Here is a 45387-nt window from a genome sequence, read left to right as displayed (position 1 = left end):
TAGCCTTTTGTTCCTTTATTTCTCTATTTTTGACGACTTAAAGTTATAAAGGAGCGGCTATGTCATTTCAACTCATCATAAAAGTCGAGCATCGCGTTAAATTAATTAAATAATAATCAATATTCCACTCTGACTGAATTAGCGGTTATAGTGATAGCTGTGATGTTAATAAAGGAGTTGCCATGACTTGGGAATACGCACTGATCGGATTAATTATTGGTTTTATCATCGGAGCACTGGCTGTCCGCTTTGGCAGCACAAAATTGCGGCAGCAAAATGCTGTACAAGCAGAACTGGAGAAAAATCGGGCAGAACTTGAAGAGTATCGCAAAGAGCTGGTCAGTCATTTTGCCCGCAGCGCTGAATTGCTAGATAATATGGCTCGCGATTATCGCCAGTTGTATCAGCATATGGCCAAAAGCTCCAATGAACTGATGCCAAACATGCCTGTACAGGATAATCCCTTTAATTACCGTCTTAACGAATCCAAGACCGATACTAATCAAATCGTCACCGATATGCCTCCGCGAGACTATTCTGAAGGTGCATCCGGCCTGTTTCGTCCAATTCAAGACCAAAAACAATAAATCCTCTTGCCGTGGTAACAATCGGTGCCACGGCAAGTTACTTTATCCTGTTGTATATGTTTGTTTTTTATTTTTTACTCAGGTAAATCCCTGTAAAGACATTCAACAAAACTACATTATTAGTGAACTTTGCTGAATACTTGGTAGTCATAACTGCAACGAAACAATTATGCTTGAGACCTGTCTCAATCAGTGTAATTTCTCAGAAAACAGAATTTCCTTATGAGATGGGAATTTTAAGTACGATTTTCCTTTTCTGGCTTAGGTATGTAAGAGAACGTATTCAATGAAAAGTAAAAACACATTGCTCAGCGCACTCGCGATCAGTATTGGATTATCTTTGGCTTCGGTTCCAATAGTAAGTAATGCAGCTTTACCTGCTGCCATGGCCTCTCAAGAATTGCCGAGCCTGGCTCCAATGCTGGAAAAAGTTCTTCCTTCCGTCGTTTCCGTACATGTTGCTGGTACTGAGGTGCAAACCCAACAGCTCCAGCTACCAGAAGACTTCCAATTCTTCTTTGGGCCAGGTTTTCCGCCAATGGAAAAAAGAAGCCGTCCATTCCAGGGATTAGGTTCTGGTGTCATTATCAATGTCGATAAAGGGTACGTACTTACTAACAATCACGTCATCAACAATGCAGATAAAATTAAAGTCCAGCTAAACGACGGGCGTGAATATTCGGCCAAACTCATCGGGCGTGACCCACAAACTGACATTGCTCTTTTACAGTTAAAAGATGCCAAAAATCTGACTGCCATCAAATTTGCTAACTCAGATCAGCTACGTGTCGGTGACTATGCTGTTGCCATCGGCAACCCATTTGGGCTAGGGCAAACCGTTACCTCAGGGATCATTTCCGCCCTTGGCCGTAGTGGCCTGAATCTGGAAGGTCTGGAAAACTTTATTCAGACCGATGCTTCCATTAACCGAGGTAACTCTGGTGGTGCTCTGATTAACCTGAAAGGGGAGCTTATCGGCATTAATACCGCTATCGTCGCACCAAGCGGTGGCAATGTTGGTATTGGTTTTGCAATCCCAAGTAATATGGCCAAGAACTTAGCAGATCAGCTGATTGCTCATGGTGAAGTAAAACGTGGCCTGCTCGGTATCAGAGGCACCGAAATGTCAGCAGATATCGCCAAAGCACTGAATATTGATGCACAACAAGGTGCATTTGTCAGTGAAGTCACGCCTAAATCTGCTGCGGCTAAAGCCGGTATTAAGCCAGGAGATGTGCTGGTCTCCATTGATGGCAAAAAAATTAATAGCTTTGCTGAGTTAAGGGCGAAGATTGGCACTACCCTTCCAGGTAAAGAGGTCAAAGTTGGTTTACTGCGTAAAGGGAAGCCAATGGAAGTAACTGTCATACTGGAAAACAGTGAAAATCAGGCAACTAAAGCGGAAAAACTGAGTATTGCTCTGCAAGGTGCAACTCTCAGCACTAGCATAGTCAATAACACTCCTGGCGTAAAAGTCGATGCAGTTGCCAAAAATTCATCAGCGGCAATGGTCGGTTTGCAGAAGAATGATTTGATTATCGGTGCTAATAATGTTCGTGTTAAAAACATCAACGAACTGCAAAAGATACTGGAAGAAAAACCATCCGTTATTGCCCTGAATATTCTGCGTGGTAGCGATAACATTTACCTGTTGCTGCATAATTAATCAATATATACCTCTATGAATTTCAGGTTGTAGTGTGACAACAAACAATGTGACAACAAACAATCTGAAAGATAAAAGGTATAGAAAAGGCAGACACAGCATAAGCTGTGTCTGCTCGCTTCTGTGCTATGCTTTTTTAACTTATTGATTATTGAATAATGCCATGCTGATCAAATTACTGCGCTCCATATTGGTAGGATTACTTATTGCAGCGATTTTACTGGTTGCCATACCATCACTGCGTCCCAATAAGTTAAATAATTTCCTATACAGCAACGACACAGAAAAACCTTCCAGTTACAGTCAGGGCGTTCGCCGGGCAGCTCCTGCTGTCGTTAACATCTACAGCACCAGCATAGGTAGCTTTTCCCATGAACCACGGGAGCTTATCCCACTGGGTTCCGGTGTCATCATGAGTGAACAGGGTTACATACTCACCAACAAACACGTCATCAATAAAGTGGGATCTATTATTGTGGCGTTGCAAGATGGGCGTTTTTATGAGGCGCTGTTGGTAGGCTCTGATGGCCCGACCGATCTAGCTGTCCTCAAGATAAACGCCGAAAATCTCCCAGTGATCCCGATCAATCTCAAACACACTCCCTATGTGGGCGATATCGTGCTGGCAATCGGCAACCCTTACAACTTAGGGCAGACGATTACTCAAGGCATTATCAGTGCGACCGGGCGTGTCGGACTCAGCCCGACACGGCGACAGAATTTTCTGCAAACAGACGCGTCAATTAATCAGGGTAGTTCCGGCGGCGCACTGGTCAATACATTGGGGGAGCTGGTGGGCATCAATACACTGTCATTTGATAAGTCTGAATTTGGTTCTACTCCTGAAGGATTAGGATTTGCTATTCCCACAGAGCTTGCAACAAAAATCATGCAGAAATTAATCCGTGATGGACGAGTTATCAGAGGATATATTGGTATTTCAACAAAAGAATTGCCTAATATTCGTTCTTCAGGAACCAATATTCATCAAATTCAGGGAGTTCGGGTTTTCCAACTTTTACCGGGCAGCCCCGCGAAAAAGGCAGGTATTCAAGTGGGGGATATCATCATTAGCTTCAACCACAAGCCTGCAATTTCACCTCCCGAAATAATGGATCAGGTTGCTGAAATCCGTCCCGGTAGCGTCGTTCCTGTTACCGTCTTGCGCGATGACCAAACTCTCACTTTCAACATTACGATTGAGGAATTTGATGAACACTGAGATCCATCATTAGATGGGAAACGCTCAGGCTTTCAGTTCAACTCTTTCCCAAATTCTCCCCCGCGAATTCTCTCCCCTCATAAATTGGGGGAGAGAGTATATTTATCTTACTTAATGCGTTCGATATTGGCACCCAGACCACGCAACTTATCTTCAATATGTTCGTAGCCCCGGTCAATATGATAAATCCGGTCAACGGTGGTCGTTCCTTCCGCAATACAGCCAGCTAATACCAAACTGGCAGAAGCGCGTAAATCCGTTGCCATCACCTGAGCACCAGATAATTTTTCTACGCCGCGGCAAAGTACCGTGTTACTCTCAATTTCTGCATGTGCGCCCATACGAATCAATTCAGGGATATGCATAAAACGATTTTCAAAAATAGTTTCGGTGATCATACCTGCACCTTCAGCGACGATATTCAGTAAACTAAATTGTGCCTGCATATCAGTCGGAAAGCCCGGATGCGGTGCGGTACGGAATGTTACCGCTTTTGGTCGTTTACCATGCATATCCAAACTAATCCAGTCATCACCTACCTGAATATCAGCTCCGGCTTCACGTAACTTAGCCAAAACGGCATCCAATGTATCCGGCTTAGCCTTGCGACAGATAACCTTTCCACGGGAAATAGCCGCTGCAACAAGAAAAGTTCCTGTTTCGATGCGATCAGGCAATACACGATAAACACCACCACCTAAACGCTCGACACCTTCAATCAGAATGCGATCAGTTCCTGCTCCCGTAATTTTTGCGCCCAATGTATTCAGGAAATTGGCCGTATCTTCGATTTCAGGTTCACGTGCTGCATTTTCAATGATGGTCTTACCTTCCGCCAGCGTTGCTGCTGTCATAATAGTTACCGTCGCACCGACACTCACTTTATCCATGACGATGCTGGCACCTTTTAAACGACCGTCCACAGATGCCTTAACATACCCTTCTTCCAGTACAATCTTCGCACCAAGCTGTTCCAGTCCGGAAATATGAAGATCGACAGGGCGGGCTCCGATCGCGCAACCACCGGGCAAAGAAACCTGTCCCTGCCCAAAACGGGCTACCAGTGGTCCCAATGCCCAAATGGAAGCACGCATGGTTTTAACCAGTTCATAAGGCGCACAATATTCATTGACTCTTCTGGCATCAACAAATACCGAACCTTTACGTTCCACTTTCGTTCCCAAACGGTTCAGCAGTTTGATTGTGGTATCAATGTCTTTTAATTCAGGAACATTCTGTAATTCAACTGGCTCTTCCGCCAGCAACGCTGCGAACAGGATTGGTAATGCGGCATTTTTTGCCCCGGAAATAGTCACCTTTCCTGACAAGCAGGTAGGCCCTTTCACTCGAAATTTATCCATCAGTCATGATTCTCTTATTTAATTCAAAGTGTGCTGTTTGCGGCGAAGCAAACAACCTCAAAATCCCTGGAGCTTGCGGTCACGTTGCCATTGTGCTGGTGTATAAGTTTTAATTGACAAGGCGTGAATACGGTTATCAGCGATATATTCCATCAGAGGTGCATAAACTGCCTGCTGTTGTTTGACACGGCTTAGCTCACCAAAAATTTCACCCACTGCAATTACCTGAAAATGGCTGCCATCACCGCTAACGATAACTTCATCAAGCACCAACTTTTCCATCAGTACTTTTTTAATTTCATTAATATCCATAGGTTGCTCACATTCGCTGTTAAAATAATAGTAGACGCCTATCGTAATGGAATCCAGACGACTCTTAAACCAAGAAAAACGCCCTTATAAGACAAGCACTCATAAGGGCGATAATTATACCCACCGTCTTTCTGGTGAATTATTCTCAGGTTATAAATGGTCTGCAAAGTATCTTTGCAGACCATAAAGCGTAATCAGCGTTTTCAGGCGCTCTCCTATACCAGAAAATGTCAGCGCTTTGCCTTGTTGCTGCCTGTCACCTTTTACGCGAACAAATAAGGCCAGCCCCGTGGAATCCACATGTTCAAGTTGGGAAACATCAATATTATCTATCTGAGCCAATACGCTGTCTCTTTCCTGCCAAAAGGATAACAGGCTATCGCGATCCAACGTACCTTTCAGAAACAGTGTGTTTCCTTCTTGTTCCCAACTTAACTGCATTCTATCAAGCACTTTATCCTTTTCCCGGTTTTTCATATCACTTTTTCTTTTCCAAAGTGATTGGAACTTGTGCACTGATTTTCAATTGCTCAGTTAATCCATTGATACCTTTTTGGCGCAGAATTTCCGACCACTCATTCTGTTTCGTCGTAATCATGCTCACCCCTTCTGCTATCATGTCGTAAGCCTGCCAGTACCCGGTTTTACTGTTTTTTCGCCACTGAAAATCGAGACGAACAGGTGGTTGACCATTAGGATCTGTGATGGTGACACGGATAGCTACGATGGTCTTATCATCCAGTGGTTGCTCAGGAGCAATTTGGTAATTTTGTCCATGATACATTGCCAGAGCCTGACCATAAGCTTGCTCCAGATAAGACTCAAATGCCTTGAAATAAACGTCACGCTGCTCTGGTGTCGCTTGCTTATAGTAAGGCCCCAATACCAATGCTCCTGCATATTTTGCCTGTACATAAGGCATTAATTCCTGATGCACAATCTGACGCAGTATTTCAGGATTCGCCTGAATCTGCGGCTGTTCATTCTTTAGACGAGAGAACGTTTTTTCTGCTGCATCTTTCATTAATGCATAAGGGTTGGTTTGATCAACAGCACTGGCGAATGGTGCAACCACCAGTAAGGCAGCCATAAGTAATCGCTTAAACATCATTGGCATTTCTCCTAAGCAGTGGATTATTGGTTAGTGTGCCTGTGCGGGAACAGCAGAAGATTGACGATGATCTCCACCCCCACTCTTGTACAGGAACTGACCAATTAAGTCTTCAAGAACCATTGCAGGTTTGGTGTCCTCAATCCGATCTCCATCTTTCAGCATGGTGACGCCCAAATCAGGATCATCAAACCCTACATTCAACGCGACATATTGTTCACCTAACAGACCTGAGGTCCGAATAGAAAGAGAACTGGAACTTGGAATATTGTCGTACTGCGTGAAAATATCCAGATCGACCTGTGGAGTATAGGTTTTCTTATCCAGCCAGATTTTCCCTACCCGACCAATAACAACGCCTCCGATTTTGACAGGGGAACGTTCTTTCAATCCACCAATATTGTCAAATGCAGCAGTGACACGATAAGTGGTCTGGCTACCGAAAGACCGAATATCAGCGACTTTCAGACATAAAAAAATGATTGCTGCCAGTGCAATTAAGACAAAACCTCCAACCCAAATTTCATTTTTCTTACTTTGCATCGAATTAGTTCCCAAACATCAGTGCCGTCAGCACAAAATCCAAGCCCAATACTGCCAACGACGCATGAACCACTGTGCGCGTCGTTGCCCTGCTGATCCCTTCCGATGTTGGGATAGCATCATAACCATTGAACAGCGCGATCCATGTAACCGTGATGGCAAAAACTACGCTCTTTAGAAAACAATTAAGTATATCTTTCTGCCATTCCACCGCTGACTGCATGGAAGACCAGAAAAAACCACCATCAATGCCTTTCCAATCCACACCAACCATCACGCCGCCCAGAATGCCAACTGCAACAAAAATAAGTGATAACAAAGGCATACTGATAAAGCCAGCCCAGAAACGTGGGGCAACTACCCGACGCAATGGGTCAACTGCCATCATTTCCAAACTGGAAATTTGTTCTGTAGCTTTCATCAGACCAATTTCTGCGGTCAATGCAGATCCTGCGCGACCAGTAAACAAGAGTGCCGTCACTACCGGGCCTAATTCCCGCAACAGCGATAAAGCTACCATCATGCCAAGGCTGCCTTCAGCACTGAAAGTTCTCAGCACCAAATAGCCCTGTAACGCCAAAACCATGCCAATAAATAAACCTGAAACGACAATAATCAGCAGTGACTGAACACCTACGCTATAAAGCTGCTGACGCAATAATAACCACTGTCTGGCAGGTTCCGGTTTACCAATAATTGCGCTGAACAGCATGAACCCCGCACGACCGAATGAAGCGACAACTTCAATCGCACGCCTGCCCAATGTTGCCAATGCCCGTGTTAACATCAACATTCCATTATCCTAATAACTATTTTGTTATTAACTAATTTTATTAGCTAATAACTCGGTTTTATAATCCCCCGCAGGGAAACGGAAAGGCACTGGCCCATCAGCAATGCCATCAAGGAACTGTCGTACCCGTTGATCCTGATTCATTTTCAACTGCTCCGGTGTACCTTCTGCAATAACCTTTTGTTCAGCCACAATGTAAGCATAATCAGCAATGCTCAATACTTCAGGAACATCATGAGAAACCACAACACAGGTGACACCAAGAGCATGATTGAGTTCATCGATCAACTTCACCAGAACACCCATTGTAATCGGATCCTGACCAACAAATGGCTCATCAAACATGATTAAATTAGGATCCAGTGCAATCGCCCTCGCCAAAGCTGCCCGCCTTGCCATACCTCCAGACAACTCCGATGGCATCAATTGAGCGGCACCACGCAATCCTACGGCTTCCAGTTTCATCATTACCGTAGTATAAATTAACTCCTCGGGCAGCTCAGTATGCTCACGTAAGGGAAAAGCAACGTTGTCAAAAACATTCAGATCCGTAAACAATGCACCTGACTGAAATAACATGCTCATTTTCTTACGGACAGCATAAAGGCGTGAGCGGGATAATGCTGGGATATTATCGCCATCAAACCAAATTTCACCACGTTCAGGACGGATTTGCCCACCAATCAAACGCAGTAGAGTCGTTTTTCCAATACCGGAAGGGCCCATGATAGCGGTTATTTTTCCTTTTGGGACGGTCAGATTAATATCAGCAAAAATTGGGCGTTGACCACGAGTGAAATACATACCGTTGATCTCAATAAGATTTTTTGTTTGTTGACTCATTATTGATAGCCCTTAATCGTTAATAAACTAATTGCTTACTGTTTCCAAATAATCAGTGATGCATACTACAAAAAAATTGCCAAATTTGCGTTAGCAAAGTGATAGCAAATTTTACTTTTTATCATTCGACCTTCAGAATATATAACTCTGACTAAATAAATATTTTTATTTACAAATCAATCAACACTGGCATTGTGCTCAAATAAATCTTTATCTAAGGAACACATCATGTTTCTGACTATTGTACTGCTCATTACTGGGTTGATTTTACTGGTGTATGGTTCTGATAGATTAGTATATGGTGCTGCGGTGTTTGCCCGCGCACTAAAAATACCGCCTTTTATTATCGGCCTGGTGGTCATGGGAATCGGCACCTGTTTGCCAGAATTGATGGTATCTGTCACCGCAAGTCTGAATGGGCTACCAAACATGGCTGTGGGTAATGCAATCGGTTCTAATATTACAAATTTACTGTTGATTATCGGCGCCGTCGCACTTATTCGTCCAATAACAGTGCAATCAGAAATTCTGCGGCGAGAATTGCCCCTGATGTTGCTGATTATGGGATTTGCAGGCTACTTGTTGTCTAATAACTACCTGAGTCGTTTGGATGGCATTGTTCTGTTGTTTACCGCCCTATTTTTTATATCAATAATGATAAAAATGACAGCCAACTCCCAATGTAATGATATCGACAACTACACACGGGAGCGGGACTCAGAACTGCCCGTCGAAGGCAACAAAGGGATCGCGCTGCTTTGGGTTGTTTTAGGGTTAATTATCCTGCCGATATCTACCCGCATGGTAATTGATAATGCCACCGTGATTGCGCATATTTATGGTATCAGTGATCTGGTTATTGGACTGACAATTTTAGCTGTGGGAACAAGCCTGCCTGAACTTGCTACTTCTATTGCTGCGGCCATTAAAGGCGAAAATGATATGGCAATAGGAAATATCATTGGTTCTAATGTTTTCAACATGACTTTTGTATTAGGTATTTCCAGCATATTTTCACCCAGCGTTATTTCATCCTATGCCTTTTCCCGGGATTTTTGGATCATGATGGCAGCAAGTGTACTATTCACGATATTCTGTGTAAGGAGAAAACATCGGTTGAACCGATTGAACGGCGGGTTATTACTCGGCTGTTTTATCGCTTATTTTGTCGTACTTTTTGTGATGTCTGGTGATTAATATCCGGTGATTAATGTACTGAATAATTACCGATTGAATGGGAAGAAGTGGGAGTAAAAATGCCTAAGATTGATTTTCAGCAAGCAGGTAAGAGAGTATTACATATCGAACTCGACGGATTAGCGAGGTTGGAACAATACATCAATGATGATTTCAGCAAAGCCTGTGAATTAATGTTTGGCTGCGAGGGCAAAGTCATTGTCATGGGGATGGGAAAATCCGGCCACATAGGAAGGAAAATGGCAGCAACATTTGCCAGCACCGGAACTCCGTCGTTCTTTGTCCACCCCGGAGAAGCCAGTCACGGTGATCTCGGCATGGTAACCCCAAAAGACATTGTAATAGCCATTTCCAATTCCGGTGAATCCAATGAGATCCTCGCCTTAATTCCAATACTTAAGCGGCAAAAAGTCCCACTCATCTGTATGACAAATAACTGTAACAGTAGTATGGGTAAAGCCTCTGATGTCCATTTGTGCATCAAAACACCACAAGAAGCCTGCCCATTGGGATTGGCTCCCACAACCAGCACAACCGCAACGTTGGTCATGGGCGATGCCCTGGCCCTTGCACTACTGGAAGCCCGTGGTTTTACCACAGAAGATTTCGCCCTTTCCCATCCCGGTGGTGCACTTGGACGCAAACTTTTGCTACTGACCAGTGACCTAATGACCACTGGTGATAATATTCCTCGAGTACCCCGCACTGCCACCCTGCGTGAAGCATTGATAGAAATCACACGAAAAAAACTGGGCATGACGGTCATCTGTGGTGGTGATATGCAGATCGATGGTATCTTTACTGACGGGGATCTACGCCGCGTTTTCGATATGGGTATCGATTTAAACAACGCCAAAATTTCTGACGTCATGACCACGGGAGGGGTCCGCATCAAACCGAATGCGTTAGCTGTTGATGCCCTGAATCTGATGCAATCACGCCATATTACCTCCCTACTGGTTACAGAAGGCAACACCTTGCTTGGTGTATTACATATGCACGATCTATTGCAAGCAGGAGTTGTATAAAAACCCGTCATATAAGTCTGGTAAAATAGTACTGAACAGGCCTGCAACCAAAGGCCTGTCACAATTTAATACTAGTTACAACACTAGTGAAATAATGTAGTAGAGAATTCCTGAATGAAGCAAAACGAATATCTGGATACCTGTTATGGCCCAGTTAATAAAGAAATTATCGAGAAAGCCAAAAAGATCCGCTTATTGATCTGCGATGTTGATGGTGTGATGTCAGATGGCCTGATATACATGGGCAATGAGGGTGAAGAGCTGAAAGCCTTCAATGTTCGTGATGGTTACGGTATCCGTTGTTTAATTACCTCCGGTATCGAAGTTGCAATCATAACTGGCCGCCAAGCCAAGTTGCTGGAAAATCGTGCAAAAACCCTTGGTATTACATATCTTTACCAAGGTCAGAACGATAAGATTTTGGCGTATCAGGAACTGTTGGATAAACTAGCGCTACAACCTGAACAGGTTGCCTATATCGGCGATGATCTGATTGATTGGCCAGTAATGGCTCAGGTCGGGTTATCAGCTGCGGTGGCCGATGCTCACCCACTATTGCTGCCGAAGGCGAATTATGTAACTCAGATTGCTGGTGGTCGTGGGGCAGTCAGAGAACTTTGTGATTTGGTGCTTTTCGCTCAGAATAAGCTTGAAGATGCCAAAGGGTTATCAATATAAAATATGAACTGAAAAAAGAATGAGCAGAACTCAATCCTGGCTGATCGCAATACTGACTTTGATTGTGCTTGCATTGATTGGCTGGAATTTATCCAATTCAAATCAAGACACTTCATCACCAATTTTAGATGATAGTTATCCTACTTACCAAACAGAGGAAGCTATCACATTTGTTTATGATCCAGGGGGTAAATTGGCTTATAAACTCGTGGCAGATGATGTTAAAAATTATACGGAAACAAAACTGACTTGGTTTACCAAGCCAGTTTTGACTACTTTTGATGCTAACAGCTCATCCACACCCCCGAAACCGACATGGACAATACGCGCCAATAAAGCAAAACTTACCCATGATGATATGCTCTACTTACATGGGGATGTCCAAGTGGACAGCTTGAATGACGCATCACAATTGCAAAAGATCACAACAGATAATGCAACAGTCAATCTCGTGACTCAGGACGTCGTATCTGACGATAAAGTCACTTTAGAGGGAGTCGGACTGCAATCTGTTGGTATGAGAATGCGCGGCAATCTACGAGACAAAACTGCTGAATTGATTGAAAAGGTGAGCACTCGCTATGAGATTCCACATGAAGAACCTAATCCGTAATACCCTGATTACCAGTACACTGGTTGCAGTTAGCCAGCCTGCGCTGGCATTGAAAGATGACACGCAAAAACCCATTACCATTGATTCAGCCAGACAATCTTTGGATGTAACGAGGAACGTTACCACATTTACGGATAATGTTATCGTAAAGCAAGGTTCTATCGATATTCGGGCTGATAAGGTTGTTGTTACCCGCCCTGACGGTGATTCGAAAAAAACCGTTATCGAAGCCTATGGCAATCCTGCAACGTTTTATCAATTACAGGATGATGGTAAACCCATCAAAGGCCATGCTTCGAAGATGCGCTATGAAATGGGTAGCGAGCTAGTCACACTGACAGGCAATGCTTATCTTGAACAGCTCGACAGTAACATCAAAGGCGATAAAATCACCTATTTAGTGCCAACACAGCAAATGGAAGCCTTTAGTGATAAAGGTAAACATGTCACCACCGTCCTGTTACCTTCTCAGTTGCAGGAAAAAGGCCCTAGTGTTAACAACGCTGATGTTAACAACACTGATGTTCATAAAAAGAGTAAATAACGACGTATGGCAATATTAAACGCGGACAATCTGGCAAAAGCTTATAAGGGACGTAAGGTTGTTGAAGATGTCAGCCTGAAAGTAAAATCAGGTGAAATTGTGGGCCTGCTTGGGCCAAACGGTGCAGGTAAAACCACAACTTTCTATATGGTCGTTGGCATTGTGCCACGTGATGCAGGTACTATCACAATAGACCATGAGGATATCAGCCTGCTACCTCTGCATGAACGTGCCCGCCGGGGCATCGGTTACTTACCACAGGAAGCCTCAATCTTCCGCCGGCTGAGCGTGTACGATAATTTAATGGCGGTTCTTAAAATCCGTAAGGATATCAATCAGGAACAGCGCAAAGCACGCGCCGAAGAATTAATGGAAGAGTTTCATATTTCTCATTTGCGTAACAATCTTGGTCAATCATTGTCCGGTGGTGAACGCCGCCGTGTGGAAATCGCCCGCGCACTGGCCGCTAATCCTAAATTTATTCTGTTGGATGAACCTTTTGCAGGTGTTGACCCTATTTCTGTTCTTGATATTAAAAAGATCATTCAACACCTACGTGACTGTGGTCTGGGTGTTCTAATTACTGATCATAACGTCCGTGAAACACTGGATGTTTGTGAACGTGCTTACATTGTCAGTCAGGGGCATTTGATAGCCCATGGTACACCAGAAGATATCCTTAGCAATGAGCAAGTTAAGCGAGTTTATCTGGGCGAGGGTTTCCGGCTTTAAGGCTCATCGTCAGGCAAAATTCGAGGGCATTCAGTTCAGGAGTATTAAGGATCAGTGCAGGAGGAAGTGAGAACGTTATGAAGCAAAGTTTGCAACTCAAGCTCAGTCAGCAATTGACGATGACGCCGCAACTTCAGCAAGCTATCCGTTTGTTGCAACTTTCTACGCTTGAACTTCAGCAGGAGATCCAACTGGCTTTGGAAGCCAACCCTATGCTTGAGCAAGAAGAACTGCATCAGGAAATTGATACCCAAGGTTATTCTGATACGGAAACAGCACCTGATTCAGAGACATATCCTGATACCGAAACAAAAGTCATGGATACTCTTGAAGCCCTTGAGCAACGAGATATGCCTGAAGAGCTTCCCCTTGATACCAGTTGGGATGAAATTTATACCGCAGGTACATCCCTGGGAACAAAAAGTGACTACAGCGCAGATGATTTCCCCGTCTATCAAGGTGAAACAACCCAGACATTACAAGATTATTTAATGTGGCAGGCTGCGCTGACGCCCTTTACTGAAACAGACTCAGCCATCGCCACATCGATCATTGATGCCATTGACGAAACAGGCTACCTGACAGCCCCTGTCGAGGAGATTCTTGCCAGCATTGGTGATGATGAACTGACATTAGAAGAAGTCGAAACCGTACTCAAGCGTGTACAACACTTTGATCCCATTGGTGTTGCGGCACGTAATTTACGTGAATGCCTGCTGATCCAGCTTGCAATGCTGCCAGCAGAAACACCTTACCTGAACGAAGCAAAACTGGTTACCAGCAAGTACCTTGAACTATTGGGCAACCGGGACTTTCGAAATTTGTTGCGACAGAGCAAATTAAAAGAAAGTGCATTAAAAGAAGCAATTGATATCATTCAGTCACTGGAGCCGAGGCCCGGATTAATGGTGAATACCGGAGAATCCGAATACGTTATTCCCGATGTATTAGTCCAGAAAGAGAATGAACGCTGGCAGGTCAGGCTGAATACCGACAACATCCCTCGTCTGCGCATTAATCAGCATTATGCCGCACTAGGGCAACAATCTCATAATGAGAGTGACAGCCTGTTTATCCGTAATAACCTGCAAGAAGCCAAATGGCTGATAAAAAGCCTCGCAAGTCGCAATGAAACGTTATTGAAAGTCAGTAACTGCATTGTGGAGCGACAGCAAGATTTCTTTGAATATGGTGCGGAATACATGAAACCACTGGTACTGGCTGATATTGCCTATCAAGTTGACATGCATGAATCCACCATTTCCCGTGTGACAACCCAGAAGTATCTGCATAGTCCACGCGGGATTTTTGAATTGAAATATTTTTTCTCCAGTCACGTTAATACCGATAGCGGAGGCGAAGCCTCTTCTACGGCGATACGGGCACTGGTGAAAAAATTGGTCGCGGCAGAAAACCCGGTCAAGCCACTGAGTGACAGTAAATTGACAAACTTACTTGCCGAGCAAGGCATTCAGGTAGCACGTCGAACTGTCGCAAAATATAGAGAGTCGTTATCCATCCCGCCTTCAAACCAACGTAAAAAATTGGTTTGAACAACCCAGAGAAGGAAAACACTATGCAACTCAATGTTACAGGCCACAATCTTGAAATCACTGATGCACTACGCAACGTTGTGAACACAAAATGCGGCAAATTGGATCAATATTTCGATAAGATTAACCTTATTCAGGTCATCCTCCGAGTGGAAAAGGTGCAGAAGATCGCTGAAGCCACGGTGTATGTCAACGGAGGAGAGTTGCATGCGAGTTCAGAGCATGAAGATATGTATGCGGCAATTGATGCGCTGGCAGACAAACTGGCTCGTCAATTGACCAAACATAAAAGTAAATTGAGACAACATTAATAGCTTTCAGACAACAGGACTGTCATAAGATTAGCACTATTCTATCTATACCAATAGACTTCCGGTTGCATCAAAGTAGGCAATAAATGAACACAGCCAACAAAAGAAACAACCTGAAGGCTCAATGGCATAAGCATAAATAGTGCTCTGATACCAGATGTCTACACTCAGGCATCTGGTATTACAGTCTCTAAGTGAATAAAGAAATGAACAACGAAACAGATTTACCACTAAGTTCAGTGCTTTCATCCGAATGTACGCGTAACAACGTACTTTGTTCGAGTAAAAAGCGTGCCTTAGAGATTATCAGCGAGCTGGCATCAAAACAGCTTAATTTACCAGAAAATGCCGTATTTGAAGCCATTCTTTCCCGTGAGAAAGTGGGGACAACAGGTATTGGCAACGGAATTGCCATTCCTCACGGCAAGCTGGAAACAGAATGCGCAAATAATGCCGTTGGTGTATTTTTGCATCTGGAACAACCGATTACCTTTGATGCTATTGATAATCAGCCTGTTGACTTGCTATTTGCTTTATTGGTTCCATCTAACCAGTGCCAGATCCATTTACATTCACTCTCATTGATTGCAAAGCGGCTGTCAGATAAAAATCTCTGTCGTCGTCTGCGTTCAGCACAAAGTGATGAAGAACTATACAAAATCATTACTGAATAAATAACGATTACAATTGCGGTTACAATTGATTGCTGAAAAGCAATAAAAACAGCAGCGGTTCTAATGAACCGCTGAGACATTAAGGGGAGTCATCTCATGGTGCTGATGATAGTCAGCGGTCGTTCTGGTTCTGGTAAATCCGTAGCCCTGCGCGCGCTGGAAGATATGGGGTTCTATTGTGTGGATAACCTGCCGGTAGTGTTACTTCCGGAGCTGGCTAATACATTGGCTGAGCGTGATATTTCAGCAGCAGTCAGTATCGACGTGCGAAATATGCCGGAATCACCCGAAATTTTCGAAGAAGCACTGACAAAATTACCGGACAGCTTTTCACCGCAGCTTCTGTTTCTTGATGCAGATCGTAACACATTGATCCGCCGTTACAGTGACACCCGGCGCTTGCATCCGCTCTCAAGTAAAAATCTGTCACTGGAAAGCGCCATCGACAAAGAGAGCGATCTACTGGAGCCGCTGCGTTCACGGGCAGATCTGATCATTGACACGTCTGAGATGTCAGTCCATGAACTGGCTGAAATGCTAAGAACGCGTTTATTGGGCAAACGCGAACGTGAATTGACAATGGTATTTGAATCTTTCGGCTTCAAACACGGTATTCCAATTGATGCAGATTACGTTTTCGATGTGCGCTTCCTGCCAAACCCACACTGGGATCCGAAACTGCGCCCGATGACGGGGTTGGATCGCCCTGTTGCCGCATTTTTGGATCGCCATACAGAAGTGCATAACTTTATTTACCAGACCCGCAGTTATCTTGAACTCTGGCTGCCGATGCTGGAAACCAATAACCGCAGCTACCTGACAGTTGCCATAGGTTGTACCGGCGGTAAACACCGTTCGGTTTATGTGGCGGAACAGTTGGCTGATTATTTCCGTTCCCGTGGTAAAAACGTGCAATCACGTCACCGCACACTGGAAAAACGTAAGTAACCGAACGTAACCAATCAAAATAAAACAGACCATGACAGTCAAGCAGAGACTTGAGATTAAAAACCGACTCGGTATGCATGCCCGCCCTGCCATGAAACTGCATGACCTTGTGCAGCAGTTTCAATCTCAAGTCATCCTGCGCAACGGAAGCAATGTTCAGGCGGAGGCTCATAGTGTTATCACTATGCTGATGTTGGACTCCGAACAAGGTAGTTACATTGAAGTTGAAGCAACCGGGCCGGATGAACAACAGGCGCTGGCGGCTATTGTGGAGCTATTTAATTCCGGCTTTGATGAAGAATAAACTTACACGATTTTGCGGGATTGCAGCACAGACCACCATCTCTGTTTTCTCTCTATTTCTCTTGCATTCACTTACGTATAACCCCCCTTACTTTTCCCTTAATACTTCACTTCTATCCAACAAGAACGGCAACAAACACAGTATTTGAAAACAAAAAAAGATAAAAAAACCTTCATAAATTCCATTATAAGATCCTTCCAAAAGGATAAATCAAGAAGCTTTACTTATTAAGTAAGTAAAACACCCCGACTATTTACAAATAATATTCATTAAATAATAAATGTTATCTATCAATAAATTAACGCTATTAAATCAGTTTGAAAAAAACTTATCATTAAAAGGAATTTATACACAAAGCATTATATGTACAGTTCCTACATTGGAGGTTTACTTCATGCGTTTTAATAAGACCACATTGGCTATCTTTCTTGGACTGACTTTATGCCAAAGTGCTGCTCAAGCGGCACCAGTGCTTTCTTTAGATAATACTCAGGCAAAACGTGTTGCAGCTAACAACAATGCTTGGGTAGAAATCAACACTACCGCTTTCGAAAACAATATCAATACACTGGAAAAAAATCTGAACAAAGACACCAAAGTGTGTGCGATTCTGAAAGGCGATGCTTATGGTCATGGTATCGGTCTGCTGATGCCATCCATCATTAAAACTGGAGTACCTTGTGTAGGTATCACCAGTAACGAAGAAGCCCGCATCGTACGTGACAACGGCTTCAAAAGCCAGCTCATGCGTGTTCGCGCAGCTACTGTGAATGAAATTGAGAGCACCCTAGGCTATGACATGGAAGAAATAGTCGGTGATCTGGCAAGCGCCAAAGCTATTGATGCTCTGGCTAAAAAACATGGCAAAGAAATTCGTGTCCATTTAGTGCTGAACACTGGCCTCATGAGCCGTAACGGGCTGGAAATGAAAACTGAGCAGGGTAAACAAGAGGCTCTGCAAATTGTTCAACTGCCTAACCTGAAATTGGTCGGTATAATGAGCCACCATGCTCTCACCGACCTGAACGCCATCCGCAATAGTATTAAGAACTTCAATGAACAAACTGCCTGGTTGATCAAAGAAGCAAATCTGAAAAGAGACGAGATCACCTTACATGCATCCAGCTCTTTTGCATCACTGAGCATTCCGGAAGCTCAGTTTGATATGGTACGTGTTGGTAGTGCACTGTATGGCATGCTGTCTGACAGCTACCCAGAATACAATCATCTGATGCAGGTAAAAACCCGGGTTGCATCTGTTAAACCCTATCCTAAAGGTAATGGTGTCAGCTACGACAACACTCACATCCTAAAACGTGATTCTATGCTCGCTAACCTGCCAGTTGGTTTCTCTGATGGCTTCAGCTCTGCTATGTCAAACAAGGCATTTGTTTTGATTAACGGTCACCGTGCTCCGGTTGTTGGCCTCGTTTCCATGAATACCGTAATGGTGGATGTGACTGATCTGCCTGATGTGAAAAGTGGCGACGAAGTGGTGATTTTCGGTAAACAAGGTAATGAAGAAATTACCCAGTCTGAAATTCAGCAATGGAGTGGAATGCATATTGTTGAGCTATCTTCTATCTGGGGAGAAACCAATCCAAAGATCGTTGTTACAGGTTGATAATTTGTAATCCAATAATATAGGTCTGGCTAAACCTTATTTCATTAACAACACAAAACAGTTCGTGATCATGATCTCTTTATTTTCACGACAGAACAGCCTAATATCACTTTAATCACATTTGCAAATAACACCCCCCTCCTTGCGTTGCGGGGTGTTATTTTGTATTGAGCCTAATTTGGAGCGTGGTATGACAAAACCTAAAATTATTATCAATGAATTAGATGCAGAACGTTTAGATTCTCTGTTGGAACAAGCTGTATTTGCCAATAGCAGTATCGCAGATGCACTAAATGAAGAGCTGGATAGAGCTGAAATTGTGCCACCAGTAGAAATACCCGCAGATGTTGTTACAATGAACAGTGAAATTAAATTTATTGATTTCAGTAACAATGAAGAGCGAGTCCGAACCCTCGTTTACCCGTCTTCTCTGCAAGACAGCACAAAACAACTATCCGTGATGGCACCTTTAGGCGCTGCACTTTTAGGATTGCGAGTAAATGATGAAATAACCTGGGAATTGCCGAATGGTGAAAAAACCCGGATTAAAGTATTAGAGATACTTTACCAACCCGAAGCGGCAGGTGAATATCACCGTTAACTCGCAGCCAGCTCAGTAGAACCAAACTGGCTGTTGTTGATTGAGTATCCCTATTGACCGGCGATACTCATTTCCGGCAACAATACTGATCCACACTGAATGTTACTACGTGTTTCAATATCATTACCTATTGTCACCATATTTGCCCACATATCTTTCAGATTGCCCGCAATAGTGATCTCACTGACCGGATATTGTATTTCGCCATTTTCGACCCAAAAACCGGCTGCCCCACGAGAATAATCCCCAGTCACAGCACTGACGCCCTGTCCCATCAGTTCCGTCACTACCAGGCCGGTTCCCATTTCCTGTAGCAGACCTGCAAAATCTAACCCTTGCCCCGCGATACGCCAGTTATGAATCCCACCTGCATGGCCTGTACTCGTCAGCCCCAGTTTACGGGCAGAATATGACGTCAACAACCATGACTGTAAAATACCCTCTTTAATAATTTCACGCGGCAATGTGCGCACACCTTCACTATCAAACGGTGTAGAAGCCAACCCTCTCAGCAAATGTGGTTGTTCTTCAATGGTCAACCATGAAGGCAGGATCTGCTTACCCAGACTATCCAGCAAGAAAGATGATTTACGATAGATGCTGCTGCCGCTGATCGCTCCAACTAAATGACCAAACAGGCCGGTAGCGACTTCGGCAGAGAAAATCACAGGCGCTTTCATCGTCGAGAGTTTACGTGCACCTAAACGAGACAATGTACGATGCGCACTTTCCTGCCCAACCCATTCTGGCGATTGCAACTCATCAAAACGACGGTTCACAGTATAAGCATAATCACGCTCCATATTGCCATTCTGCTCTGCAATCACGCAGCTCGACATGGAATAGCGACTTGAACAATAGCTCTGTAGCATACCGTGACTATTACCAAAGACCCGAATACCATAATGACCATTAAAACTACCACCTTCGGTATTGGTAATACGCTGATCTGCCTGTAATGCAGCCTGTTCGGCACGGGCAGCCAACTCAATCGCCTTATCAGCATCCAAATCCGCAGGATGGAACAAATCCAGCTCCGGTGCCTCAAACGCCAGTAACTCTTTGTCTGCGGGACCAGCACAAGGATCAGGTGAAGTGTAACGGGCGATATCAATGGCAGCCTGTACAGTACGTGCAATGGCTTCCGGGCTTAAATCGGTAGAAGAGGCACTACCTTTGCGCTGCTGGTGATAAACGGTGATCCCCAATGCACCATCACTGTTAAACTCAACATTTTCGACTTCACTGAAACGGGTACTGACACTAATCCCCATCGTTTTATTGACTGCGACTTCCGCAGCATCACTGCCTGTTTTTGCTAATTCCAGAGCGTGAGAAACCGCATCTTCCAGTTGTTTGCGCTGCTCCGCAATTTGTTGATTGGTAACTATCATTAATTAACCATATGAATTAAAGAGAAAATTTATCAGGAAAAATGCGTGTTTCGGCTTTCAATATCAATGCCGAGTGGTAATCAGGCAATTTTCCCAGTTACAATACACGATATTAGGATGTTAACACCCACCGGACGATAGGTCATGTTCCAAAGTGTACCTTATCCGGCCTTTTTAGAAGGAAAACGATTATGGCAAAGCAGCCTGAAGATTGGCTCGACAATTATCCTGCTGAAGAGGAAGAAGAAGAGATAATCTGGGTCAGTAAAAGTGAAATCAAGCGGGATGCTGAAATACTGAAAAAACTAGGGACAGAGCTGGTTGAATTAAGCAAGGGCGAGCTGGAACGTATTCCGTTGGACGAAGATCTGCTGGCCGCTATTGAATTGGCACAGAAAATCAAGCGTGAAGGTCGCCGTCGTCAATTACAACTGATTGGCAAATTGTTGCGGGCTCGTGATCCTGAGCCAATTACCACTGCGCTGGATAAACTGAAAAACCGTCATAACCAGCAGGTTGTGATGCTACATAAGCTGGAAGAATTGCGGGATAAGTTACTTGAGAGCGACAGCGCCCTTGAAGAAGTCGTAACGCTATATCCACACACAGATCGTCAGCAACTGCGGACGCTGATACGCAATGCTAAAAAAGAGAAAGCAGCGAACAAGCCACCGAAATCCTACCGTCAGATCTTCCAATATCTGAAAGAGCTATCAGAATCGGCTTAGTATCCTCTCCACCGCCATTTCGTTGAGAACTGGCGGTAAAAATAGTGCCGTCCTGGTCAATACCACACGAGCCGGGTTGATAGAAACAGGTGCACTTGAGAAAGCCCTCGATCTGGGTACTCCGGGTTTTGCAGCACTAGATGTTTTTGATATTGAACCCATTTGGGATACCAATCACTCTTTATTAAAACGAGATAACGTCCTATGCAGCCCGCATATCGGTTATGTTACTAAAAGCTGTTATAACATTTATTTCGACAGTACATTTAAGAATGTTGAGAAATATTTTTCCGGCGATGATAGCCATGTTATTAATAAATAATCAGTAACCTAGGCAACCTAATTTTAAGTCAGTTTGAAGCTGATAAAATTTTATACGGAAATTTAAAGACACCTCCGCGTTTCGGCGAATACGGAGGTGTTGTAATAAGGCAGGGAACAGCTTAATTTTTCACATTAAAACGTAATTCCCCTTCCAGCTCTTCTTCAGCCTCTTGAAACAAGAGCACCAGTGCAGCAAAGCGCGGTCGTTTCTGTACATCCAGACGGATAAAATTAATATCAGCTGGCAACCCAATTTCACTGGTTACTACATCCCATAGAGCATCCAAGTTAGCACCAAAATGATCATCAAGATCGAAACACTCCTTGAACTGACTATAGAAGGTTTCTAAATCAGGGATATAATCAAAATCAAATTCCACTTTTTTCATATCATTCTTCCAGCTTTGTGAAAGTCTTGTAGTGATCAAGTGTCAAGTAGATAAGACCATCATTAGAATAGAGTAACCTGTTACTGCCCCGGCGCCCACAATTATAATTCACGTCCGCTTCAAACCACTGACGATCCCTTTGATTTGGCAACTTATTTTCACGATTGGAAAACCGATCTCCACCAATTGCTTTTCCCGGTAATATTTCGCACAAGTTGCCCTTACTAGCGTCCCAGCCGAGGCGACGGGCCTGTTTCTTAGTTATGTAATAGTCAGGCAACCTGTTATGCTGATGCACATAATCCGCAACTCGATGATGTTCAGTCAGAATATCAATCTGCTGAGACGGAACGTTTCTTGCTACCGCATTAGCTTGCTGAGCTTTACCAGAGCCGGGTAATCCAATAAAGATAATGGATATAACAACTAGGATCAGTAATACACCTGCCAGCACCCTTTTTCTCATAATGACCTCCACGCTGAATTGATCAGGCTATACCAATGGATTTCAAGGTGCATCGCGGCAGCAAGGACACAAATCCCCAGTCACATAGATGACTATGTGACTGGGAGTGAGCGAGCACATCCAACAAAGCTGCAACTTGAAAGACGACAGATATACTCAAAAAAACAAGGTATACTCAAAAAATGTTAAGCTGTTCCACCTACAGTCAGGTTATCCAGTTTTAATGTGGGCTGTCCAACTCCCACAGGAACGCTCTGGCCTTCTTTACCGCATACACCAACACCCTTATCAAGGGCTAAGTCATTGCCAACCATAGAAATCTGCTGCATGGCCTCAATGCCTGAGCCAATCAATGTTGCGCCTTTTACTGGCTTGGTGATTTTGCCATTTTCAATCAAGTACGCTTCTGATGTTGAGAAAACAAACTTACCAGAAGTGATATCCACTTGACCACCACCAAAGTTCGGTGCATACAGCCCATGATTAACACTGGCAATAATTTCTTCCGGTGTGGAGCTTCCTGCCAGCATATATGTATTAGTCATACGCGGCATCGGTAAGTGGGCATAAGATTCACGACGCCCGTTACCTGTAGGTGCGACTCCCATCAAACGTGCATTCAGTTTGTCCTGTATGTAGCCCTTCAAGATACCATTCTCAATCAGAACATTGTATTGCCCCGGAACACCTTCATCATCAATAGACAATGAGCCACGGCGGCCTTCAATCGTACCATCATCAACCACAGTACACAGTTCAGATGCGACTTTTTGCCCAATCTGACCAGAGAAAGCAGATGTACCACGGCGGTTGAAATCGCCTTCTAAACCATGACCCACCGCTTCATGCAATAAAACACCCGGCCAACCGGCTCCCAATACAATCGGCATTGTTCCCGCCGGAGCAGCAACAGCAGAAAGATTCACCAACGCCATGCGAACAGCTTCACGGGCAAATTGTTCTGCCAATGTCTGTCCATCTGCGGTTTGCAGGAAGTATTCATAACCATATCGAGCACCACCACCACTGGAACCTCGCTCACGTTTACCATCTTCTTCAACCAATACGCTGACAGAAAGACGTACCAGGGGGCGAATATCAGCAGCCAATGTCCCATCCGTCGCAGCAACCAATACCTGCTCATAAATACCACTCAGGCTGGCATTCACTTCCTGCACTCTGTGATCTTCTGCACGTGCAATTTGATCAACATGATGTAACAGAGCAATTTTTTCTTCCCTGCTCATGCTTTGCAGAGGATCTACAGCCGGGTACAAAATATTATGTGTCACAGCACCCAATGTATGGGCAGTGCCATTGCCCATTTCCCTTACAATGCTGCGTGCTGCCTTTGCACTCTGCTGCAAGGCATTCAATGTGATTTGATCAGCATAGGCAAAACCCGTTTTTTCGCCACTAATTGCCCGGACTCCCACGCCTTGATCTATATTATAAGAGCCATCTTTAATGATACGATCTTCCAAAACCCATGTTTCATGGTAACTGGATTGAAAATAGAGGTCGGCATAATCCAGACGGCGTTCTGCTAATTGCCCCAAAACAGAAAATAAATCTTTATGACTCAGGTCATTGGCAGTCAGTAAATGTTCACTGACATAAGTTAAACTCATAGTGATTACTCTTTACCTTAATTTGTATTCTTTTTTATCAAAGAAGTCAGTTGTGGACGGAAGCGATTATGTTTCACCACTTTGATCTGCTCACGCATGTGGGTCAAACTGTCCCGTCGGATACTGAGCTGTAGTGCACTGACAGTCAGAGGATTCTTCTTGATGACTTCTCCCCAACCACTTACCGCCATTGAATGCCCCCATGTTCTGCGAGTACCGTGCACCCCAACTTGTGCGGGTGCCAATATGATACATTGGTTCTCAATTGCGCGGGCTCTTAAAAGTGGTTCCCAGTGTGCCTTACCCGTCAGTCTGGTAAAAGCAGCAGGTACAGAAATCAGCTCAGCGCCCTGCTCCCGTAGTGCCTGAAACAGCCCGGGGAAGCGCAGATCATAGCAAATAGTCATACCCAAACGACCAACTGGTGTATCAACAACGGTGATATGTTCCCCACGTTGGTAGATGGAAGATTCGTTATAAGAGCCATGTTCATCCTTGATATTGACATCAAACATGTGGATTTTGTCATAACGGGCACGGATCTCACCCTGATCATCAAACAATAAGCTACTGCTGGTTATGCGGCTCGGATCTTCCCGGCTGACCATCGGCATTGAACCAATCAACAACCAGATACCATAACGTTGCGCAATTTCACTTACAGCTTGCTGTAATGGGCCTTTTCCCTGCTCTTCTGCATGTTCGCGGTAAGTATCAGCATCAGCAAACAGTAATGCATTCTCCGGAGTCAGAACCAGTTTTACCGTTTTGGGTAACTGCTTAATCTGCTGTTCAATTTGCGCTAAATTATGTTTAATGTTCGTACCACTGCATAATTGTAAGAGTGCAACATTGACGTTTTTCATGACCCTTTATTCTCCTTAAGCTGACGTAAAACTTCATCAATTTTAGGTTGCTCCAGACTACCCGTTAGCCGATAGCGAATGACCGATATCTTACTCCACAGAGGGCCTAACGCTTTTGTCGCTGCAAAAACAGCAGCACCTACCATAGGATTAACCGCAAAAGCTGTCGCCACACCAACTGTTGCTGATATCTCCGGGGTAATCACCAACTCCATATTAAGCTGATGACGGATAAAATTTATCTGGCCTTTTCCATAAATGTCCGCTTCCAGCCCATCAATGCGGAAGTTATCGGTATACATGACACCATTTTTTATCGCTGTATCGCCACTCATAGAATCAAAGTTAAAATCATTACTAAATGTATCACTGAAATCCAACTGTAATTTACGTAACAAGGCATCAAAACTCACTAACCTTAATAGCTGTCCTGCTCTGCCACCGCCTAGTTTTGCTATTGCTCCTTTCCCCACTTTTCCTGTTAAAACGCCATTGAGCGTTTTAACATCAGGGTTCCACGGTGTATCCTTCCAGTTCAGGTCAAAATCAAACTTAAACGAAGCGCCAGTAATTGGAACAATAAATCCGAGATAGGCTGCCATATCATCAAATCTTTTCCCGGATATCTGGCCTTTAGCCCAAGTATAATTTTCTGTATTACTTTCACTCCAACGCCCAGATAATGTCAATTCACCGACACTGTTTTCTACCCGTCCATTAGTCAGACTCAAGGCGTCACCTTCTGGTGTTACCGTCCCTGAGATTTTCCCTACGTTTAATCCGGCAAGCCAACATTCGTCACATTTAACGTTGAGTGTAGGCCAATGATTCAGAGCATATTTTGGCATTTCTACTGTGTTTGAAGTTAACGACGCCTTATCGCTGGAAGGTCTCTCCGAAAACATAGGGTTATAATAGAGATAATTGAGTGTTGCCTGCCATACTCCACCAGTATTAATCAGCAAATCACCATTGATTTCTTCACCAATTGCATTGATACGCAGGCCATCAGGTTGGTTAGTCGCACTGAGTATAAGATTATGCCAACGCTGTCCTCCGACATCCAAATAAGGCGTTGATATTTCAAATAATTCAGGCCATCGCAGGCTGTTATCTGCTGCTGATTCAACTCTCAAAGGTTCAATCAGTGCCAGCCATTTTTCACCCTCAATCACAGGTAAGTTTAACGCCAGCATTGGCTTTTCCGGCAAATCAGGTATGCCATTACCATCCGTATGCAGAGCGCCACGCTGTAAACGGACATAATTTTTCCCCAATAACCATTGGCTATTGAACGCATATCTTTTCCCCAATGAGCCGGTAACCTGAAGTTGGTTTGTATCCCCTGTAGCCTGAAGATTGATATCATTCGATGCCCGTAAAGATTCTGTTTCCAGTCCAGCCAGTGTACTGTTGATATGTGACAAATCAGCGTTGATTGCAACCTGATATTTCGCCTCATGTTGTAACGGCCTGCTTTGTGAAGGTTTGGCCTGTAAAGGGATCATAATGTTCACTTTTCCCTGCCAGCCCAATCGTCCTGATAGCTGACGACGAATTTTAACCGGAAGTTTCGGTAATGTTGCAGCAGGCCAGCGAGCATCCAAATCCACATTAACCCGATAATATCCCGGTAAATCCTGAGTGGTAAATCGCAAAGAGAGAGGATTTCCAAGCCAATAAGCAGAAAGTATGTCACTTTGCAAAGCACCATTATCAAAGCGGAATTTACCACTAAGGTGCTTCATCTTGCTATCTAATGACTTGATAAACAAATCGGTATTTTTCAGTACAACCTCTCCACTCGCATCAGTTGTACCATTTTCCAGAAGAACATCCAGATGAAGTTTTCCATCAACCTGACCTTTAAGTTGCAAATTATCCAGCGTATTACCAACCGTTTCTGTCAATGGACTATGGTGAAAATAATCGTGGATATCTTTTCCATCTCCGGATATTTCAGCATCAATCAATAATTTCTCTTTACTGTAATCGGGGATAACAGCCGAGATCCGAGAGGCATTAACTTTTCCTAATCTCGCTTTCTCTGCTTGCATCTGTAAGCCGTTATTCTGGAAATTCAAATCAAGATCCAGGTCAAACAGGGCTGGCCAATCAGGCTGATACTGAAATGTCGCATGGCGCAGAGGAACCCATACCTGAAACTGACCATTATTACGCTTGAATGGGAAATCATGAGGATTCCCCTGAAAGATCAAAGTAGCATTGTCTACCTTTCCTTTGATCAACGACGCGGTTAAATATTCTGTTAGCGATTCGCCCATCAATGGCTTGGGAAAATAACGCCAGGCATCACCCGCATCATCCAGACGAATTCCAGCCAGTATCCCTAGCATTGGTTGCTGATTTTGGGATTCTGTGTAATGAAAATTTCCGTTTATCCATAATGACCTGGCCTGCAAATCCAGCCCCTGACTCCATATCTTCAAGCCATCCCGACCATTTTTCCACGTGATTTTTCCTTCACTGCTGGCAATATCAAATGGTGCCTGGAACATAGCCCGGTAATCAATGAGGCTGTTTTTCAGCTCAAATCTAAAATTTCCCCACTGTTTATTTCCTTCTAATGCACCACTGAAATGATTGACTGAAGGTAACTTTTTCCAACGAGACCAACTGACATCCTGCCATTTGATGGCAATCTCCGCGCTATCAGGTAATTCGGGGGTGATATCAAGGGCAAGACTGCTGACTAACCCTTTGGGTTGCCGGTATTGCCAGTCTTTAACAATATCGGGGGTCGCAAAAGAAATCATCGGCAACATTCCACTCAGGCGTTCAAGCTGAATATTTTCAGCGCGAACCCGCCAATGATCTTTGTTCTGATATTTCTGCGCCTGCGTAACATACAATACCGCAATACGGCCTGCGGGCCATTGTTGACCATTCATTTTCAGGCGTGCCAGATTGGGGATATCAAACAGCCAACCTTCTCCCTGACGACGCATTTGCAGGAGTAAATCATGGACGGCAAGCTGATGCTTTTCATCACCCACATGCCAGTTGGCATGCCCCTGCTTAAGTTGCAGATGTCCGTTATCAATCCTCCCATTTTTCAGGGAAATCCAACTCGCCAGACTGAACCGGGCATCTTCCAAACCGGTATTGTCTTTTAACCAGCGGCTGAGCCACAATCGCATATCGATATCATCAGCCTGCAAATAAATTGTGCCGCTATCTAAAACACTATTGATATCTTTCAGGTCAAATTTAACCTGCACAACACCTTCCTGTCCGTTAATCGAAGACAGATTAATATTGCCTTGCGCACGATGACGATTATCTTTATTCAGCCATGTTAGCTGCGGCAATATCAGCCGGATCTTTTCTCCTGATGGAGTCGGAAAGGTCAGGCTGCTGTCGTGCAAATCAAAATGATTAAATCGTTCAAGGAAGAGGGAGGATAAACTATCTGGCTTTGGAAAAAGGCTTTCACCTTCTCCATCCAATAATGGCTTATCATAATCAACCTGAAGCTGGTAAAAGGAGAGATCACGAAAATGCCAGCGCCGTTGTAACAGTGAGCGCCAGATATCCAGAGAAAGCGTCACTTTTTTGGCTTTAATATTCGTTTCCCCCGTTACAGCACGAAGATCACGCACTTCCAACTGAGGGCCGAATGACTGCCAATTTCCGCTGATATAGCCAATATCGACAGAAATGTCCGTCAATTCAGAAATCTTATGCGCCAATTGCTGACGATAATCATTAATATGTGGCAGGGAAAAACGTAACCCGCTGACAAGCAAAGCCACAATGATAATGACTATTGCGGCTGTCGCTAATAATATCCCGAGCAGTCGCCTCACTCATTTCTCCTTGGTTGTCAGCATATTTCTACCCAATAGATTTCAAACCACATTTCAGAATGACTGTAACCAAACAGAGGAGCAACCTGAAAAATATGAGGTATCACTGTAATTCTGCGTAATTACATCATAACAACGTCAAATTGTTCCTGACTGTAGAGTTGTTCTGCCTGCACTTTCACCGGTTTGCCTACAAAAATTTCTACCTCTGCTAAAGCATGAGAGTGTTCCCCCTTAAGAGCTTCACTCACGGCATGAGATGCGTAAACCAGAAAACGATCTGCATTAATGGCACGGTGCACACGTACAATTTCCCGTAAAATTTCATAACATACTGTTTCAACAGATTTCACGGTGCCACGTCCCTGACAAGTCGGACAGTTATCACACAAAATATGTTCGAGACTTTCCCGTGTGCGTTTGCGTGTCATTTCCACCAGTCCAAGCTGGGAAAAATCATTAATGGTCGTTTTCACGCGATCTTTGCTTAATGCCTGCTCTAAAGAAGCCAATACTCTACGGCGATGTTCCCCATTACCCATATCGATAAAATCAATGATAATAATCCCGCCTAAATTACGCAGCCTTAACTGGCGGGCAATCGCCTGAGTCGCCTCAATATTAGTATTAAAGATAGTCTCTTCTAAGTTGCGATGCCCAACAAAAGCACCGGTATTAATATCGATGGTCGTCATGGCTTCGGTTTGATCGATAATCAGATAGCCACCCGATTTTAATTCTACCTTGCGCTCCAATGCGCGCTGAATTTCATTTTCTACACCGCACAGATCGAATATCGGCTGAGTTCCTTGATAATGCTCTAATTTGGCATTCATTTCAGGAATGTATTCTTCAATGAATTCTTGCAATTGCAGATAGGTCTGGCGGGAATCAACCCGAATGCGATCAAGAGAAGCGCCAGCAAAATCACGCAGAATACGCTGTGCTAATGCAAGCTCACCATATACTTTAGTTTTAGTGATATTGCGTTTCTTACGCTCAATAACCTTACGCCATAGACGCTTCAAAAAAGCCGCATCCTGTTCGAGTTCTTCTTTTCTCACTCCTTCTGCGGCAGTGCGGATAATAAACCCACCATGCTCATCGCAATAATCCATCACGATGGATTTCAAGCGTTCACGCTCTTCTTCACTTTCAATTCGCTGAGAAACACCAACATGAGAAGCGCCCGGCATAAATACCAGATAACGTGATGGCAGGGTAATGTCCGTTGTCAAACGGGCACCTTTCGTGCCAAGAGGATCTTTCACTACCTGAACAAGCAGATCCTGCCCCTGACAAACCAATTCAGCAATATCCCTGACATTGAAGTTTTTCCGTTCCTCACCGGCTATACATTCCGTATGAGGCATAATGTCGGATGCGTGCAAAAAAGCCGCTTTTTCCAACCCGATATCAACAAAAGCTGCCTGCATACCGGGCAAAACACGGCTGATACGACCTTTGTAAATATTGCCAACTATTCCTCGTTTAGCTTCCCGTTCAATATGAACTTCTTGCAAAATACCGCCATCTATATAAGCAACTCGCGTTTCGGATGGTGTTACATTGACTAATAACTCTGCTGTCATAAGTGATCCTTCCCATCAGCTAACGCTAAAAATCGTGTGATTAATTCATACGTTTCTACCAATGGTAAGCCGACAACCGCATGGTAATTGCCATTAATCTTTCTGACAAAGCAACCGCCTTTACCCTGAATGCCATAAGCACCGGCTTTATCCATTGGTTCCCCAGTTGCAATATATTCCTGTATTTCACGCTGGGATAAATGGCGAAACATCACATCTGTAATGACTAACTCACTTAAGGTATGCTGATTGTTCGATAAAGCAACAGCAGTCATGACTTGATGGCACTGCCCTGACAGTTCTTGCAGCATTTCAGCAGCGTGCTGCTCATTACGAGGTTTTTCCAGAATGCGATTATTCAGTACAACAATTGTGTCCGCACCCAGAACTGGAAAGTCCTCAGGTGCAATCCTCACTCCCGCTTGCGATTTTTCTCTGGCCAACCGGTTAACATAGTGCTGCGGAGACTCCCCTTCTTGCCACTTCTCTTCGACCTGTGGTGTCAGGATCTGAAAATTAAAGTCCAACAATTCCACCAGCTCACGCCGCCGTGGTGAGCCGGAAGCTAAGTAAAGGGTTTTCATAGTGAGTCATCCTTTCTATCAGTTCATTGACCAATTCATTGATAAGAGTTCATTGAAAAGCCGTTTATTAAAAAGTAGAGCCCGCCTTTAACGAACTGAAAATTGACGACGGATTTTCCGCATTAATAAGAATAGCCAAGGCCAGAGAATACCATTGACAAGGCCATTCCAGAATACTTCAGGATGGAAAATAATCTTTGGTATCAAGGCATGAGCCAGAAAAACACAGAAGTTTATCAGTGTCGAAAGTACCATCACAATCAGGGACTGTTGCCAGAGTGCCATATTGCGAATGAGCTGAAATTTGAATGCGACCAAAAAACTAATCAGACTGAAAGCCAGCGCATGTGCCCCAAGAATACTCCCCTGTAATAAATCCATCAGGATACCGAGAATAAAACCAGTACCAACACTGACACGGTGAGGAATAGCTAGGAGCCAATAGATCAGGCACAACACGAGTAAGGTAGGCCGGAACATATCAAACTGCTCCGGCCACGGCATACTCTGTAGCACCATTGCAATCAAGAAAGATAACCAGACAACCCAACGGCCACGCCCTTTATACTGACTCATCCACGATTCTCCGCGGCTGGCAACTTGCTTGATGATGCAGCCGAAGATGACGGTTTTGTTACGGGGGATAACGTTCGATTTCCCTTTTTCGCTCTCCCGTCTTTCTCTGTTTCGTCTTTACCTAAATCTTCTGTCGGAAATTGGGGCTTAGCGTCAGAGGGATTTGGCAGCACCTGCGGTAACATCTGCATCAAACGTTCATTTGCTGCTCGATACACTTCGGAAGGCGGCAATGGTTCAGATGGGTTATTATCCGCCCCCCATAACAATAATAGATAGCGCAAGCGCCGCAATTCTGCCAATGGGCGCGCATGAATAACCGCATGGGCCCGCTGATTATCTACCTTGACAGAGGAAACCACCGCTACAGGATAACCTTCCGGGAAACGCCCACCAAGGCCGGATGTCACCAGCACATCGCCAACCCGGATGTCTGTATCACTTGGTAGCGGCTCAAGGTGAAGATCGTCCGTACATCCCGCACCACCGGCAATCACACGAATATCATTACGCAGTACCTGAACCGGCAATGCATGGGTTGGATCGCAAATCAACAACACCCGGCTGCTTAATTGACTTACTGAGATAACTTGACCAACGACGCCACGATCACTGATTACGGGTTGCCCTTCATAGACGCCATCTTTCGCGCCCTTATCAATAACGACTTGATCACGATAAGGATCCATACCACCGGAAATCACCTGCGATACCATCATATGTTCATCACTGCGTAAAGGTGATCCTAATAATTCACGCAAACGGGCATTTTCTTGTTTTAATTGTCCTAACAGTAAAAGATTACTGTTCTGTAACCTCAACTCGTTGCGCAGAGTGTTATTTTCCAGTTCAAGTTGTTTACGGGTAGCCAAAGAATCGGAAACACCATCTAAAAATTGTCGGGGACCATTGGCAAGAAAATAAAAAGGACTCACTGCCGTATCCATATAGCTACGGATTTTATTGAAAAAACCAAAACGGCTGTCTACCACAACCAGAATAATGGCAATAATAACAGCTAAAAAGAGTCGTAATTGTAGGGAAGGCCCTCTGCTGAAAATCGGCTTCATAAGTTGCGCATTGTTGAGCTGTTTTGTGTCATAAACAATAAAAGAGTCATAAACAATAAACTCTCGGATAAACAGCAAGGAGGCACTGATAAAAACGCCCCCCAGCCCGCAGAGTTATTTTCAATCTTCGCTGAACAAATCGCCACCGTGCATGTCGATCATTTCCAGCGCTTTGCCGCCACCTCTGGCAACACAAGTGAGAGGATCTTCAGCCACAATGACAGGAATTCCTGTTTCTTCCATCAACAAACGGTCAAGATTGCGCAACAGTGCACCACCACCTGTCAGCACCATACCACGTTCTGAAATATCAGAAGCCAACTCTGGTGGACATTGTTCCAATGCCACCATGACCGCACTGACGATACCTGTCAGCGGCTCCTGCAAGGCTTCCAGAATTTCATTAGAATTCAACGTGAAGCTACGAGGCACACCCTCAGCAAGGTTACGACCACGCACTTCGATTTCACGAACTTCATCTGTCGGATAAGCAGAACCGATTTCATGTTTAATACGCTCTGCTGTCGCTTCACCAATTAATGAACCATAGTTGCGACGAACATAATTGATAATCGCTTCATCAAAGCGATCTCCACCAATGCGGACAGAGGAAGAATAAACCACACCATTGAGGGAGATCACCGCAACTTCAGTTGTTCCCCCACCAATATCAACGACCATGGAGCCTGTTGCTTCAGAAACAGGTAAACCCGCACCGATTGCGGCTGCCATCGGCTCTTCAATCAGAAAGACTTCACGTGCACCCGCACTTTGGGCAGATTCACGAATGGCGCGACGCTCAACTTGTGTAGCACCCACAGGTACACAGACCAGCACACGTGGACTCGGACGCATAAAGCTGTTGTTATGCACCTGTTTAATAAAATGCTGCAACATTTTTTCCGTGACATAAAAATCAGCAATCACACCATCCTTCATTGGGCGAATGGCTGCGATATTCCCCGGAGTACGTCCCAACATCTGTTTTGCTTCCAGCCCCACGGCTGCAACGCTTTTTGGTGAACCAGCTCTGTCTTGTCGGATAGCAACAACAGAGGGTTGATCCAAGACAATTCCCTGACCTTTGACATAAATAAGGGTATTGGCAGTACCCAAGTCAATGGACAAATCATTGGAAAACATGCCACGAAATTTCTTTAACATAACGAAAGGATAATCCTGCAAGCTGGGGACGGATGTTGTCCGTCTACTCTACCAACCACATGAAGCAGCGACAAGGCGCATCACTAACTACTTTTTACTACTTCAACGAAAGTGGCTACGTTATTCACATCAGAAATACGATATTCTACGTTACTTTTTTCTGACAGAGCAGAAAAAAACTGCATAAAAATGGGTTAATTCCACCAATATCCCCATCACTAAATCCCAAAATATCCAAATGTTCTAAAAACCAACAGTATAGTGTATATATGGTGTATCCCGCGATGTTGCTAACCCACTTTTTCCTTATTCTGTGTTGACCCATCATGATTTCAACAAGTTCAACCAGAATTCACTTTTTATCAAAAATTTTTATCTACTCTGATATCGCTATCCAGTAATTTCAACAAAGGTAATTTATTGAATGTCAGAATGGCACTCAAAAACCCATAAAAATCTGTGAAAAAATTATTCACTGCAACTAATCACCGTTTTGCGACTTTCCATCACAATATTGCAACCTATCCATTTCCGCATTTTCAATTTTATCTATATTGATGATGTCATAAGAGATGAAATCATAAGAATCGTGATGGTGTCAGACATAAAACCCATCAATGGAGAGGAATTATGAAAGCTTTATTGCTTGAACAACACGGTACACTATCAGCATCTATTCAGGACATTGATACCGCTGAACTTCCACCCGGTGACGTTACCGTCGATATTCACTGGTCAACCCTTAATTATAAAGATGCCCTTGCTATCACTGGTAAAGGGAAGATTGTCCGCCAATTTCCGATGATACCAGGGATCGACTTTTCCGGGGTTGTCCGCCATTCAGAAGATCCCCGTTTTCATATTGGTCAGCAGGTCTTATTAACTGGCTGGGGGGTGGGAGAAAATCATTGGGGCGGTTTGGCACAACAAGCCAGAGTTTCAGGGGAATGGCTGACACCATTGCCACAAGGGTTAACTACCAGACAAGCCATGATTATCGGTACAGCCGGTTTTACTGCCATGCTATGTGTTATAGCACTGGAAGGAGGAGGAATAACACCTGAAAGTGGGGAAATTGCCGTTACGGGTGCCAGCGGTGGCGTCGGTAGTACTGCGATTACCTTATTGTCTCTGTTGGGATATTCCCCTATCGCCATCAGCAGTAAACTGGAAAATCAGGAGTATTTACTTTCACTGGGAGCAAAAGCGATCCTGCCTGTCTCCGATTTCAATCAACCCTCCCGCCCACTGGAAAAACAACGTTGGTCAGGTGTCATTGATACTGTCGGCGGTACAATTCTGGCCAAATTATTGGCACAAGTTTCTCACAACGGCACAGTAGCAGCCTGTGGTATGGCAAGTGACATTAATCTGCCTACCACTGTTATGCCATTTATTCTGCGTAATGTTCGTTTACAAGGCGTTGAATCAGCCGCAGTACCCTCCGTGAAACGGCCTGAGATTTGGAAACGATTGCAGGAACTGTTACCTGATTCCTTTTACCAACAAACAGCCAATGAAATTTCATTGGACCAGGCGATCGAATATTCCAATAAGCTGATAAACAATCAAGTAACTGGCAGAACACTAGTGAGGATACGGTAAAACGGGCCTATAACACCAAAATTTAAAACCAAAGTGGATAAAACCGTGCTGATAAGACCAGTATTTAGCTGCTAAATGTCACGATATGTTTATAATGTCGGGCTTTATCGCCAAATTTACAAATATTGATAGCAGAAAGAGATGACAAACCGTTGACATCGAGTTATCTTGAACGATTGTTGACAGATTGCCGGAGATACCCGCACAATGGCAGACAAGTTTCGCATTTTACTCTTGAATGGCCCCAACCTGAACATGTTGGGAACACGAGAGCCTGAGACCTACGGTAAGTTAACGCTTGATGACATCGTCAGCAAACTGTCAAAAGAAGCTCACCTATCGGGAGTTGAATTATCCCATCTGCAATCCAATGCAGAATCCGAATTGATTGAGAGGATCCATGCAGCGCGGGGCAATACTGATTTTATTCTGATTAACCCTGCGGCATTTACACATACCAGCGTGGCACTACGCGACGCACTTCTGGCGGTAGATATCCCATTTATTGAGATCCATCTCTCCAATGTGCACGCCCGCGAGCCGTTCCGCCATCACTCATATCTTTCAGATATTGCCGTTGGCGTGATCTGCGGCTTGGGTGCCGATGGTTATAGTTTCGCATTACAGGCAGCGGTCAACCGCTTGTCAACATTCAACTAATTACATAAATAGAGTACGGAATCACACTCATGGATATTCGTAAGATAAAAAAATTAATCGAGCTGGTTGAAGAATCTGGCATTTCTGAACTGGAAATTTCTGAAGGTGAAGAGTCAGTTCGCATCAGTCGCACTACGGCAACCCAGGGCATACCAATCACTCAACAATACCTTTCTGCTCCTATTCAACAGCCTGTACAAGCTGCCACAGTAGCTCCGGCTGTCCCGGCCGCAGCAGAGATCAGCGGCCATATAGTCCGTTCACCAATGGTTGGTACGTTCTACCGTTCACCAAGCCCAGATACGAAACCTTTCATTGAAATCGGTCAACACGTTAATCAGGGGGATACCCTGTGCATCGTTGAAGCCATGAAAATGATGAACCAGATCGAAGCCGACAAAGCCGGCGTAGTTAAGGCGATTCTGGTACAAGACGGTCAACCTGTTGAATTTGACGAGCCACTGGTCGTCATCGAATAACGAGGCGCTCCATGCTTGAGAAAATTGTCATAGCTAACCGCGGTGAAATAGCACTGCGTATCCTGAGAGCCTGTAAGGAACTTGGCATCAAAACTGTTGCTGTACACTCTGCGGCAGACCGTGACCTGAAGCACGTCCTGCTGGCAGATGAAACGGTCTGTATCGGCCCGGCCGCATCGGCAAAAAGTTACCTGAATATTCCGGCTATCATTTCTGCGGCTGAAATTACCTGCGCACAAGCCATCCATCCGGGTTATGGATTCCTGTCTGAAAACGCAGACTTTGCTGAGCAAGTAGAACGTTCCGGCTTTACATTTATCGGCCCGAAAGCAGAAACGATCCGCCTGATGGGAGATAAAGTTTCTGCTATCAGTGCCATGAAAAAAGCGGGTGTTCCATGTGTTCCCGGCTCTGACGGCCCATTAGGAGATGATACAGAAAAGAACAAATCGATCGCACAGCGCATCGGCTATCCGGTAATTATTAAAGCATCCGGTGGCGGTGGCGGCCGTGGTATGCGTGTTGTTCGCGGTGATAAAGATATGGAACAATCCGTTGCCATGACCCGTTCAGAAGCTAAAGCCGCTTTCAACAACGACATGGTTTACATGGAAAAATTCCTTGAAAACCCACGTCACATTGAAATTCAGGTACTGGCCGATGGTCAGGGTAATGCTCTCTACCTTGCTGAGCGTGACTGCTCCATGCAACGCCGACACCAAAAAGTCGTGGAAGAAGCGCCAGCACCGGGTATTTCGGCAGAACTGCGTCGCAGCATTGGTGAACGCTGTGCCAACGCCTGTATCGAAATCGGCTATCGCGGAGCGGGCACATTTGAATTCCTGTATGAAAACGGTGAATTCTACTTTATTGAGATGAATACCCGTATTCAGGTTGAACACCCGGTTACAGAGATGATTACCGGTGTTGACCTGATTAAAGAACAGCTACGCATAGCCTCTGGTCTGCCTCTGTCCATCAAACAGGAAGACATTGTGATAGAAGGTCATGCGATCGAATGCCGTATCAATGCTGAAGATCCAAAAACTTTCCTGCCGAGTCCGGGCAAGATCACCCATTTCCATTCTCCGGGTGGTTTCGGCGTACGTTGGGAATCCCATATCTATGCGGGATATACCGTACCGCCTTATTATGACTCCATGATCGGCAAACTGATCACTTACGGAGAAACCCGTGAAGTGGCGATTGCACGTATGAAGAACGCATTGGCAGAGTTGATTATTGATGGCATAAAAACCAATATCGATCTGCAACTGTCCATTATGAATGACGAAAACTTCCAGAAAGGTGGAACCAATATCCACTATCTAGAGAAAAAACTCGGCTTACAAGATAAGTAAAGTGTCTTTCTGACATTCATTATTATCCTGCATAAAATCCCATCTATTAAAAGATGGGATTTTTTTATTCTCAGGTAGCTCCATACTCTTTTGATATTGTGATGGCACATTTTCTTCTGAATAAATCTGTATGTTACCGTACAATTCCTTCCCTTGTTTTATATCAACTGTTTTATGTAAATTCCCCGGAGAACAAATGGACAAACGATTTGTTCAATCCCATAAAGAAGCTCGCTGGGCAGTATTTCTGACGTTAGCTTATCTTGTGGGTTGGTTGCTGAGTGCCTATTTACCCGGTAATACAACTGGATTCACCGGATTACCGCTCTGGTTCGAACTGGCCTGTTTAATGCTACCGATACTATTTATCATCCTCTGCGGGATGATGGTGAAATTTGTCTTCAAGGAAGTCCCATTAGAGGACAATTTGGTGGATGATAATGCAAAATGAAGTAATTCTGCCTCTGGCGGGATATCTGACGCTGGTTTTTCTGCTATCCCTCTATGCTTATCGCCGCCGTCAAACAGGTACATTCCTGAATGAGTATTTTCTCGGCAACCGTTCAATGGGTGGTTTCGTACTGGCCATGACGATTACAGCGACTTATATTAGTGCCAGCTCATTCATTGGTGGGCCTGGAGCTGCTTACAAATATGGTATCGGTTGGGTTCTCTTATCCCTGATCCAATTACCAGCAATATGGCTTTCCCTCGGTGTATTGGGGAAAAAATTTGCCATTCTTGCCCGCCGTTATAACGCCGTTACACTAAACGATATGCTGTATGCCCGCTATCAGAGTCGTTTTCTGGTCTGGTTTGCCAGCGTGAGCCTGTTAGTTGCCTTTGTCGGTGCAATGACAGTACAGTTCATCGGCGGTGCCCGTTTGCTGGAAACCGCTGCCGGTATTCCCTACGGTACTGGATTGCTGATTTTTGGTGTCTCTATCGCGCTCTATACCGCATTTGGTGGATTCAGGGCCAGCGTCCTCAACGATGCATTACAGGGGCTGGTTATGTTATTAGGAACAGTGCTATTGCTGGCTGCTACTATTTATAAAGCCGGAGGACTGTCAGAAGCTGTTTCAACACTGCGCACAATCGATCCTAATCTGGTTTCACCTCATGGTGCTGATAACATCCTTACAACGCCATTTATGGCCTCCTTCTGGGTTCTGGTTTGCTTTGGCGTCATCGGCCTACCGCATACCGCCGTGCGCTGTATCTCCTATCGTGACAGTAAAGCGGTTCACCGCGGTATTATCATCGGCACGGTCGTCATGGCAATCCTGATGTTTGGTATGCACCTTGCAGGAGCGCTGGGTCGTGCGATCATTCCTGATCTGACGATCCCTGATCAAGTGATCCCTATTTTGATGATCAACGTTCTGCCTCCTATTGCAGCCGGGATTTTTCTGGCTGCTCCGATGGCAGCCATTATGTCAACGATTAATGCCCAACTACTGCAATCTTCGGCAACAATCGTCAAAGACCTCTATTTAAATTTGTTCCCACAACAGATCAAACAGGAAAAAAAACTGGCACGCATTTCCAGTTTTTCTACTTTGTTTCTGGGAATATTGCTGCTATTGGCAGCATGGCAACCACCTGAGATGATTATCTGGCTAAACCTACTGGCATTCGGCGGATTACAAGCCGTTTTCCTCTGGTCACTGGTATTGGGCCTGTATTGGGAAAAAGCTAATGCACATGGTGCAATAACCTCCATGTTGACTGGAGCAGTAAGCTATACCCTATTGGCGACTTTCAATATCCACCTCTTTGGATTCCATCCAATAGTGCCATCATTACTACTGAGTTTACTGGCATTCGGGGTCGGAAATGTTTTTGGAAATGAACAACCACAACAAACCGCCGTATCTCAGTGACGGCGATATAATTTTTTCATACTTATTCAATTTAAAAGAGAATTTTTATGCCTTGGATACAACTAAGATTAAACACTACAGGACAGCAAGCTGAAGCACTTGGTGATGAACTAATAGAAAGTGGCGCAGTGTCCGTCACTTTTCAGGACAGCCACGATACACCGATTTTTGAGCCTCTGCCGGGGGAAACCCGTTTATGGGGAGATACCGATGTTATCGGCTTGTATGACGCTGAAACTGATATGAAAACGATTATCAGCCAGCTAGAGCAGATTCCTCAGCTTGGTAAAGGTTTTATCCATAAAATTGAACAGATAGAAGATAAAGACTGGGAACGTGAATGGATGGACAGCTTCCACCCAATGCGTTTTGGTAATCGCCTGTGGATCTGCCCAAGCTGGCGGGAAGTTCCGGATCCCGATGCCGTTAATGTTATGCTAGATCCGGGATTAGCATTCGGAACAGGTACACACCCAACCACATCTCTTTGCCTGCAATGGCTGGATGGTCTTGATCTGGAAGGTAAAACAGTGATCGATTTTGGGTGCGGTTCAGGCATTTTGGCCATCGCAGCCCTGAAACTTGGCGCTAAACATGCTATCGGCATTGATATCGACCCTCAAGCAATTCAGGCAAGCCGGGATAATGCAGAACGCAACAGTGTTTCCGAGCAACTGACACTCTATTTATCTAAAGATCAACCTGACAACTTAGAATGTGACATTGTCATTGCCAATATACTGGCTGGCCCGCTGCGCGAACTGGCACCGATCATTGGCTCACTACCAAAATCAGGTGGATTATTAGGCTTGTCCGGGGTACTGGCAAGTCAAGCAGAAAGTGTTGCCGAAGCCTATGGTAATGAATTTATTATCGATCCGATTGCAGAGCAAGAAGAATGGTGTCGCATTACCGGGGTTAAAAAATAATCAATAAATCCCTATTGAAAAGCGAGATTATCCACTAAAATAATTCTTCGGAGAATCAATTGGTGTTAATACGTTCTATTTATCACGAGAAATGCAGGGAACAATAAATTTCATTAAAAACACATAACTTTATGTTATTTAAGGGTAATAAACAAAGTTTAAAAAAATCAACTGGAAAAATTCCGCTATAAATGTCGTTTCGCTCAAAGTTTGGCCTTTCATATCTCGTGAAAAATGCGTAATATACGCGCCCTTAGTCACAGTTGGTCACTCTTTCTTCGCCTATGCGTATCGGACAATACCAGTTGAAAAACTGTCTTATTGCAGCTCCTATGGCTGGCATAACGGATCGCCCGTTTCGATCACTATGCTACACCATGGGTGCGGGTATGGCAGTTTCAGAGATGCTTTCTTCCAATCCTCAGGTTTGGAAGACGGATAAATCCCGGCTACGTATGGTTCATAGCGACGAACCCGGAGTGCGTTCTGTACAAATTGCCGGTAGTGATCCCGATGATATGGCAGCAGCGGCGAAAATCAACGTCGCCAATGGTGCTCAGATCATCGATATCAACATGGGGTGCCCAGCCAAAAAGGTAAATCGTAAATTGGCAGGCTCTGCATTACTGCGTTATCCAGAACTGGTCCAAAAAATCCTTTCTGCGGTAGTCAATGCGGTTGATGTACCTGTTACATTGAAGATCCGTACAGGTTGGTCACCGGAAGAACGGAACTGTGTAGAAATTGCCCGATTGGCTGAACGTTGTGGTATTCAGGCTTTTACAATTCATGGCAGGACTCGAGCCTGTCTGTTTAATGGCGAAGCTGAGTACGACAACATTCGGACAGTTAAGCAGACTGTTGCCATTCCAATTATTGCTAATGGCGACATTACTGACCCGCTAAAAGCCAGAGCAGTGCTTGAATACACTAGGGCTGATGCCCTGATGATAGGCCGCGCTGCTCAGGGAAGACCCTGGATCTTTCGGGAAATCCAGCATTATCTGGAAACAGGAGAATTGCTGCCACCGATGCCTCTCGGCGACGTGCAGCATTTGATGAACGAGCATGTACGAGAGTTGCACGACTTTTACGGTCAAGGCAAGGGAGTTCGTATTGCGCGTAAACATGTATCTTGGTATCTCAAGGAACATGCTCCTGATGACCAGTTTCGGCGCTCATTCAACGCCATTGAGGATGCCAGCGAACAGCTGGAGGCGTTGGAAGCATACTTCGAAAATTTTTGCGTAAATAAAGAAAAGAGCTGACAGAACTATGTTCGAACAACGCGTAAATTCTGATGTACTAACCGTTGCTACTGTTAATTCACAAGATCAGGTAACTCAAAAACCTCTGCGTGATTCAGTTAAACAAGCACTGAAGAACTATTTTGCTCAACTGAACGGTCAAGACGTTAATGACCTGTATGAGCTGGTACTGGCTGAAGTAGAGCAGCCACTGTTGGACATGGTGATGCAATACACCCGTGGTAACCAAACCCGCGCAGCGCTAATGATGGGAATCAACCGCGGTACTCTGCGTAAGAAACTGAAAAAATACGGCATGAACTAATTCTAGTCTAGTAACTTGCTGTTGAAGAAGCACTTTCTCGTTTGGGGAAGTGCTTTTTTCTTTTTTGTTTATACAAATGTTTATACACGGAAAAATATTTATATCCGCCGGAGATAAGCAAGTAGGTAATGGGAGAACTTGAAAACAAAGAAAAAGCCATGAGAACAAGAAATGCATCTTTGTTATCTCTCTTGATGTGGTTTTTAAAGAGGATGATTCACGCATTGTCCTGGATGGAGCGATTGAAAATTTGGCGTTATTCCGGGGTATCGTTTTGAACATGGTCAAACAATGTGATTGCGGTGCCCCAAGCCAACGAAATAAGCTCAAAAAAGCAGGTTGGAGTGATGAATATCGAGCGCGAGTTTTCTTTGGATGAATATCAATCAAAGTATGCTCGCGCCCTGGTATGGTAAGAGTAATGTTTTCCCCCAGCTCGTATTATTTTCACTGAAACAGTACTAAGGCAAAATAATCATTTGTGAAGTCCTGTAACCAGTATCGATTTTTTCTATTTTTGCTGTTTAGTTGATGTCGAGAGACGATTTCCAGCAGGATCATAGTCATATTTATTTGTACTTACCTGATCTGTTGTATCTGAAATGAGACGCCCAAGGCTGTCATAGGTATATGTGATAGTACTCTGTATTTCAGTCATATTGGCTTGAAGAGATGGAACAGTCATAAAATTTATCAAGGCAAGTGTCATGGTCATTGCTATGGTTCTAATGAATGGTTTGCACCTATTTTTTAATATTTCATGTCCCTCTATAAAAATAGGTCATGATTCCAATTTATTGATAGTGATGAATATTTAAATAATCCCCCATGACTCTGTCATGCATTTCCACGGATTTTAAAAAAGATAAGGTTTTGCGAGTCAGTCTTGCCAAATGCTGACGAAGATTCAGGTTATGTCTCTCTATGCGTTGTGTATAACGCTTGCTGGCCACATGCAATTTCCCCATCAGTGTTTTTTCATCGCTTTTCCAGCCATCGGTCATACAGACCACTATGTTGAAAGGAGCCAGTAACGCCATCAAACGCATCAAGGTCTTTTTTGTTCTTGGGCCAAAAACGTGAGCGATCACTTTTCGTCTGAGTCTGTCGTAAGCATAAAAGAGCCAACGGGGCTGCTTCTTTGACTTCACGTATGACCATTGTTCATCCATTTCACCGCAGACAATGACTTCGGTGCCGGAGACAATGGCTTCTGTTACCGATTGAGGTCTGAGTTTTTTAAGTGGCGGAGAACCGTATTCAGGCCAATTCCCATGACCCAAGTATAATACTCAATATGATCATTTTGTTGAATATTTCATGATTAAATAAAGATCAAGTAACTTTATGTTTTTTTTAACCTAATACTGAGAATAGCCCATAAATAAAACCTATCGGATTTAAAGCTCAAATATATCCCCTTAAAATAGCATGAATATAAAATTTCAAAAAAGATATTCTTAAATAGTGACCAATCCTATATATTCATATTATGGATAATTAAAAATGGGAAAACTCTATTAATCTCAACTAATTTAGCTGGATTATCTATGATTTCATTGACAACAAACTCTGGTAGAGAAAATACAATTGCGGTGGGTACTGTACGCTATAAGCAATATTAATGGCCTGGATGATTACAAGGCAGATATACCCTATGGATTTAAAGCTGTAACTTAAAAGACGACGGGTATAAATCTCTCAAAGGGTTTAACCTGAAATACCGCCATAAGATTTTGGAAATCTTTTGTGTTATCGGTTCATTTACTCATACTCCTTTAGCAGATATCTATACTCATAGCATAGTCGTTCTGACAAAATCTTTCGGTCGATCAACAAGCAACACTACAGCAAACGCAACTGGGTCATCTTTTGGTGCGGGACTGAAAGTAAATCCAATGTAAAATGTCACGATTGATTTTTCATGCGAATATCCCGATTGGATGAGGTTAGGTTAGTACAGTGACAGTCGGTATCGGCTATCAGTTTTTAATTGATTGAAAATAATACCGAAAATACCCTATTATTCTGGAATGTTTTTCTCTAATCGCCTAAATTCCTTCATAATATCGGTCATGCCAAATCACTTACAGGCTATACTGGTGTCAACCTGTAATGCCTGACTTCTCATGTCATGTACTGCAAACTGAAAAAACAAACCGAAATTAGATAAGGTTTATTTATCACTCTGTATAATATGCAAAACCTAATAATTATCACATAACTTCATAAAAAACCTGCTTACAACGATATTAAATTGTTAAATAACGAGATTAAAATCAGAACTTTTTGACTTACTTTAACCTGTTCAATAGAAAAATCTCTAAGTAAACGAGTTTTCTGAAAATAGAGAGTATAAAATAAACACGTAAAATTTGATAAAAAATATACTTTTTATGTAACAATTGTTATCTTTTTGTTTTTATACTAAAAAATAAAAAAACGCTATAGAATTCCAGGCAAAAAAACAAGCTACCCTTCAATCTTCAAAAGTACGAGTGAGTTGTTATTTTCCTGAAAGCCAAAGACCATTCAGTAGAAAAAGTTTCTATAAGTAATATTTTCTAATATAAATTAGATGGCACAGAAATAATAATTCCATGAAAGATTAAAATCTATTTACTTAACCAAAATTAATAAAATTTTACTCAAAAACGAAACATTTTATATCAAACTGTAAACATAATCCTATATAACATTACTTAAGTCAAATTTCATTACATATCAAATCTCATTCCTCTTAATTGATTATAATATATGAATTTTTTTTGTTATTCATACAGTTAATTTCTTTTAAATAGTATTAGTGATGAAAAATTGTTACTTACTAGAAATCAATAGCAGCCAAATAATCTAGAATTAATGCAAGTTATAACTTGAATTTTAAGATATTAACTCTATTTATAACATAAAATATAGATTATAAATCCAAACCAAACAGTTTGATATAAAATGTTTAGTTTCTAACCTCATGAAAGATCTTAACAAAATAGATAAATACCAAATAATGGCTATTTGATTGAAAATAAATAATAT

45 protein-coding genes and 2 pseudogenes are annotated in these 45387 nt (G+C 43.7%); 28 read left to right on the top strand and 19 right to left on the bottom strand.

From position 1 onward, the window contains the following. Window positions 1-182 precede the first annotated feature (182 nt). The 3 genes from zapG (at window position 183) to degS (ending at window position 3475) form a co-directional block, all read left to right on the top strand. Window positions 183-587 carry a Z-ring associated protein ZapG gene (gene zapG, locus Xbud_RS11320; RefSeq protein WP_099136165.1) on the top strand — a complete coding sequence of 135 codons (405 nt, stop codon included), beginning with the start codon at window positions 183-185 and terminating at the stop codon, window positions 585-587. A gap of 286 nt (window positions 588-873) precedes the next feature. Continuing rightward, window positions 874-2253 (top strand): serine endoprotease DegQ, encoded by a 1380-nt coding sequence (gene degQ / locus Xbud_RS11315; RefSeq protein WP_099136164.1) that lies wholly within the window; start codon window positions 874-876, stop codon window positions 2251-2253. A gap of 163 nt (window positions 2254-2416) precedes the next feature. Then, window positions 2417-3475 carry an outer membrane-stress sensor serine endopeptidase DegS gene (degS, locus tag Xbud_RS11310; protein ID WP_099136163.1) on the top strand — a complete coding sequence of 353 codons (1059 nt, stop codon included), beginning with the start codon at window positions 2417-2419 and terminating at the stop codon, window positions 3473-3475. Window positions 3476-3582: 107 nt separating this feature from the next. Here the strand turns inward: degS and murA are convergent, their stop codons facing one another. The 7 genes from murA to mlaF all read right to left on the bottom strand — a co-directional run bounded on the left by murA (window position 3583) and on the right by mlaF (window position 8438). Further along, on the bottom strand, window positions 3583-4836 hold the full coding sequence (gene murA, locus Xbud_RS11305) for a UDP-N-acetylglucosamine 1-carboxyvinyltransferase (protein WP_099136162.1): 1254 nt from the start codon (window positions 4834-4836) through the stop codon (window positions 3583-3585). 57 nt (window positions 4837-4893) lie between these two features. Continuing rightward, a complete protein-coding gene (ibaG, locus tag Xbud_RS11300) occupies window positions 4894-5148 on the bottom strand; it encodes a BolA family iron metabolism protein IbaG (RefSeq protein WP_099136161.1) in 255 nt (84 codons plus the stop codon). A gap of 150 nt (window positions 5149-5298) precedes the next feature. Then, on the bottom strand, window positions 5299-5625 hold the full coding sequence (gene mlaB / locus Xbud_RS11295; RefSeq protein ID WP_099136160.1) for a lipid asymmetry maintenance protein MlaB: 327 nt from the start codon (window positions 5623-5625) through the stop codon (window positions 5299-5301). A 1-nt stretch (window position 5626) separates the two neighbouring features. Then, a complete protein-coding gene (gene mlaC, locus Xbud_RS11290; RefSeq protein WP_099136231.1) occupies window positions 5627-6256 on the bottom strand; it encodes a phospholipid-binding protein MlaC in 630 nt (209 codons plus the stop codon). Window positions 6257-6289: 33 nt separating this feature from the next. After that, the gene (mlaD, locus tag Xbud_RS11285) at window positions 6290-6802 is read right to left on the bottom strand and encodes an outer membrane lipid asymmetry maintenance protein MlaD (protein WP_099136159.1); all 513 of its coding nucleotides are present in this window, start codon (window positions 6800-6802) and stop codon (window positions 6290-6292) included. A 4-nt stretch (window positions 6803-6806) separates the two neighbouring features. Next, window positions 6807-7589, bottom strand: coding sequence for a lipid asymmetry maintenance ABC transporter permease subunit MlaE (gene mlaE, locus Xbud_RS11280; RefSeq protein ID WP_099136158.1), 783 nt, complete (start codon window positions 7587-7589; stop codon window positions 6807-6809). Between the two features lie 33 nt (window positions 7590-7622). Next, window positions 7623-8438 (bottom strand): phospholipid ABC transporter ATP-binding protein MlaF, encoded by an 816-nt coding sequence (gene mlaF / locus Xbud_RS11275; protein ID WP_099136157.1) that lies wholly within the window; start codon window positions 8436-8438, stop codon window positions 7623-7625. Between the two features lie 228 nt (window positions 8439-8666). Between mlaF and Xbud_RS11270 the strand changes: the two genes are divergently transcribed. From Xbud_RS11270 to rnk, 13 genes are all read left to right on the top strand, one after another. Continuing rightward, window positions 8667-9635, top strand: a complete 969-nt coding sequence (locus Xbud_RS11270) for a calcium/sodium antiporter (RefSeq protein ID WP_099136156.1) — start codon at window positions 8667-8669, stop codon at window positions 9633-9635. A gap of 59 nt (window positions 9636-9694) precedes the next feature. After that, on the top strand, window positions 9695-10663 hold the full coding sequence (kdsD, locus tag Xbud_RS11265; RefSeq protein WP_099136155.1) for an arabinose-5-phosphate isomerase KdsD: 969 nt from the start codon (window positions 9695-9697) through the stop codon (window positions 10661-10663). 114 nt (window positions 10664-10777) lie between these two features. Beyond that, window positions 10778-11341, top strand: a complete 564-nt coding sequence (kdsC, locus tag Xbud_RS11260; protein WP_099136154.1) for a 3-deoxy-manno-octulosonate-8-phosphatase KdsC — start codon at window positions 10778-10780, stop codon at window positions 11339-11341. A 19-nt stretch (window positions 11342-11360) separates the two neighbouring features. Continuing rightward, window positions 11361-11954, top strand: a complete 594-nt coding sequence (gene lptC, locus Xbud_RS11255; protein ID WP_099136153.1) for an LPS export ABC transporter periplasmic protein LptC — start codon at window positions 11361-11363, stop codon at window positions 11952-11954. Beyond that, the gene (gene lptA, locus Xbud_RS11250) at window positions 11935-12498 is read left to right on the top strand and encodes a lipopolysaccharide ABC transporter substrate-binding protein LptA (RefSeq protein WP_099136152.1); all 564 of its coding nucleotides are present in this window, start codon (window positions 11935-11937) and stop codon (window positions 12496-12498) included. The genes lptC and lptA overlap by 20 nt, the downstream gene beginning before the upstream one ends. A 6-nt stretch (window positions 12499-12504) precedes the next feature. Beyond that, window positions 12505-13230, top strand: coding sequence for an LPS export ABC transporter ATP-binding protein (gene lptB, locus Xbud_RS11245; protein WP_099136151.1), 726 nt, complete (start codon window positions 12505-12507; stop codon window positions 13228-13230). 77 nt (window positions 13231-13307) lie between these two features. Continuing rightward, window positions 13308-14783 carry an RNA polymerase factor sigma-54 gene (gene rpoN, locus Xbud_RS11240; protein ID WP_099136150.1) on the top strand — a complete coding sequence of 492 codons (1476 nt, stop codon included), beginning with the start codon at window positions 13308-13310 and terminating at the stop codon, window positions 14781-14783. A gap of 23 nt (window positions 14784-14806) precedes the next feature. Then, entirely contained in the window at window positions 14807-15094 is a 288-nt protein-coding gene (hpf, locus tag Xbud_RS11235; RefSeq protein ID WP_038259564.1) for a ribosome hibernation promoting factor, read from the top strand. Window positions 15095-15300: 206 nt separating this feature from the next. Continuing rightward, on the top strand, window positions 15301-15768 hold the full coding sequence (gene ptsN, locus Xbud_RS11230; protein ID WP_099136149.1) for a PTS IIA-like nitrogen regulatory protein PtsN: 468 nt from the start codon (window positions 15301-15303) through the stop codon (window positions 15766-15768). 96 nt (window positions 15769-15864) lie between these two features. Further along, entirely contained in the window at window positions 15865-16716 is an 852-nt protein-coding gene (gene rapZ / locus Xbud_RS11225) for an RNase adapter RapZ (protein ID WP_038259562.1), read from the top strand. Between the two features lie 31 nt (window positions 16717-16747). Beyond that, window positions 16748-17020 (top strand): PTS phosphocarrier protein NPr, encoded by a 273-nt coding sequence (gene npr / locus Xbud_RS11220; RefSeq protein WP_099136148.1) that lies wholly within the window; start codon window positions 16748-16750, stop codon window positions 17018-17020. Between the two features lie 394 nt (window positions 17021-17414). Next, complete coding sequence (gene alr / locus Xbud_RS11215; RefSeq protein WP_099136147.1) at window positions 17415-18644, top strand: alanine racemase; 1230 nt, start codon at window positions 17415-17417, stop codon at window positions 18642-18644. Between the two features lie 190 nt (window positions 18645-18834). Further along, window positions 18835-19245 carry a nucleoside diphosphate kinase regulator gene (rnk, locus tag Xbud_RS11210; protein ID WP_099136146.1) on the top strand — a complete coding sequence of 137 codons (411 nt, stop codon included), beginning with the start codon at window positions 18835-18837 and terminating at the stop codon, window positions 19243-19245. A gap of 50 nt (window positions 19246-19295) precedes the next feature. Here the strand turns inward: rnk and pmbA are convergent, their stop codons facing one another. Then, window positions 19296-20639 carry a metalloprotease PmbA gene (pmbA, locus tag Xbud_RS11205; protein ID WP_099136145.1) on the bottom strand — a complete coding sequence of 448 codons (1344 nt, stop codon included), beginning with the start codon at window positions 20637-20639 and terminating at the stop codon, window positions 19296-19298. Window positions 20640-20830: 191 nt separating this feature from the next. On the opposite strand from pmbA, the gene yjgA reads away from it, so the two are divergent. Further along, window positions 20831-21367: a ribosome biogenesis factor YjgA gene (gene yjgA, locus Xbud_RS11200; protein WP_099136144.1), complete on the top strand. Its 537-nt coding sequence runs from the start codon at window positions 20831-20833 to the stop codon at window positions 21365-21367. Between the two features lie 22 nt (window positions 21368-21389). Further along, entirely contained in the window at window positions 21390-21689 is a 300-nt protein-coding gene (locus Xbud_RS11195; protein ID WP_211283520.1) for an NAD(P)-dependent oxidoreductase, read from the top strand. Between the two features lie 121 nt (window positions 21690-21810). On the opposite strand, the gene Xbud_RS11190 is transcribed toward Xbud_RS11195, so the two are convergent. The 10 genes from Xbud_RS11190 to mreB form a co-directional block, all read right to left on the bottom strand. Next, complete coding sequence (locus Xbud_RS11190) at window positions 21811-22080, bottom strand: barstar family protein (RefSeq protein WP_099136142.1); 270 nt, start codon at window positions 22078-22080, stop codon at window positions 21811-21813. A gap of 1 nt (window position 22081) precedes the next feature. Continuing rightward, window positions 22082-22546, bottom strand: a complete 465-nt coding sequence (locus tag Xbud_RS11185) for a ribonuclease (protein WP_099136141.1) — start codon at window positions 22544-22546, stop codon at window positions 22082-22084. A gap of 185 nt (window positions 22547-22731) precedes the next feature. Further along, entirely contained in the window at window positions 22732-24177 is a 1446-nt protein-coding gene (tldD, locus tag Xbud_RS11180; RefSeq protein WP_099136140.1) for a metalloprotease TldD, read from the bottom strand. Window positions 24178-24194: 17 nt separating this feature from the next. Continuing rightward, complete coding sequence (gene nit1, locus Xbud_RS11175) at window positions 24195-25043, bottom strand: deaminated glutathione amidase (protein WP_099136139.1); 849 nt, start codon at window positions 25041-25043, stop codon at window positions 24195-24197. Then, window positions 25040-28873 carry an AsmA2 domain-containing protein YhdP gene (gene yhdP, locus Xbud_RS11170; RefSeq protein WP_099136138.1) on the bottom strand — a complete coding sequence of 1278 codons (3834 nt, stop codon included), beginning with the start codon at window positions 28871-28873 and terminating at the stop codon, window positions 25040-25042. Before yhdP ends, nit1 begins: the two co-directional genes overlap by 4 nt. Before the next feature lie 122 nt (window positions 28874-28995). After that, window positions 28996-30465, bottom strand: coding sequence for a ribonuclease G (rng, locus tag Xbud_RS11165; protein WP_099136137.1), 1470 nt, complete (start codon window positions 30463-30465; stop codon window positions 28996-28998). Continuing rightward, window positions 30462-31049 carry a Maf family protein gene (locus Xbud_RS11160; protein WP_099136136.1) on the bottom strand — a complete coding sequence of 196 codons (588 nt, stop codon included), beginning with the start codon at window positions 31047-31049 and terminating at the stop codon, window positions 30462-30464. Before Xbud_RS11160 ends, rng begins: the two co-directional genes overlap by 4 nt. Before the next feature lie 87 nt (window positions 31050-31136). Further along, on the bottom strand, window positions 31137-31625 hold the full coding sequence (gene mreD, locus Xbud_RS11155; RefSeq protein ID WP_047681961.1) for a rod shape-determining protein MreD: 489 nt from the start codon (window positions 31623-31625) through the stop codon (window positions 31137-31139). Continuing rightward, window positions 31622-32695: a rod shape-determining protein MreC gene (gene mreC, locus Xbud_RS11150; RefSeq protein WP_099136230.1), complete on the bottom strand. Its 1074-nt coding sequence runs from the start codon at window positions 32693-32695 to the stop codon at window positions 31622-31624. Before mreC ends, mreD begins: the two co-directional genes overlap by 4 nt. A gap of 120 nt (window positions 32696-32815) precedes the next feature. Then, a complete protein-coding gene (gene mreB, locus Xbud_RS11145) occupies window positions 32816-33859 on the bottom strand; it encodes a rod shape-determining protein MreB (protein ID WP_010847922.1) in 1044 nt (347 codons plus the stop codon). 630 nt (window positions 33860-34489) lie between these two features. Between mreB and Xbud_RS11140 the strand changes: the two genes are divergently transcribed. The 10 genes and pseudogenes from Xbud_RS11140 to Xbud_RS11095 form a co-directional block, all read left to right on the top strand. Further along, entirely contained in the window at window positions 34490-35464 is a 975-nt protein-coding gene (locus Xbud_RS11140) for an oxidoreductase (RefSeq protein WP_099136135.1), read from the top strand. Window positions 35465-35671: 207 nt separating this feature from the next. Then, window positions 35672-36124 carry a type II 3-dehydroquinate dehydratase gene (gene aroQ, locus Xbud_RS11135; RefSeq protein WP_099136134.1) on the top strand — a complete coding sequence of 151 codons (453 nt, stop codon included), beginning with the start codon at window positions 35672-35674 and terminating at the stop codon, window positions 36122-36124. A 29-nt stretch (window positions 36125-36153) separates the two neighbouring features. Beyond that, window positions 36154-36603 carry an acetyl-CoA carboxylase biotin carboxyl carrier protein gene (accB, locus tag Xbud_RS11130; RefSeq protein ID WP_099136133.1) on the top strand — a complete coding sequence of 150 codons (450 nt, stop codon included), beginning with the start codon at window positions 36154-36156 and terminating at the stop codon, window positions 36601-36603. A gap of 11 nt (window positions 36604-36614) precedes the next feature. Beyond that, the gene (gene accC / locus Xbud_RS11125) at window positions 36615-37964 is read left to right on the top strand and encodes an acetyl-CoA carboxylase biotin carboxylase subunit (protein WP_099136132.1); all 1350 of its coding nucleotides are present in this window, start codon (window positions 36615-36617) and stop codon (window positions 37962-37964) included. A 196-nt stretch (window positions 37965-38160) separates the two neighbouring features. Beyond that, the gene (locus Xbud_RS11120) at window positions 38161-38415 is read left to right on the top strand and encodes a YhdT family protein (protein ID WP_099136131.1); all 255 of its coding nucleotides are present in this window, start codon (window positions 38161-38163) and stop codon (window positions 38413-38415) included. Beyond that, window positions 38405-39850, top strand: coding sequence for a sodium/pantothenate symporter (panF, locus tag Xbud_RS11115; protein WP_099136130.1), 1446 nt, complete (start codon window positions 38405-38407; stop codon window positions 39848-39850). The genes Xbud_RS11120 and panF overlap by 11 nt, the downstream gene beginning before the upstream one ends. A 47-nt stretch (window positions 39851-39897) precedes the next feature. Beyond that, window positions 39898-40779 (top strand): 50S ribosomal protein L11 methyltransferase, encoded by an 882-nt coding sequence (gene prmA, locus Xbud_RS11110; protein ID WP_099136129.1) that lies wholly within the window; start codon window positions 39898-39900, stop codon window positions 40777-40779. Between the two features lie 284 nt (window positions 40780-41063). Continuing rightward, on the top strand, window positions 41064-42047 hold the full coding sequence (gene dusB / locus Xbud_RS11105) for a tRNA dihydrouridine synthase DusB (protein WP_099136128.1): 984 nt from the start codon (window positions 41064-41066) through the stop codon (window positions 42045-42047). Window positions 42048-42054: 7 nt separating this feature from the next. Continuing rightward, window positions 42055-42351: a DNA-binding transcriptional regulator Fis gene (gene fis, locus Xbud_RS11100; RefSeq protein WP_010847912.1), complete on the top strand. Its 297-nt coding sequence runs from the start codon at window positions 42055-42057 to the stop codon at window positions 42349-42351. Window positions 42352-42541: 190 nt separating this feature from the next. Further along, window positions 42542-42730 (top strand): annotated as a pseudogene (locus Xbud_RS11095) (transposase); the annotation flags it as partial. A 415-nt stretch (window positions 42731-43145) separates the two neighbouring features. Here Xbud_RS11095 and Xbud_RS11085 read toward each other — a convergent pair. Continuing rightward, window positions 43146-43630 (bottom strand): annotated as a pseudogene (locus Xbud_RS11085) (IS1 family transposase); the annotation flags it as partial. Window positions 43631-45387: the final 1757 nt, after the last annotated feature.

The organism is Xenorhabdus budapestensis (assembly GCF_002632465.1).
GTDB lineage: Bacteria > Pseudomonadota > Gammaproteobacteria > Enterobacterales > Enterobacteriaceae > Xenorhabdus > Xenorhabdus budapestensis.
This window is presented reverse-complemented; position numbering and strand designations above follow the sequence as displayed.

Excerpts from the sequence above, each read along its gene's own strand:
- zapG (WP_099136165.1), top strand. The coding sequence starts at position 183 with ATGACTTGGGAATACGCACTGATCGGATTAATTATTGGTTTTATCATC.
- degQ (WP_099136164.1), top strand. The coding sequence starts at position 874 with ATGAAAAGTAAAAACACATTGCTCAGCGCACTCGCGATCAGTATTGGA.
- degS (WP_099136163.1), top strand. The coding sequence starts at position 2,417 with ATGCTGATCAAATTACTGCGCTCCATATTGGTAGGATTACTTATTGCA.
- murA (WP_099136162.1), bottom strand. The coding sequence starts at position 4,836 with ATGGATAAATTTCGAGTGAAAGGGCCTACCTGCTTGTCAGGAAAGGTG.
- ibaG (WP_099136161.1), bottom strand. The coding sequence starts at position 5,148 with ATGGATATTAATGAAATTAAAAAAGTACTGATGGAAAAGTTGGTGCTT.
- mlaB (WP_099136160.1), bottom strand. The coding sequence starts at position 5,625 with ATGAAAAACCGGGAAAAGGATAAAGTGCTTGATAGAATGCAGTTAAGT.
- mlaC (WP_099136231.1), bottom strand. The coding sequence starts at position 6,256 with ATGTTTAAGCGATTACTTATGGCTGCCTTACTGGTGGTTGCACCATTC.
- mlaD (WP_099136159.1), bottom strand. The coding sequence starts at position 6,802 with ATGCAAAGTAAGAAAAATGAAATTTGGGTTGGAGGTTTTGTCTTAATT.
- mlaE (WP_099136158.1), bottom strand. The coding sequence starts at position 7,589 with ATGTTAACACGGGCATTGGCAACATTGGGCAGGCGTGCGATTGAAGTT.
- mlaF (WP_099136157.1), bottom strand. The coding sequence starts at position 8,438 with ATGAGTCAACAAACAAAAAATCTTATTGAGATCAACGGTATGTATTTC.
- Xbud_RS11270 (WP_099136156.1), top strand. The coding sequence starts at position 8,667 with ATGTTTCTGACTATTGTACTGCTCATTACTGGGTTGATTTTACTGGTG.
- kdsD (WP_099136155.1), top strand. The coding sequence starts at position 9,695 with ATGCCTAAGATTGATTTTCAGCAAGCAGGTAAGAGAGTATTACATATC.
- kdsC (WP_099136154.1), top strand. The coding sequence starts at position 10,778 with ATGAAGCAAAACGAATATCTGGATACCTGTTATGGCCCAGTTAATAAA.
- lptC (WP_099136153.1), top strand. The coding sequence starts at position 11,361 with ATGAGCAGAACTCAATCCTGGCTGATCGCAATACTGACTTTGATTGTG.
- lptA (WP_099136152.1), top strand. The coding sequence starts at position 11,935 with ATGAAGAACCTAATCCGTAATACCCTGATTACCAGTACACTGGTTGCA.
- lptB (WP_099136151.1), top strand. The coding sequence starts at position 12,505 with ATGGCAATATTAAACGCGGACAATCTGGCAAAAGCTTATAAGGGACGT.
- rpoN (WP_099136150.1), top strand. The coding sequence starts at position 13,308 with ATGAAGCAAAGTTTGCAACTCAAGCTCAGTCAGCAATTGACGATGACG.
- hpf (WP_038259564.1), top strand. The coding sequence starts at position 14,807 with ATGCAACTCAATGTTACAGGCCACAATCTTGAAATCACTGATGCACTA.
- ptsN (WP_099136149.1), top strand. The coding sequence starts at position 15,301 with ATGAACAACGAAACAGATTTACCACTAAGTTCAGTGCTTTCATCCGAA.
- rapZ (WP_038259562.1), top strand. The coding sequence starts at position 15,865 with ATGGTGCTGATGATAGTCAGCGGTCGTTCTGGTTCTGGTAAATCCGTA.
- npr (WP_099136148.1), top strand. The coding sequence starts at position 16,748 with ATGACAGTCAAGCAGAGACTTGAGATTAAAAACCGACTCGGTATGCAT.
- alr (WP_099136147.1), top strand. The coding sequence starts at position 17,415 with ATGCGTTTTAATAAGACCACATTGGCTATCTTTCTTGGACTGACTTTA.
- rnk (WP_099136146.1), top strand. The coding sequence starts at position 18,835 with ATGACAAAACCTAAAATTATTATCAATGAATTAGATGCAGAACGTTTA.
- pmbA (WP_099136145.1), bottom strand. The coding sequence starts at position 20,639 with ATGATAGTTACCAATCAACAAATTGCGGAGCAGCGCAAACAACTGGAA.
- yjgA (WP_099136144.1), top strand. The coding sequence starts at position 20,831 with ATGGCAAAGCAGCCTGAAGATTGGCTCGACAATTATCCTGCTGAAGAG.
- Xbud_RS11190 (WP_099136142.1), bottom strand. The coding sequence starts at position 22,080 with ATGAAAAAAGTGGAATTTGATTTTGATTATATCCCTGATTTAGAAACC.
- Xbud_RS11185 (WP_099136141.1), bottom strand. The coding sequence starts at position 22,546 with ATGAGAAAAAGGGTGCTGGCAGGTGTATTACTGATCCTAGTTGTTATA.
- tldD (WP_099136140.1), bottom strand. The coding sequence starts at position 24,177 with ATGAGTTTAACTTATGTCAGTGAACATTTACTGACTGCCAATGACCTG.
- nit1 (WP_099136139.1), bottom strand. The coding sequence starts at position 25,043 with ATGAAAAACGTCAATGTTGCACTCTTACAATTATGCAGTGGTACGAAC.
- rng (WP_099136137.1), bottom strand. The coding sequence starts at position 30,465 with ATGACAGCAGAGTTATTAGTCAATGTAACACCATCCGAAACGCGAGTT.
- Xbud_RS11160 (WP_099136136.1), bottom strand. The coding sequence starts at position 31,049 with ATGAAAACCCTTTACTTAGCTTCCGGCTCACCACGGCGGCGTGAGCTG.
- mreD (WP_047681961.1), bottom strand. The coding sequence starts at position 31,625 with ATGAGTCAGTATAAAGGGCGTGGCCGTTGGGTTGTCTGGTTATCTTTC.
- mreC (WP_099136230.1), bottom strand. The coding sequence starts at position 32,695 with ATGAAGCCGATTTTCAGCAGAGGGCCTTCCCTACAATTACGACTCTTT.
- mreB (WP_010847922.1), bottom strand. The coding sequence starts at position 33,859 with ATGTTAAAGAAATTTCGTGGCATGTTTTCCAATGATTTGTCCATTGAC.
- Xbud_RS11140 (WP_099136135.1), top strand. The coding sequence starts at position 34,490 with ATGAAAGCTTTATTGCTTGAACAACACGGTACACTATCAGCATCTATT.
- aroQ (WP_099136134.1), top strand. The coding sequence starts at position 35,672 with ATGGCAGACAAGTTTCGCATTTTACTCTTGAATGGCCCCAACCTGAAC.
- accB (WP_099136133.1), top strand. The coding sequence starts at position 36,154 with ATGGATATTCGTAAGATAAAAAAATTAATCGAGCTGGTTGAAGAATCT.
- accC (WP_099136132.1), top strand. The coding sequence starts at position 36,615 with ATGCTTGAGAAAATTGTCATAGCTAACCGCGGTGAAATAGCACTGCGT.
- Xbud_RS11120 (WP_099136131.1), top strand. The coding sequence starts at position 38,161 with ATGGACAAACGATTTGTTCAATCCCATAAAGAAGCTCGCTGGGCAGTA.
- panF (WP_099136130.1), top strand. The coding sequence starts at position 38,405 with ATGCAAAATGAAGTAATTCTGCCTCTGGCGGGATATCTGACGCTGGTT.
- prmA (WP_099136129.1), top strand. The coding sequence starts at position 39,898 with ATGCCTTGGATACAACTAAGATTAAACACTACAGGACAGCAAGCTGAA.
- dusB (WP_099136128.1), top strand. The coding sequence starts at position 41,064 with ATGCGTATCGGACAATACCAGTTGAAAAACTGTCTTATTGCAGCTCCT.
- fis (WP_010847912.1), top strand. The coding sequence starts at position 42,055 with ATGTTCGAACAACGCGTAAATTCTGATGTACTAACCGTTGCTACTGTT.